60 protein-coding genes (2 of these 60 cut by a window edge) are annotated in these 54,616 nt (G+C 67.6%); 31 read left to right on the top strand and 29 right to left on the bottom strand.

Annotated elements, in window-relative coordinates; genetic code table 11:
- The 5 genes from ASE86_RS11195 to ASE86_RS11180 all read right to left on the bottom strand — a co-directional run.
- A protein-coding gene (locus ASE86_RS11195) for a hypothetical protein (protein ID WP_056425994.1) crosses the window boundary here: on the bottom strand, positions 1-54 show its 5' portion. The gene continues 132 nt to the left of window position 1, outside the view; only the first 54 of its 186 coding nucleotides appear in the window; the start codon lies at positions 52-54; its stop codon lies beyond the left edge, outside the window.
- Entirely contained in the window at positions 51-1,553 is a 1,503-nt protein-coding gene (locus tag ASE86_RS11190; RefSeq protein WP_321162987.1) for a helix-turn-helix transcriptional regulator, read from the bottom strand. The genes ASE86_RS11195 and ASE86_RS11190 overlap by 4 nt, the downstream gene beginning before the upstream one ends.
- Positions 1,554-1,575: 22 nt before the next feature.
- Positions 1,576-1,944, bottom strand: a complete 369-nt coding sequence (locus ASE86_RS11185) for a CsbD family protein (RefSeq protein ID WP_056425991.1) — start codon at positions 1,942-1,944, stop codon at positions 1,576-1,578.
- 282 nt (positions 1,945-2,226) lie between these two features.
- A complete protein-coding gene (locus ASE86_RS16015; protein ID WP_156347100.1) occupies positions 2,227-2,391 on the bottom strand; it encodes a hypothetical protein in 165 nt (54 codons plus the stop codon).
- A gap of 97 nt (positions 2,392-2,488) precedes the next feature.
- Entirely contained in the window at positions 2,489-4,039 is a 1,551-nt protein-coding gene (locus tag ASE86_RS11180) for a Na+/H+ antiporter (RefSeq protein WP_162233329.1), read from the bottom strand.
- Between the two features lie 219 nt (positions 4,040-4,258).
- On the opposite strand from ASE86_RS11180, the gene ASE86_RS11175 reads away from it, so the two are divergent.
- Positions 4,259-5,314, top strand: a complete 1,056-nt coding sequence (locus tag ASE86_RS11175; protein WP_162233328.1) for a serine hydrolase domain-containing protein — start codon at positions 4,259-4,261, stop codon at positions 5,312-5,314.
- 1 nt (position 5,315) lies between these two features.
- On the opposite strand, the gene mnhG is transcribed toward ASE86_RS11175, so the two are convergent.
- Genes mnhG through mbhE form a run of 6 tightly spaced genes read right to left on the bottom strand, consistent with a single transcriptional unit; the run spans position 5,316 to position 10,826 of the window.
- The gene (gene mnhG / locus ASE86_RS11170; protein ID WP_056425981.1) at positions 5,316-5,657 is read right to left on the bottom strand and encodes a monovalent cation/H(+) antiporter subunit G; all 342 of its coding nucleotides are present in this window, start codon (positions 5,655-5,657) and stop codon (positions 5,316-5,318) included.
- The gene (locus ASE86_RS11165) at positions 5,654-5,929 is read right to left on the bottom strand and encodes a monovalent cation/H+ antiporter complex subunit F (protein ID WP_056425979.1); all 276 of its coding nucleotides are present in this window, start codon (positions 5,927-5,929) and stop codon (positions 5,654-5,656) included. Before ASE86_RS11165 ends, mnhG begins: the two co-directional genes overlap by 4 nt.
- Complete coding sequence (locus ASE86_RS11160; RefSeq protein WP_056425975.1) at positions 5,926-6,264, bottom strand: Na+/H+ antiporter subunit E; 339 nt, start codon at positions 6,262-6,264, stop codon at positions 5,926-5,928. Before ASE86_RS11160 ends, ASE86_RS11165 begins: the two co-directional genes overlap by 4 nt.
- On the bottom strand, positions 6,261-7,727 hold the full coding sequence (locus ASE86_RS11155; protein WP_056425970.1) for a proton-conducting transporter membrane subunit: 1,467 nt from the start codon (positions 7,725-7,727) through the stop codon (positions 6,261-6,263). The genes ASE86_RS11160 and ASE86_RS11155 overlap by 4 nt, the downstream gene beginning before the upstream one ends.
- A complete protein-coding gene (locus tag ASE86_RS11150) occupies positions 7,720-8,100 on the bottom strand; it encodes a sodium:proton antiporter (protein ID WP_235524049.1) in 381 nt (126 codons plus the stop codon). The genes ASE86_RS11155 and ASE86_RS11150 overlap by 8 nt, the downstream gene beginning before the upstream one ends.
- Complete coding sequence (gene mbhE / locus ASE86_RS11145) at positions 8,097-10,826, bottom strand: hydrogen gas-evolving membrane-bound hydrogenase subunit E (protein WP_056425966.1); 2,730 nt, start codon at positions 10,824-10,826, stop codon at positions 8,097-8,099. Before mbhE ends, ASE86_RS11150 begins: the two co-directional genes overlap by 4 nt.
- Before the next feature lie 160 nt (positions 10,827-10,986).
- Between mbhE and ASE86_RS11140 the strand changes: the two genes are divergently transcribed.
- The gene (locus ASE86_RS11140; protein ID WP_056425964.1) at positions 10,987-12,288 is read left to right on the top strand and encodes a dicarboxylate/amino acid:cation symporter; all 1,302 of its coding nucleotides are present in this window, start codon (positions 10,987-10,989) and stop codon (positions 12,286-12,288) included.
- Between the two features lie 42 nt (positions 12,289-12,330).
- Here the strand turns inward: ASE86_RS11140 and ASE86_RS11135 are convergent, their stop codons facing one another.
- The 7 genes from ASE86_RS11135 to ASE86_RS11105 all read right to left on the bottom strand — a co-directional run bounded on the left by ASE86_RS11135 (position 12,331) and on the right by ASE86_RS11105 (position 18,882).
- Positions 12,331-12,948, bottom strand: a complete 618-nt coding sequence (locus ASE86_RS11135; protein WP_056425961.1) for a carbonic anhydrase — start codon at positions 12,946-12,948, stop codon at positions 12,331-12,333.
- The gene (locus tag ASE86_RS11130; protein ID WP_056425958.1) at positions 12,945-14,525 is read right to left on the bottom strand and encodes a SulP family inorganic anion transporter; all 1,581 of its coding nucleotides are present in this window, start codon (positions 14,523-14,525) and stop codon (positions 12,945-12,947) included. The genes ASE86_RS11135 and ASE86_RS11130 overlap by 4 nt, the downstream gene beginning before the upstream one ends.
- Before the next feature lie 85 nt (positions 14,526-14,610).
- Positions 14,611-15,321, bottom strand: coding sequence for a carbonic anhydrase (locus tag ASE86_RS11125; RefSeq protein WP_056427064.1), 711 nt, complete (start codon positions 15,319-15,321; stop codon positions 14,611-14,613).
- A gap of 144 nt (positions 15,322-15,465) precedes the next feature.
- On the bottom strand, positions 15,466-16,806 hold the full coding sequence (locus tag ASE86_RS11120; protein ID WP_056425955.1) for an ATP-binding protein: 1,341 nt from the start codon (positions 16,804-16,806) through the stop codon (positions 15,466-15,468).
- A complete protein-coding gene (locus ASE86_RS11115) occupies positions 16,803-17,498 on the bottom strand; it encodes a response regulator transcription factor (protein ID WP_056425952.1) in 696 nt (231 codons plus the stop codon). Before ASE86_RS11115 ends, ASE86_RS11120 begins: the two co-directional genes overlap by 4 nt.
- Before the next feature lie 67 nt (positions 17,499-17,565).
- Entirely contained in the window at positions 17,566-17,958 is a 393-nt protein-coding gene (locus ASE86_RS11110; protein WP_056425949.1) for a hypothetical protein, read from the bottom strand.
- 312 nt (positions 17,959-18,270) lie between these two features.
- Positions 18,271-18,882 (bottom strand): TetR/AcrR family transcriptional regulator, encoded by a 612-nt coding sequence (locus ASE86_RS11105; protein WP_056425946.1) that lies wholly within the window; start codon positions 18,880-18,882, stop codon positions 18,271-18,273.
- An 81-nt stretch (positions 18,883-18,963) separates the two neighbouring features.
- On the opposite strand from ASE86_RS11105, the gene ASE86_RS11100 reads away from it, so the two are divergent.
- From ASE86_RS11100 to ASE86_RS11080, 5 genes are all read left to right on the top strand, one after another.
- Positions 18,964-20,580, top strand: a complete 1,617-nt coding sequence (locus ASE86_RS11100; RefSeq protein ID WP_056425943.1) for an NAD(P)/FAD-dependent oxidoreductase — start codon at positions 18,964-18,966, stop codon at positions 20,578-20,580.
- Positions 20,577-20,963: a reverse transcriptase-like protein gene (locus ASE86_RS11095; RefSeq protein WP_235524048.1), complete on the top strand. Its 387-nt coding sequence runs from the start codon at positions 20,577-20,579 to the stop codon at positions 20,961-20,963. The genes ASE86_RS11100 and ASE86_RS11095 overlap by 4 nt, the downstream gene beginning before the upstream one ends.
- 73 nt (positions 20,964-21,036) lie before the next feature.
- The gene (locus tag ASE86_RS11090) at positions 21,037-22,689 is read left to right on the top strand and encodes a M28 family metallopeptidase (protein ID WP_056425940.1); all 1,653 of its coding nucleotides are present in this window, start codon (positions 21,037-21,039) and stop codon (positions 22,687-22,689) included.
- Between the two features lie 94 nt (positions 22,690-22,783).
- Entirely contained in the window at positions 22,784-23,203 is a 420-nt protein-coding gene (locus ASE86_RS11085) for a DUF2147 domain-containing protein (RefSeq protein WP_056427058.1), read from the top strand.
- A gap of 75 nt (positions 23,204-23,278) precedes the next feature.
- Positions 23,279-24,580: an Hsp70 family protein gene (locus ASE86_RS11080; protein WP_082441792.1), complete on the top strand. Its 1,302-nt coding sequence runs from the start codon at positions 23,279-23,281 to the stop codon at positions 24,578-24,580.
- 4 nt (positions 24,581-24,584) lie between these two features.
- Here the strand turns inward: ASE86_RS11080 and ASE86_RS11075 are convergent, their stop codons facing one another.
- Complete coding sequence (locus ASE86_RS11075; protein ID WP_200911505.1) at positions 24,585-25,268, bottom strand: CDP-alcohol phosphatidyltransferase family protein; 684 nt, start codon at positions 25,266-25,268, stop codon at positions 24,585-24,587.
- Positions 25,269-25,403: 135 nt separating this feature from the next.
- On the opposite strand from ASE86_RS11075, the gene ASE86_RS11070 reads away from it, so the two are divergent.
- Genes ASE86_RS11070 through ASE86_RS11060 form a run of 3 tightly spaced genes read left to right on the top strand, consistent with a single transcriptional unit; the run spans position 25,404 to position 29,195 of the window.
- Complete coding sequence (locus tag ASE86_RS11070; RefSeq protein WP_056425931.1) at positions 25,404-26,756, top strand: cryptochrome/photolyase family protein; 1,353 nt, start codon at positions 25,404-25,406, stop codon at positions 26,754-26,756.
- 25 nt (positions 26,757-26,781) lie between these two features.
- The gene (locus ASE86_RS11065) at positions 26,782-28,032 is read left to right on the top strand and encodes an SAM-dependent methyltransferase (RefSeq protein WP_235524047.1); all 1,251 of its coding nucleotides are present in this window, start codon (positions 26,782-26,784) and stop codon (positions 28,030-28,032) included.
- Positions 28,029-29,195: a serine hydrolase domain-containing protein gene (locus ASE86_RS11060; RefSeq protein WP_056425929.1), complete on the top strand. Its 1,167-nt coding sequence runs from the start codon at positions 28,029-28,031 to the stop codon at positions 29,193-29,195. The genes ASE86_RS11065 and ASE86_RS11060 overlap by 4 nt, the downstream gene beginning before the upstream one ends.
- 48 nt (positions 29,196-29,243) lie before the next feature.
- On the opposite strand, the gene ASE86_RS11055 is transcribed toward ASE86_RS11060, so the two are convergent.
- Both ASE86_RS11055 and purF read right to left on the bottom strand, forming a co-directional pair.
- Complete coding sequence (locus tag ASE86_RS11055; RefSeq protein ID WP_056425926.1) at positions 29,244-29,951, bottom strand: SDR family NAD(P)-dependent oxidoreductase; 708 nt, start codon at positions 29,949-29,951, stop codon at positions 29,244-29,246.
- Positions 29,952-29,976: 25 nt separating this feature from the next.
- The gene (purF, locus tag ASE86_RS11050) at positions 29,977-31,437 is read right to left on the bottom strand and encodes an amidophosphoribosyltransferase (protein WP_056425923.1); all 1,461 of its coding nucleotides are present in this window, start codon (positions 31,435-31,437) and stop codon (positions 29,977-29,979) included.
- Positions 31,438-31,565: 128 nt separating this feature from the next.
- Here purF and ASE86_RS11045 point away from each other — a divergent pair, with 128 nt between their 5' ends.
- Genes ASE86_RS11045 through ASE86_RS11020 form a run of 6 tightly spaced genes read left to right on the top strand, consistent with a single transcriptional unit; the run spans position 31,566 to position 36,055 of the window.
- A complete protein-coding gene (locus tag ASE86_RS11045; protein WP_056425920.1) occupies positions 31,566-31,817 on the top strand; it encodes a Rho termination factor N-terminal domain-containing protein in 252 nt (83 codons plus the stop codon).
- Between the two features lie 50 nt (positions 31,818-31,867).
- Positions 31,868-32,869: a glycosyltransferase family 2 protein gene (locus ASE86_RS11040; protein WP_056425917.1), complete on the top strand. Its 1,002-nt coding sequence runs from the start codon at positions 31,868-31,870 to the stop codon at positions 32,867-32,869.
- Positions 32,870-32,905: 36 nt separating this feature from the next.
- Complete coding sequence (gene hisI, locus ASE86_RS11035; protein WP_056425913.1) at positions 32,906-33,268, top strand: phosphoribosyl-AMP cyclohydrolase; 363 nt, start codon at positions 32,906-32,908, stop codon at positions 33,266-33,268.
- Entirely contained in the window at positions 33,265-33,768 is a 504-nt protein-coding gene (locus ASE86_RS11030; RefSeq protein WP_056425910.1) for a hypothetical protein, read from the top strand. The genes hisI and ASE86_RS11030 overlap by 4 nt, the downstream gene beginning before the upstream one ends.
- Positions 33,769-33,800: 32 nt before the next feature.
- The gene (locus tag ASE86_RS11025; RefSeq protein ID WP_056425904.1) at positions 33,801-34,235 is read left to right on the top strand and encodes a MerR family transcriptional regulator; all 435 of its coding nucleotides are present in this window, start codon (positions 33,801-33,803) and stop codon (positions 34,233-34,235) included.
- Between the two features lie 20 nt (positions 34,236-34,255).
- Complete coding sequence (locus ASE86_RS11020) at positions 34,256-36,055, top strand: acyl-CoA dehydrogenase C-terminal domain-containing protein (protein ID WP_056425901.1); 1,800 nt, start codon at positions 34,256-34,258, stop codon at positions 36,053-36,055.
- 52 nt (positions 36,056-36,107) lie between these two features.
- Here ASE86_RS11020 and ASE86_RS11015 read toward each other — a convergent pair whose 3' ends face one another.
- The 6 genes from ASE86_RS11015 to aroQ form a co-directional block, all read right to left on the bottom strand.
- Positions 36,108-37,451 (bottom strand): phospholipase D-like domain-containing protein, encoded by a 1,344-nt coding sequence (locus ASE86_RS11015; RefSeq protein WP_235524090.1) that lies wholly within the window; start codon positions 37,449-37,451, stop codon positions 36,108-36,110.
- Between the two features lie 104 nt (positions 37,452-37,555).
- Positions 37,556-37,876, bottom strand: coding sequence for an arsenate reductase family protein (locus ASE86_RS11010; protein ID WP_056427053.1), 321 nt, complete (start codon positions 37,874-37,876; stop codon positions 37,556-37,558).
- A complete protein-coding gene (locus tag ASE86_RS11005) occupies positions 37,873-38,400 on the bottom strand; it encodes a hypothetical protein (RefSeq protein WP_056425895.1) in 528 nt (175 codons plus the stop codon). The genes ASE86_RS11010 and ASE86_RS11005 overlap by 4 nt, the downstream gene beginning before the upstream one ends.
- Positions 38,376-39,728 (bottom strand): acetyl-CoA carboxylase biotin carboxylase subunit, encoded by a 1,353-nt coding sequence (gene accC, locus ASE86_RS11000; RefSeq protein ID WP_056425892.1) that lies wholly within the window; start codon positions 39,726-39,728, stop codon positions 38,376-38,378. Before accC ends, ASE86_RS11005 begins: the two co-directional genes overlap by 25 nt.
- A gap of 174 nt (positions 39,729-39,902) precedes the next feature.
- Positions 39,903-40,394 carry an acetyl-CoA carboxylase biotin carboxyl carrier protein gene (gene accB / locus ASE86_RS10995; protein ID WP_056425890.1) on the bottom strand — a complete coding sequence of 164 codons (492 nt, stop codon included), beginning with the start codon at positions 40,392-40,394 and terminating at the stop codon, positions 39,903-39,905.
- Positions 40,395-40,439: 45 nt separating this feature from the next.
- Positions 40,440-40,874, bottom strand: a complete 435-nt coding sequence (aroQ, locus tag ASE86_RS10990) for a type II 3-dehydroquinate dehydratase (protein WP_056425887.1) — start codon at positions 40,872-40,874, stop codon at positions 40,440-40,442.
- Positions 40,875-41,073: 199 nt separating this feature from the next.
- Here aroQ and thiS point away from each other — a divergent pair, with 199 nt between their 5' ends.
- The 9 genes from thiS (at position 41,074) to ASE86_RS10945 (ending at position 48,480) form a co-directional block, all read left to right on the top strand.
- Positions 41,074-42,072, top strand: a complete 999-nt coding sequence (gene thiS / locus ASE86_RS10985) for a sulfur carrier protein ThiS (protein ID WP_056425882.1) — start codon at positions 41,074-41,076, stop codon at positions 42,070-42,072.
- A 74-nt stretch (positions 42,073-42,146) separates the two neighbouring features.
- The gene (locus ASE86_RS10980) at positions 42,147-42,335 is read left to right on the top strand and encodes a CsbD family protein (protein WP_056425880.1); all 189 of its coding nucleotides are present in this window, start codon (positions 42,147-42,149) and stop codon (positions 42,333-42,335) included.
- A gap of 104 nt (positions 42,336-42,439) precedes the next feature.
- Complete coding sequence (locus tag ASE86_RS10975) at positions 42,440-43,132, top strand: VIT family protein (RefSeq protein WP_056425877.1); 693 nt, start codon at positions 42,440-42,442, stop codon at positions 43,130-43,132.
- A gap of 92 nt (positions 43,133-43,224) precedes the next feature.
- A complete protein-coding gene (locus ASE86_RS10970; RefSeq protein ID WP_056427051.1) occupies positions 43,225-43,932 on the top strand; it encodes a CoA transferase subunit A in 708 nt (235 codons plus the stop codon).
- On the top strand, positions 43,929-44,474 hold the full coding sequence (locus tag ASE86_RS10965; protein ID WP_056425874.1) for a DUF4440 domain-containing protein: 546 nt from the start codon (positions 43,929-43,931) through the stop codon (positions 44,472-44,474). The genes ASE86_RS10970 and ASE86_RS10965 overlap by 4 nt, the downstream gene beginning before the upstream one ends.
- Entirely contained in the window at positions 44,471-45,565 is a 1,095-nt protein-coding gene (locus ASE86_RS10960) for an HAD family acid phosphatase (protein WP_235524046.1), read from the top strand. The genes ASE86_RS10965 and ASE86_RS10960 overlap by 4 nt, the downstream gene beginning before the upstream one ends.
- 112 nt (positions 45,566-45,677) lie before the next feature.
- Positions 45,678-46,313: a 3-oxoacid CoA-transferase subunit B gene (locus ASE86_RS10955; RefSeq protein ID WP_056425871.1), complete on the top strand. Its 636-nt coding sequence runs from the start codon at positions 45,678-45,680 to the stop codon at positions 46,311-46,313.
- Positions 46,313-47,779: a S41 family peptidase gene (locus ASE86_RS10950; protein ID WP_235524088.1), complete on the top strand. Its 1,467-nt coding sequence runs from the start codon at positions 46,313-46,315 to the stop codon at positions 47,777-47,779. The genes ASE86_RS10955 and ASE86_RS10950 overlap by 1 nt, the downstream gene beginning before the upstream one ends.
- Entirely contained in the window at positions 47,776-48,480 is a 705-nt protein-coding gene (locus tag ASE86_RS10945) for a glutathione S-transferase family protein (RefSeq protein WP_056427042.1), read from the top strand. Before ASE86_RS10950 ends, ASE86_RS10945 begins: the two co-directional genes overlap by 4 nt.
- On the opposite strand, the gene ASE86_RS10940 is transcribed toward ASE86_RS10945, so the two are convergent.
- Positions 48,447-49,694 carry an MFS transporter gene (locus ASE86_RS10940; RefSeq protein WP_235524045.1) on the bottom strand — a complete coding sequence of 416 codons (1,248 nt, stop codon included), beginning with the start codon at positions 49,692-49,694 and terminating at the stop codon, positions 48,447-48,449. The two genes, ASE86_RS10945 and ASE86_RS10940, sit on opposite strands and share 34 nt — an antisense overlap.
- Before the next feature lie 153 nt (positions 49,695-49,847).
- On the opposite strand from ASE86_RS10940, the gene leuC reads away from it, so the two are divergent.
- From leuC to ASE86_RS10925, 3 genes are read left to right on the top strand one after another with little or no spacing between them, the layout of a single operon-like run.
- Complete coding sequence (gene leuC, locus ASE86_RS10935) at positions 49,848-51,305, top strand: 3-isopropylmalate dehydratase large subunit (protein WP_056425868.1); 1,458 nt, start codon at positions 49,848-49,850, stop codon at positions 51,303-51,305.
- Positions 51,298-51,912, top strand: a complete 615-nt coding sequence (leuD, locus tag ASE86_RS10930) for a 3-isopropylmalate dehydratase small subunit (RefSeq protein ID WP_056425865.1) — start codon at positions 51,298-51,300, stop codon at positions 51,910-51,912. Before leuC ends, leuD begins: the two co-directional genes overlap by 8 nt.
- Entirely contained in the window at positions 51,893-52,894 is a 1,002-nt protein-coding gene (locus ASE86_RS10925) for an NADPH:quinone oxidoreductase family protein (protein ID WP_200911504.1), read from the top strand. The genes leuD and ASE86_RS10925 overlap by 20 nt, the downstream gene beginning before the upstream one ends.
- 175 nt (positions 52,895-53,069) lie before the next feature.
- Here the strand turns inward: ASE86_RS10925 and ASE86_RS16010 are convergent, their stop codons facing one another.
- Entirely contained in the window at positions 53,070-53,474 is a 405-nt protein-coding gene (locus ASE86_RS16010; RefSeq protein ID WP_156347099.1) for a hypothetical protein, read from the bottom strand.
- Positions 53,475-53,594: 120 nt separating this feature from the next.
- Here ASE86_RS16010 and ASE86_RS10915 point away from each other — a divergent pair, with 120 nt between their 5' ends.
- The 3 genes from ASE86_RS10915 to grxD form a co-directional block, all read left to right on the top strand.
- Positions 53,595-53,921, top strand: coding sequence for a DUF1476 domain-containing protein (locus tag ASE86_RS10915; RefSeq protein ID WP_056425859.1), 327 nt, complete (start codon positions 53,595-53,597; stop codon positions 53,919-53,921).
- Between the two features lie 5 nt (positions 53,922-53,926).
- The gene (locus ASE86_RS10910) at positions 53,927-54,157 is read left to right on the top strand and encodes a BolA/IbaG family iron-sulfur metabolism protein (RefSeq protein ID WP_056425856.1); all 231 of its coding nucleotides are present in this window, start codon (positions 53,927-53,929) and stop codon (positions 54,155-54,157) included.
- Between the two features lie 279 nt (positions 54,158-54,436).
- Positions 54,437-54,616, top strand: the 5' portion of a protein-coding gene (gene grxD / locus ASE86_RS10905) for a Grx4 family monothiol glutaredoxin (protein WP_056425853.1). 153 nt of this gene lie beyond the right edge of the window; only the first 180 of its 333 coding nucleotides appear in the window; its start codon is at positions 54,437-54,439; the stop codon falls past the right edge of the window.

The following is a 54,616-nucleotide window of genomic DNA, read 5'->3' as shown; positions in this document are numbered from 1 at the left end:
TGCCTTGACCGGGTCCGGTGGCGAGGATGGCTTCGTTTTTTTGCTATCGGTCATTTCGAACGCTCCCGTTGGGCGATCGTCACGGCATCGCTGTCGAAACCGCGCGCGCGCGCCCAGGCGGCGGCGGCGGTGCGGCGATGCACGCCGATCTTGCCGTAAATACGCGCGACGTGGTTGCGGACGGTGTTGCCCGATACCCCCAGCGTGCGCGCGATGCTCTTGTCGTCCAGGCCGCGGCAGATGAGCGCCAGGACTTCACGCTCCCGCGCGGTCAGGTCGTTCAGCCCGACGCCGGTCTCGTCCGGCTGCGGTGCGCGCAGTCGCGCCAGCTTGTCCATGATCGACCGGCTGAACCAGCTCGTGTCCTTCATCACCGCCTCGATCGCCTCGACCAGCTCGAGTTCGGTCGCCTTGCGGCGCGTGATGTCCTGGAACGCCCACAGGACGCAGGTATCGTCGCCCAGATGAATCATTTCCGTCGATACCAGGCTGTCGATATGGCCGCCGTCCTTGGCCAGGATGCCGGATTCGTGCCCGCGCAGATCGCGCCCGGATTCGATTGCGGCCTCGATGTCCTTGCGGCCATCGTCATCCGACCACAGCCCGACATCGGCCAGCGACCGACCGATGATCTCGGACGATTTATAGCCCGTCAGCTCGGTGAAGCTGGCGTTGACCTCGCACAGCAGATGTCCGTCGCGCGCGCCGATCGCCATCGGGACGGGCGCCATCTGGAACGTGCGCGTGAAGCGTTCCTCGCTATGCCGTAGCGCCGATTCCGCTTTCCGGCGCGGTTCCAGGTCGGCGAAGGTAAAGAGCATGCAGGGCTCGTCGCCCATGTCGATCGGCTGGCCGGCGACGATCACCAGCTTCGTGCCGCCGCCGGGCAGTTCCAGCTCGGCCTCCATCTGCGGTATGGTCCGGCCTTCGGCCATGCGCTCGCGCGCCAGGTCGCGGCGTTCCGCTGCGCGCAACACGTCGATGTCGTAGACGGTCTTGCACAGCACCTGATCCTTCGCGTGGCCGGTCATCTCCAGGAAGCCCTGGTTGACCTTTACGAAGCGCAGGTCCGACAGGCGACAGATAACCGCTGGCGCCGGGTTGGCGTTGAACGACTGCTCGAAGCGGTCCTCGGCTTCATATTGCGCGGTCACGTCCTGGATGACCATGACGACGCAGGCCGGCTCGCCCTCGTCCTGGTCGTTCAGGACCAGGCTGCGAACCTTGTGGACCCAGCGCGGGTCCTTCTCGCCGGCAACCGCCACTTCGACGACGACTTCCGAGAAAGCCTCGCCCGCAACGACGCGGCCGATCGGATAGTCGTCGTCGTCCAGCCGGTGGTTGTTGCGATAGGTCAGCTGGAAGCGCGCGCGATATTCATCGACCGTGCGTCCGAGCTCGTCCAACCGCGCGACGCCGTGCATGGCGAGCGCGGCCGGATTGGCCCAGAGCAGGCTTTCGTCCGGATCGATCAGGATCACGCCTTCATCGAGGCCGGCGACGATCTGCTGCAGATGCCGCAGATCGGTCGTCTCGCGCAGGCTTTTCATCATCGTCGACATGGCGCGCGGCGCGTCAGTCGCGGCGCCCGTGGATCAGCCAGCCGAGCGCATAGCCGCCGATCAGAGCACCCGCCGCCCACAGAAGATGATCCTCGCCACGCACCGCCTTCAGCGCCTGATCGGTGCCGCGGCGGGCGGCGTCGACCGTGCGGTCCGCGGCGTCGCCCAGCTTTTCGCGCGCGTGCTCGATCAGGCCGGGGGTCGCGTCGGCGACATCTTCGGCAACCGACTGCGCGCGGCCGAACATGTTCTCAGCGGCGCCGGCGACCTGGTTGACGACACCGTCGACCTGCCAGTTGCGGCTGTCGACCGCGTCGCCGACGGCCTTCTCGATCTTGCCGCCGACGTAACGGGCGCCGCCGTGAATTTCATGCTTGTTCATGGGAGGGGTCTCCGGAAATGGTGGGAAGGGGGCGGGGTGCGCCGGACGGCGGATCGTCTCAGCGCGCGACGGCGCGGCGAACGACAGCGACGTGTGGGCGCGCCGTTCGGGACGTGCGGGGACCCGGGCGTGTCGCGGGGTAAGCGACATCCCGTTCCGCGATGCAGGCTATGGCGAGTGCTCTCACGCCGACGACTCCGCAGACCGGTTGCGACATGCGACCCGTCGAGCGGCATTAACTTATGATAGGCGATAGTGTTCCTGGTAGCTTTGCAGCAGCTACTAGTCTTCTTGTACCAACACCTGATCCGCGCGCCGGGCATAGGCATCGGCGAACTGAAGATGCGCGATCCTCGATGATGCGACCGTGGAACGATCGGCCATTCCCCGGTGATCCTCGCTGCGCTTCAGATAATATGCGTGATCGTCGGACATCGACGCAGCCATGACAGTCTTCCGGATTTCGCCTCGTGAGAAGTCGGATGCTAAGCGATTGTTCGGATGGGTGATATGGTACGAAACAACCCCCGTGGTGGCACGTTCGCTAGTGTACGTTGCCTACGCTCGGGTTCGCTTCGTCGATGGCCAGGCGGATCTGTTCCTCCTCCAGGTCAAGCTGCTGCGTCAGCGTCGCCAGCGTTTCCGCATCGATATCGTCGCGCATCTCGTGCAGTTCGCCACGCGCCGCTTCGATCGTCGCCAGCTTCTGGCGCAGGAGAGCGTCCAGCCGGTCATGGCCGACGACCGCGCAACCGCTGAGGGCGGCGTCACGGCGGGCCTGAAATTCGGACACCAGCTCGCGCGCGGTTCGTCCGCCCTCCGGGACGACGCCGGCGACTGCCGCGGCCACCGTCTCGCGCGCGCGGACGGTCGCGTGATTGACGACGCCGATGTCGGGATCCTTCGGGTCGAACCAGCGGATCAGCAGCTTCAGCGTGGTGCCCTGCACGACCAGGGTGGAGAAGATCGCGCAGAACGCCAAGAAGACGATCAGGTCGCGCTGCGGGAAGCCGCTTGGCAGCGCGAGTGCCGCCGCCAGGCTGACGACCCCGCGCATCCCTGCCCACGAGATGATGGTGGGGTAACTGAGCGGCGGGTTGAACTTGCCGCCCTGCAGAACCGACGCGACGGCGGCGGCGGGGTAGAAGGTGACGAAGACCCAGACGAACCGCGACACGATCAGTACCAGCGACATCGCGACACCCAGCACGATCAGATGCCCGTGGTCGTAATCGACCAGCCGCGTCATGATTTCGCGCAACTGCAATCCGACCAGCAGGAACACCAGGCTGGCGAGGATGAATTCGACCAGCTCCCACGCGCTGTGCGATTGCAGACGGGTGCGCGCGGCAAGCTTCAACTGCGCGCGTCCGATCAGGCCACCGCAGGCGACCGCAGCCAGCACGCCCGATCCGTCGACCCATTCGGCGGCCAGATAGCTGATGAACCCTGCCAGGAACGACGCTAGGATTTCGAGGAAGTGATCCTTCATCCGCTGCATCAGCCAATTGGCGGCAAAGCCCGCCGCCAGGCCGACGACGACACCGATCAGCGCGGTGACCGAGAAGGACGACAGGACTTGGCCAACGCCGACGCTGCCGATCAGCGCGGCGCTGATGGCGAGTTTGTAGAGCACCAGCGCGGATGCGTCGTTGATCAGGCTTTCGCCCTCCAGCACCGCGACGATCCGCTTGGGTAGGCGAAAGCGCTTCAGGACCGATGTCGCCGCCACGGCGTCCGGCGGCGCGACGATGGCGCCCAGCGCGATCGCCGCCGGCCAGCCCATGCCGGGGATCAGCCCGCGCGCGGTGACCGCGACGATCCCGGCGGTGAACAGCACGGCGCCGAACGCGAGCAGGGCGATGAACACGATGTTGGAGCGGAACAGGCCCCAGTCGGTCCTCAGCGCGCTTGCCTGGAGGAGCGGCGGGAGGAAGAGCGCCAGCGCCAGTTCCGGCTGAAGGTTGATGTGCGGCAGGGTGGGGACGAACGCCAGCACCATGCCGCCCAGCACCAGCATCACGGCCGAGGGAATCTCGATACGGCGCGCCAGCACCGTCAGGCCCATCGCCGCGGCGATCAGGAGCAGGAGCATCTCGAAAATATGCATCGAACAGGAATCCCGGCCGGGTGGACACGCCGCGCAATGCACCTGCCCCGATGGCGGCAGGCCCCGATACCGACTGTTCACGCCCCGACCGAACGCGAAAGCCGTCGTTTCGCTCCCGATGCGATCGACTTGCCGGTGGCGGATACATGGTCGACGTACCGCGATCGCCTCCCTACACCCCGGATGAAAACGGGGGAGGGCAGCATGTTCGACAGGCGTACGGTGATCGCGGGCGGGGTAGCGCTTGGCGCGACCGCGGGGTGGGCGGCGCAACCGTCGGACGCAAAGCGCCGGGCGATCGCTGCGGTCGCGCTGCCGGCGAACTTCAACGGGCTGATCGCCTATGGCCGGGCCGGGCGGGTCGAGGCCATGCGCTGCGTCGGCATGGCCGATGTGGAGAGCCGCCGGCCGGTGACGCCGGACACGCGCTTCATGTTCGGATCGGCATCGAAATGGCTGGTCAGTTGTGCTGTACTGCGGCTGGTCGAGCAGGGGCGGCTGTCGCTCGACGCGCCGATCATCACCTATCTGCCCGACTTCCGGCGCGACACGGGCGAGCGCGTGCTGCTGCGGCATCTGCTGTCGAACACCAGCGGCATCCCCGATCTGATGATCCGGCAGGTGAAGGTCGAGCCCGCGCTACGCCAGTCGACCGCGACCGCGGCGGAAATGGTCGCGCGCTTTGCCGGCGGCGATCTGGCGTTCGCGCCCGGTGCGGGCTGGGATTACACGCCGATCAACTGGACGATCGTCGACGCCATCCTGGAACGGGTGACGGGCGAACCGTTGCCCGCATCGGTCGGGCGGCTGGTATTCCAGCCGCTGAAGATGCGCGAGACGGGGTTTGCGATCGCTGGCGAGCCGCCGCTGCCGATGATCGCCGCGGCTTACACCAATACCACGCCGCCGGTGCGCAAGATGGCGCCGGTTCCGCGCTTCGTCGCGGCGAGCGGCAATGTGGCGGGGACGGCGGCCGATGCGATGCGCGCCGCGCACGGCATTTTCCACGGCCAGCTGCTACGCCCGGCGTCGCGCACCGCGTTGACGACGCTGCGATGGCCTGCGCAGGAATATGCGCTGGGCGGTCGCGTCCACCCGATCGACGGCGCGTCCTGGGCGTGGGAGACGGGCAAGGTCGAGGGATATCGGTCGCATATCGCGCATCGCCTGTCGCACAGCGAAACGATCGTGGTGTTCAACAACACCGACCTCGATCAGTCGATGATCGATCAGTGGGTGGAGGCGATCGCACGGGCGTAAGCTACGGCTCGACCGGTTCCGTCGCCCGGTCGAGCTCGCCGTCCAGCGGATCGTCGGCGATCCCCTCCAGCCGGGTGCCCGAGACATAGGTCGCGCGCGCCAGCATCTGGGCGCCGACGGGCAGGGTCAGCAGCAGGAACAGGATGTTCATCCATCCGATCCGATCCGCGCCGCTGTCGTCGTGGATCATCACGCCGATCAGCAGCAGCGCGCAGCCGAGCGTTCCCGCCTTCGTCGCGCTGTGCATCCGCTGCAACGGGTCGGGCAGGCGGATGACGCCGATGGCGGCGACCAGTAGGAAGGCGGTGCCGGCGATCATCAAGCCGGCAGCAAGGATCGTCATTTCCGCCCCTTCCGCAGTTCGAGAAACACCGCAAACGCCGCCGTCGCCACGAAATTGATGAGCGCCAGGCTCAGGCCGATGTCGAGGAATTCGGATCGTCCGGTCAGCACGGTCGTCACGGCCGCGAAGCCGACCGCGACCGCAGTCAGCATGTCGAGTGCGATGAAGCGGTCGGCGAAGCTCGGGCCACGCACCATGCGCCAAGCGGCCAGCACCAGCGCGATCGCCAGAATGACCGACAGGCCGGCGGACAGGGTCTGCATCCCGGTCATTCCAGCAGCTCCGCGATCCAGCGTTCGAAATGGCTCTTGAAGCGCGCGATCGTGGCGGCGTCGTCGTCGGTATCGAGGATATGGACGAACAGTCGCGTCCGGTCGCGCGAAACGTGCAGGCAGGTCGACCCCGGCGTCAGCGACACGAAATAGGCGAACAGCGCGATCGCTGCCGGGCGGGTCAGCGCAATCGGCACGACGACGATCCTGGGAGACGTGCGCATCCGAGGACTGAGGACGATCCGCGCGACATCGCAGGACGCAGCGACCAGATCCCACAGGAAGATGCCGGTCAGGACGATGCCGGCGCGGATGCGGCGCAGCGGTGCGGTCATGACAGGCCGGCCAGCGTCTGCGCGGACCGCTCGGCCAGCGCCCAGAGCCAGCCCGGCGCCAGCCCGATTGCCACTGTCGTGCCCGAAAGCAGGGCCATCGCGACCAGCCCGCTTGTCGGCAGGCGACGCTGCGTCGCCGACCGCGACTGTTTCCAGCAGGCATCCGACCAGAAGGTCGTCATCGACACGATCGTCAGCAGCCCGGTGAACAACGCAACCGCGCCAAGCCACGCCATGCCGCCGTCCAGGCTCGCGCGGATGACGATCATCTTTGCCCAGAAGCCGGAGAAAGGCGGTATCCCGGCAAGCGACAGCACGGGCACCGCGAACAGCAACGCGAACAATGGCTCGCGGCGCATCAGCCCGCCGGTGCGGGTCAGGTCCCAGCTGCCGCTCGACCGGCGGATCAGTCCGGCGCCGAGGAACAGGTTGGCCTGCACGATGATCGAATGGACCATGTAGAACACGGCCGCTGCAACGCCTTCGCGGGTCGCCAGCGCCAGGCCCGCCATCATGTACCCGACCTGTGCGATCACGTGATAGGCAAGAAGGCGGCGCATATCGGTCTGCGCCAGCGCTCCGGCGATGCAGACCAGCATCGTCGCCGCGGCGATGACGCCGAACAACGGGACAAGCTGGCCGGCCCCGCCGCCGGTCACCCCGAACACGCCGACGAAGATCAGCAGCAGCGCAAAGAAGCCCATCTTGGTCAGCAGCCCCGCGAACACCGCGGCGACCGTCGTCGGGGCGGTGTGGTACGATGCCGGCAGCCAGAGATGAAACGGGACCAACCCCGACTTCAACACGAACCCGCCCAGCAGCAGCGCGGCGGCGATGGCGGTCGCGGCGTCGGTCGGCCGGTCGGCAAACGCCTGCGCCGCGCTCCGCACCTCGAGCGTGCCGGTGATGCCATAGACCATCGCGACGCCGATCAGGATGAATGTCGCGGCAAGCATGGCGAAGGCGGCGTAGCGGATCGCGCCGTCGATCTGGGCCGAGCGCCGGTCGATCGTCAGCAGCCCGAGCGCGGCGAGCAGGGCCAGTTCGAACCAGACGTACAGGTTGAACAGGTCGTCGGTCAGGAACGCGCCGTTGACCGCGCCGACCATTGCCAGAGTCAACGCGTCATATCCTGCGCGCCGCCGCCGCGGGCCGATGTCGGCGAGTGCGTAGATCGCCGTCGCGAGCGTGACGACCGCGACGACCGGCACCAGCAGCACGCCGGGCAGGCTTGCGGAAAAGCCGATGCCGAACCCCTGCGGCCAGCCACCGAACACCGTAGCCGGCAGCGGATCGCCGTCGGTCGCGCGGAGGAACAATGCCAGTGAAGCGAGCGTGAGCAACGCAGTCGTTGCGATTCCGGTCGCGGTCGCCAGCCCGGCGTGGCGGCGCAGTACGAGCGCCAGCGTAGCGCCGGCGAACGGCAGCAGGACGGGCAGGATCAGCAGCACCGCGTCAGACATCGGCCGGGTCCCGCTGGCGCGGCGGGCCGAGGTCTTCGGCGGTGCCGACGTCGCGCGCGTCGATCGACGCTTCGCTGCGCCACGCGCGCAGGACCAGCACCGCGAGCATGACGGTCAGCGCGAAGCCGATGACGATCGCGGTCAGGATCAGCGCCTGGATCATGGGATCGGGGCCGTTCGTCAGCGCACGTGCGCCATCGGCGATGATCGGCGGCTGCTGGCTGCGCGTATGCCCGGCCAGGAACAGCAGGATGTTCGCCCCCGTCGCCAGCAGCGACAGGCCGAGCAGCATCCGCACCAGATTGCGCGACAGGATCATGTAGAGCGCGCAGGCGACGATGCCCGATCCGATCGCAGCGTAGAGGATGGTCATCGCGCCGCCTCCCGCTGCAATCCGAACAGGAGGGCGAGTACCGCGCCGAGCACGACCATATAGACGCCGAGGTCGAAGATCATCGTCGTCCCGAGCTTGGGCAGCCACCCGCCCGGCTCCCACCACAGATGCGTGAGATACGGGGAGCCGGTGGCAAGCGCCGGCAGCCCGCTGGCGAGTGCCAGTGCCATGCCGATCGCGACCAAAGTCAGCGGATCGACCCGGAGCGCGCGTTCGGCGCGGGCGACGCCGTACGCCAGCGCGACGATCGCCAGCGCCAGGGACGCGACCAGCCCGCCGACGAACCCGCCGCCGGGCTGGTCATGCCCGCGCCACAGGATGACCAGCGACGCGGCGAACAGCAGCCAGGCGAACCCGCGCGCCGTCGTGGCAAAGGCGAAATGAACTTCGGGCGGGGGGCTGGTCGCCGTGTCGCTGTCGCGGGACTTGAGCAGCGACCGCGCGAGGACCGCGGCGACGGCGATGACCAGCGTCTCGCCCAGCGTGTCGAAGCCGCGGAAGTCGACCAGGATGACGTTGACGACGTTGTGGCCGTAGGCTGCGACATAGCTCATCCGCGCGTAATAGTCGCTCGCGGCCGACGACCCGCCGCCGGCGGTCATGTCGACGATACCGGCGAACAGCAGCACCCCGACACCGACCGCGACGGCCGCGTCCCGGCGTCGCATCGCCACGTTGCGGGTCGGCGGGGAGGCGAGGGGGACGGCGAGCAGCAGCGCGGTCAGCAGGACGACGACCAGCGCCTCGACGCTGAACTGGGTCAGCGCCAGGTCGGGGGCGCCGTTCATCAGGAAGGTGATGGCGATGGCGAATCCGGTCAGCCCCGCCGTGATCATCGCGCCGAGCAGCGATGTCGCACGCGCCGCGGCGATCGCCCCGGCAAGCCCGACGAGGGCGACGACCGCGGGGGCGATCCGCACGGGTTCGATATCCGGCAGGCGGGGCAGGACGCCCGCACCGGCGAGCGACCACAGCATCAGCGCCGCCATCCCGGCGACGACGACCAGCAGGTAGCGGCGCAGGTCGCCGTGCTGGACCAAGCCGGTCAGCGCCCGCGCGGTGCCGATCATCGCTCGCAGGCTGGCTTCCCACAGCCGCTCGACCGCCAGCGTGTCGAACCGATCGACCGCGCGCAGCCGCAGGTGGATCGGCTTCCAGAACCCGACGATCAGCGCGCCGGTGCCGACCACGACGCCGCTCAGCAACAGCATCGGCGTGATGCCGTGCCAGACCTCCAGCTTCACCTCGACCGCCTGACCGAACACGGCCGCGACCGCCGGGCGCAGCGCGACGCGGGTGATCCATTCGGGATCGAGGCTGATGAACAGCCCGGCCAGCGCCAGGACGAGCGGCGGCGCGACCAGCGATAGGGTCTCGCCATGCTTCACCGCATCGACCTTGCCGTGGCCCAGGAAGAAGGGGCGCAGCGTGATGACGCCGGCGACACCGACCATCACCGCATTGACGATGACCGCGATGGCCAGCGGCACTATTTCCCAGCTGCTTTCGAGCTGTGCCTGGAACAGGAATTCCTTCGAAATGAAGCCGATGAATGGTGGAATCCCGGCCATCGACAGGCTGGCACCGACGCAGGCGAGCGCGGTGAACGGCAGGAAACGGACCAGCCCGCCCATGGCGCGCAGGCTGTACAAACCGGTCGCGTGGAGGACCGAGCCGGCGCAGAAGAACAGCGCGGCCTTGTACATGGCATGGGCCAGCAGGAAGCCGACCATGGCGACCGTCGCAGTCGGTCCGTCGAGCCCGACCAGCAGCGTCAGGATGCCGAGCGAGGCGACCGTCGAATAGGCGAGGGCGGATTTGAACCCTTCCGCCCGCAACGCCTGCACCGCGGCCAGCAGCATCGTCAGGCAGGCGATGGTGATGACGGAGGTGCGGCCCCACGGCACGCTCGCGAACACCGGCTCGAACCGGGCGAGCAGGTAGATGCCGAGCTTTACCATCGTCGCCGAATGCAGGAACGCGGACGCGGGCGTCGGGGCCTGCATCGCGTTGGGCAGCCAGAAATGGAAGGGGAACTGCGCGGACTTGGTGAAGGCCGCGATCAGGATGCACGCGACGATGGCGTTGCCGTATGGGCTCGCCGCGATCTCGCTTGCGCGATCGACGGCCGTGGCCATCGAATAGGTGCCCAGTACGTGGCCGATCATCAATACGGCCGCCAGCAGCATCAGCCCGCCGAACGCTGTGACCTGCAACGCCATCAGCGCCGCGCGCCGGGACCGTGCGCTCTTGCTGTCGAACCCGACGAGCAGGAACGACAGGATGCTGGTCGCTTCCCAGAAGACGAGCAGCAGCAGCAGGTTTTCCGCGAGCACCGTCCCGAGCATCGCGGTCAGGAACAGCAGGATCAGCGTGAAGAAGCGGGTGCGTTCGGTACGCGATTTATCGGTCAGATAGCCGCCGGCATAGACGATGACGAGTGCGCCGATGCCGGTCACCAGCAGGCAGAACAGGAAGGAGAATCCGTCGAGCCGGAGCGTCGCATCGGCGCCGAGGCCGGTCGCCCACAGTCGCCCCTCGCCGGTCACCCAGCCGCGCTCGACCACCGGCGCCATCGATACGAATGCGGCGAAGAGTCCTGCGGGAAACAGCGCGATCAGCAGGCCTGCGCCGCGGCCCACGACCCGCGCGATCAGCGGGACCAGGCACGCGCCGACCAGGGACAGGAGGAGGATCGCGAACATTCCATTTCCCAATGCCTGAAACGCCCGAGGGATGCGTCCGCGCGGGCAAAATCGTTACGCAGGCGATCATTTCACGCCGTTCGCGGCGGCAAAGCCCGGTTGGGCGGATCGAAGAAATGCTTCGTTGTTGCAGGCGCCGCTCGACCCGAGATGTTCGCACATGCAGCAACTCTCCAGATATCTGCCGTCGTTCGGCGTCCAGGTCGCGATCGGCATGGCCGCCGGCGTCCTTCTCGGCCTGCTCGCCGGGCAGACGGGCGGGGCGGACGGTGCAGTCGGCGCCGGGCTTTACACGACGGGGCAGATTTTCGTCCAGTTGCTGAAAGTTCTGGTCCCCGCGCTGGTCTTCACCGCGATCGTCAGCTCGATCGCGGCGCTGCGCGACTTGCCCAACGCCGCGCGGCTGGTCGGCCAGACGTTGCTCTGGTTCGCGATCACAGCGCTGATCGCGGTCTCGATCGGTATCGTGCTGGGGCTGGTCATGCAGCCGGGTCTGCACAGCAGCGCGTCGATCGCCGCCGCGGCGGCACCCGCGACGGTCGGGTCGTGGCTCGATTTCCTCAAGGGGCTGGTGCCGGCCAACCTGCTCGGGCTGACCGCGACGACGTCCACGGCCGGTAGTGCGACCACGACCGCGCTCGGTTTCAACGTCCTCCAGATCATCGTCGTGGCGATTGCGATCGGCGCGGCGGCGGTGCGTGTCGGTGCGCCGGGCGAGCCGTTCCTGGCGTTCAACGCCTCGCTGCTCGCGATCCTGCGGCGGTTGCTGGGGTGGGTGATCGCGCTGACCCCGATCGGATCGGCGGCGCTGATCGGCGATGCGATCGTCCGCTACGGCTGGAGCACGCTGTCGTCGCTCGGCGCGTTCGCGGCGACCGTATACGTCGGGCTCGGCATCGTCCTGATCGTCGTTTACCCGCTGCTGCTCGCGGCGCATCGGATCGATCCGCTATGGTTCTTCCGTCGCGCGTGGCCGGCGATCCAGCTCGGCTTCGTCACGCGGTCGTCGGTCGGCACGCTGCCGGTGACGCAGGACCTGACCGAGCGCGCGCTGGGTGTGCCGCGGGCCTATTCGGCCTTTGCCGTGCCGCTCGGCGCCACGACGAAGATGGACGGATGCGCCGCCATATATCCGGCGGTGTCGGCGATCTTCGTCGCGCAATTCTTCGGGATGGCGCTCCACGCCGGCGACTATGCGCTGATCGTGATGGTGTCGGTCCTGGGATCGGCGGCGACCGCGGGGCTGACCGGCGCGACCGTGATGCTGACGCTGACGCTCACCACGCTCGGGCTGCCGCTGGAAGGCGCGGGGTTGCTGCTGGCGATCGACCCGATCCTCGACATGGGCCGGACCGCGGTGAACGTCGCCGGGCAGATGCTGGTGCCGACGATCGTCGCCAAGCGCGAAGGCCTGCTGGCTGCGCCGGCCGACGAGGTTCTGATCGAAGCACAGCCAGCGTAAGCCCGGCGGCCCGACCAATGGATGGTCGGGCCGAGAGGGCGGTCAGGCCGCGTTTGTCTCCACCACGTCGTCCGCCGTCACGCTCAGTACCGGGCGGATCAGCCCGTCGGCCAGGCCGTAGATCCAGCCGTGGATGGTCAGGGGCTGGCCGCGCTCGAACGCGGCACGGACCAGCGGCAGGCGGGTCAGGCGATCGACCTGTTCGCGGACATTCAGCTCGACCATGCGATTGATCCGCTCGCGTGCGTCGAGGCCATGAACTTCGGTGCGGTGCCGGTCGTACAGATCGCCGACGTCGCGCACCCAGTGCGCAACCGCGCCGGTCGCGTCCTGGTGCATCCCGTGCGCCACGCCGCCGCAGCCGTCGTGGCCGCAGATGATGATGTGGCTGACCTTGGTCTTCTCCAGCGCGACCTGGAGTACCGCCATCAGGTTGTCGTCGTCCTCGTGAACCTGGTTCGCGACGTTGCGGTGGATCGACATCACGCCCGGCGGCGAGTTGGTGATCTGGTCCGGCGCGACCCGGCTGTCGGAACAGCCGATCCACAGGAAATTCGGGTTCTGCTCGGCGGCGTGCCGTTCGAAATAGTCCGGCCGCTCGTCCTTCAGCTGAGTCGCCCAGGCCTTGTTGGCCAGCAGCAGCAGCGATTCGTCGTTCATATATGTACGAGCTCCCGGCGCGGCGCGTTGATGAGCGGCGCGCTTCGTTCAGCGATGTCGCCGCGCACCATGACGCGGATGTTCTTGAATTCGGCACCGCGGACGAACGCGTTGATGACGTCGATATTGTCGAGATCGACATAGGACGTCGCCGACAGGTCGATCAGCAGGCTGGAGCCCTCGGGCACCGCGTTCAGGCACTTTTGCAGCTCGTACTTGTGCATGAAGTACAGGTTGCGCCGCGCCGCGATCATCACGTTGCCCTGTCCATCGTCGACCGTGACGAGGGCGGTGCGGAAATTGCGGGCGACGACGAACACGAAGCCGATCGCCAGACCAATCGCGATACCGATCAGCAGGTCGGTGAACAGGATCGCGGCGACGGTCGCGACGAACGGCACGAACTGCGTCACGCCCTGCTTCCAGCGCTTGGTGTAGAGCGACGGCTTGGTCAGCTTGTACCCGGTCTGGATCAGCACGGCGGCCAGCGCGGCGAGCGGGATCAGGTTCAGCAGGAACGGGATCAGCAGCACCGACAGCAGCAGCCAGGTGCCGTGCAGGATCGTCGACAGCTTGCTGTTGGCGCCCGCATCGACGTTCGCCGACGATCGCACGATGACCGAGGTGACCGGCAGGCCGCCGATCAGGCCTGACACCATGTTGCCGCCGCCCTGCGCGAACAGCTCGCGGTTCTTGTCGGTGGTGCGGCGCTTGCTGTCGAGTTCGTCGACCGCCTTCACGCTCAGCAGCGATTCCAGGCTGGCGACGATGGCGAGGGTCAGGGCGACGGTCCACACCGTGCCGTTGCCGATCTGGCCGAAGTCCGGGAGGGTGAACAGCTTTACGAAGCCGCCCAGGCCATCGGCGATCGGTACCTGGACCAAGTGGCTCTCTTGCAATTGCAGGCCGGGCGACAGCGCGCCGAACAGCGCGTTCAGCGCGACGGCGCCGACGACCACGACCAGCGGTCCGGGAACAAGCTTGAACGGGCCGTCCTTGGGCTTGTTGGCTTCCCACCAGAACAGGAACGCGATCGCGACGGCAGAGATGATGACCGCGCCGGCGGTTAGCTGGTTGGCGACGCTGTAGAACACGGTCGAGATCGTGTTCATGCCGTCGCCCTGGTTGAACTTGAAGTCGCCTTCGGGGGCGCCGTCATAGCCGATCGCGTGCGGGATCTGCTTCAGGATCAGGATCAGGCCGATCGCCGCGAGCATTCCCGTGATGACCGACGAGGGCACGAATTCGGCGAGCACACCGCCGCGCGACAGCGAAAATATCATCTGCATGGCGCCGGCCAGCACCACCGCGAGCAGGAACGCCTCGAACGTCGGCAGGCTTTCGATCGCGGCGAAGACGATCGTGGTCAGGCCCGCAGCCGGGCCGCTGACCGACAGGGGAGACTTCGATAGGACGCCGACGACGATCCCGCCGACGATGCCCGCGATCAGCCCGGAAAACAGCGGCGCGCCCGAAGCGAGCGCGACACCGAGACACAAGGGAAGGGCGACCAGCGCGACGACGATCGACGCGGGCACATCCTGTTTCCAGCCGGCGAACGGCAGGATTTTGTTCATGAACTATCCCTGAAGAAAAAAAGAAGCGGCCGCGCCCGGGGTATGGGGGAAGGCGTGGGAACGGCCGCTTCAGGCGAGGGAAGGGTTAGGCAGCGACGGGTTCGTCGGTCTCGACGAAGTCGGCTGCGAGCCGGCGGGCGGGCGACAGTGCGACGGGCAGGTCGTCGCCGTCGCGGACCGGCTTGAAGCGGCCCTCGGTCCCGTCGAGCGCCAGGATGCTGCCGCTGTGGATGTCGACGAACCAGCCGTGCAGCGTCAGTTCGCCCTTGGCGATGCGGCTGGCGACGGCGGGATGCGTGCGCAGGTGCTGCAACTGGACCACGACGTTCTCCAGGCTGGCGGCGCGGATCGCGGCCTGCCCGTCGAGATCGGGATAGCTGTGGTCGACGACCGATTTGGCGGCATGGCTGTGCTTCAGCCAGGCCTTGACGCTCGGCAGCGCATCGAGACCCTCGGGATTGGTCAGCGCGCCCATCGCGCCGCAGCCCGAATGGCCGCAGATGACGACATCGGTGACGCCGAGCGCTGCGACGGCGTATTCGATCGTCGCGGTCACGCCGCCGTTCTGCTGTGCGAACGGGGGCACGATGTTGCCGGCGTTGCGGATGACGAAGAGCTCGCCGGGCTTCGCCTGCATGATCTGCTCGGGCACGATGCGTGAATCCGAGCACGAGATCATCAGGACCTTGGGCGCCTGACCCTCGTGCGCGAGCTTGCCGTACAGGCCGGCTTCGTTTGCGAACACGTCGTTCTCGAACCCGAAAACACGGCCAATCACGTCATTGGTCTGCGGCATGGTGTCATCCTCGAAACTGAAGCGCACAAAGCGCCGGGGTTGACCGAGGATGTAGCGGCAGCGATCTTTCCGTACCTGCTCGTCACTGTAACGAAGTGTTGCTCGTGAAAGTTTGTCGGGCTGGGTGTTCGCTCGAGCCGATCCCTAATCAGCCGCCCGCATCGGCAGGCGGATCATGGCCGCCAGGCCGCCGCTGTCCCGGTTGGTCAGCGTGAACACGCCGCCTTCATCGGCGACCGCGCGCTCGACGATCGACAGGCCGAGGCCGAAGCCGTTGGTGTCGCGCTGGCGGGCGTGGTCCAGCCGGACGAACGGTTCGCGGACCAGCATCATCGATTCCTCGGGGATGCCGGGGCCGTTGTCGGTGACGCAGACGGTGACGCTGTCGCCGTCCACCGTCAGTTCCAGTCCCGCCTCGCTGCCGTAGCGCACCGCATTCTCGACCAGGTTGACCACCGCGCGGCGGATACCGAGCGGTCGGACCCAGAGTTCCAGGTGCGCGGGGCCATCGTAATCGATGTCGTGGCCGTGGTCGTTGGCGTCGTCGACGATGCTGGCGCACAGCACGGCAAGATCGATCAGGCGGCGTTTTTCCGGCTCACCGTCGCCGCCCAGGAAGGCGAGCAGCGACGTGACCATCGCCTCCATCCCTTCCAGGTCCGATTCCACCTCGCGGCGCAGATCGGCATCGTCGACCGCCTCGACCCGCAGGCGGAGGCGGGCGAGCGGGGTGCGCAGGTCGTGGCTGACGGCGGCGAGCGCGCGCGTGCGTTCGTCGATCAGCCGGCGGATACGGGCCTGCATCGCATCGAACGCATCGACCAGCCGCTGCACGTCGCCGCTGCCGCCCTTGGGCAGTTCGGGCACCGTGCCTTGCTGGTCGAGACCGGGACCAAAGCGTTCGACGGCGTCGGTCAGGACGCGCACGGGCTTCAGCGTCTGGCGGATGAACAGCCCGCCCAGCACCATCAGCACGATCAGCGTAACCATGCTCGACACGATCCGGCTGTAGGTCGCGCCCGTCGTCTGGAGCGGTTCGATGGTTCGGAAGAACAGCCAGTCGCCGTCGGGCAGACGCAGCGAGCCGACCGCGATCGTCGACCCGGCGCGTGGCAGCGTCTGCGCGCGCAGTCCGGTGCGCGCGAGCGTCGGTTCCCACGTCACGATCTGTTCGCGCATCCGCTCCGGATTGTCGCCGGCACCGGGCAGGACGGGGGCGACGGCGCTCCAGCGGACGAAGTAGCGCTCGGTCGTCAGTTCGTCGGCCATCTCGTGCCGACGCTCGCGCGGTTGTTCGGCGACCAGTCGCCGGGCAATGACCAGATGCTCGGCCAGTCGCCGCGCCTCGTCCTCGCGCACCGCGAACTCGCTGGCCTGTTCGTAGATCGCGGTGCTGACGGCGAATTCGACGACCAGCGTGACGAGCAGGATCGCGACCAGCCGGGCGATGATGCCCTGCGGGATCAGGCGCAGCCGCCGGCTCACTCGCGCTCCACGGGCACGCTCAGCATATAGCCGACCCCGCGCACCGTGACGATCGGCGCGGGCTTGTCCGCGGTCGACAGCTTGCGGCGCAGGCGGCTGATGAGCACGTCGATGCTGCGGTCGGTGGCATCGGCCTGGCGCGTGCGGCTGAGTTCCAGCAGCCGTTCGCGCGCGATGACGCGGCCGGCGTGGTCGAGCAGGGTCGTCAGCAGGTCGAACTCGGCGCCGGTCAGCTCGACCACCGCGCCGCTGGGGCTGCGCAGTTCGTGGCGCGGCGTGTCGGCGACCCAGCCGTCGAAGCGGTACAGCCCGCGCGACGCGCTGCCGCCGCTGTCGGATTCGAAGCGGCGGAGGACCGCGCGCACGCGGGCGACCAGCTCGCGCGTGCCGAAAGGTTTGGAGATGTAGTCGTCGGCGCCGAGTTCCAGCCCGACCACGCGGTCCATCTCGCTGCCCTTGGCGCTGATGAAGATGATCGGCACGTCGCTGTCGCGGCGGATGCGGCGGCAGAGATCGAGCCCGCTGGTGCCCGGCAGCATGATATCGAGGATGACGAGTTCGACATCGCCCTCCTCCATCGCCAGCAACATCTCGGGCGCGGCCGAGCAGGGACGGACGTCGAACCCGTTCTCCTTCAGCGCCCGCGCGGTCAGGACACGCAGCGCGGGATCGTCTTCGACCAGCAGGATCATGCGGCCAGCGTTACCGGCGCGGGGGGGCGACAGGCAAGGGTGAACGACGTGAGGGTAAGCGGGTAGCTTACCCGCGAACCGCCCGCCCGTCGCGCGCCACGCCGATGCTGGCGGTCAGCGCTTCATATTGCGCGGGCGAGAAGCCGGCGTTCAGGAACGCTGTCACTTCGAACCCGGGGATCGCGAAGCCACGGTGCCAGGTCAGCACTGAGAGACGACGCAGCGCCTCCAGCTTCGGGTCGGCCAGGTGCGGGTTGTGGCGACGGGTGCCGAACACCTTGCCGAGCGCGATCGACACCGGTCCCGGCGCGGCCAGCGACGACAGCCGGTCGCGGCGGGCGAGCGCCACCACCGACCATTCGAGCGCGGTCAGCCGCTCGGTCGCCGGCGTCGGGTCGGCGCGCGGGGCGACGGCGGCGGTGGCGGGCATCAGTTCGCTGGAAAAATCGACATAGGCCATGGGTTGTCTCCTCGATCCTTGCGCGCCGTCCACGATCCATCGGTCACGGACGCTTGGGGCTGGCGCGTGTTTGTTACGGCAGGGCACGGCGCTTTTCCGAATCGCGGGCGACCGGGCGGGCAGTGCGAAAATTCTACGCTGACGAATGTGTGCCGGTTACGGGGCGCGCATCCTGGGGGCGGGGCGGTCGGGCATTGCGGCTACCTCTCGAAAGCCGGGTCACCGTTGATCGGCGGCGTCTTCTATACTGATCGGTATATAAAGACGATTTCGGGTCGTCAACGACTTTTGTACCGCCCGGTAGAGATTTTTTCAGCGTGTCGGCCAGACCATCAGGCTGGTGTCGACGATCCGTTGCAGATCCTCGCGCGATGCGCCCGATCCGGCCTGCACGGCCATGCCCTGGAGCAGGGCGAAGAGGTAGTTGGTCAGCCCGGCGACATCGATGTGGTCGGGCAGGTCGCCATCGCGCCGGGCCTGCTCGAATCGCGCGACGATCGCAGCCTGCGACGAGCAGCGGCGCTTGATGACCTCTGCGCGGATCGATTCGGCCTCGGCACCGCAGGCGGTCGCGCTGATGACCCCCATGCAGCCCTTCGGCCCATCGCAGTTCGTCTGCGCGTCGACCGCGCCGCGCAGGATATGTTCGGCGACGCCGCGCGCGCTCGGCTGGTCGAGCGCCGCGCGGACATAGGCCATCTTCTCGGCCTCGTAGAGGTCGAGCGCCTTGGTAAAGAGCGCTTCCTTGTTGCCGAACGCGGCATACAGGCTGGGCTTGGTGATACCCATTGCCTCGGTCAGGTCGGCCATCGACGCGGCTTCATAGCCCTTCGACCAGAAGACGCCGAGCGCGGCCGCCAGCGCACGATCGGTGCAGAATTCGCGCGGGCGACCTTTCACCGGGGCAGGGGCAAGTGTTTCCATAACGCCCGGTATATAATTGAGGGGGAACGGAACGGCAAGCGGTGGCAGGGCGCGGCGTCCTGCGGTAGAGGCCTCCGCGAGATGATCCGCATCACAGACCTGAAACTGCCGCTCCATCATGCCGAGGAGGCGCTGGCCGCCGCGATCTGCAAGCGGCTGCGCATCACCCCGCGCGAACTGATCCGTTTTTCGGTCGCCCGCCGCGGCAACGATGCGCGCGACAAGGCGAACATCGCGCTGGTCTACGCCGTCGACGTCGCGGTGAAGAACGAAGGCGCAGTGCTGGCCCGGTTCAAGCGCGACCGCGACATCGGACTGACCCCGAACACGAATTACAAGCCCGTGGTCGTCGCCCCGCCGGGCGTTCGCCGACCGGTCGTGATCGGCGCAGGTCCCTGCGGACTGTTCGCGGCACTGATCCTGGCGCAGGCCGGCTTCCGCCCGATCATCCTGGAACGCGGCAAGGTGGTGCGCGAACGCACCAAGGACACTTGGGGGCTCTGGCGCAAAAGCATCCTGAACCCCGAATCGAACGTCCAGTACGGCGAAGGGGGGGCGGGCACCTTTTCCGACGGCAAGCTCTACAGCCGGATCAAGGACCCGCGACACCTGAACCGCAAGGTCCTGACCGAATTCGTGAAGGCGGGCGCACCGCCCGAGATCCTGACCGAGGCGCATCCGCACATCGGAACCTTCCGACTGGTCACGATGGTCGAGAGTATGCGCGCGCAGATCGAGGACCTGGGCGGCGAGTATCGCTTCGGCACGCGGGTCGACGGCGTCGATATCCAGACCGATGGCGCGGGCGAGCGGCACGTCTGCGGGCTGCACCTGCACGACGGATCGTATCTGGAGGCGGACCACGTCGTCCTCGCCATCGGCCACAGCGCGCGCGACACGTTCGAGATATTGCAGGCAGCCGGCGTCTTCGCCGAGGCCAAGCCGTTTTCGATCGGCGTCCGCATCGAACACCCGCAGTCGTGGATCGACCGTGCGCGCTTCGGGCAGGATGCCGGCAACCCGATCCTGGGGGCGGCCGAATACCACATCTCGCACCACTGCAAGAGCGGGCGCACGGTCTACAGCTTCTGCATGTGCCCGGGCGGCACGGTGGTCGCTGCGACGTCGGAGGAAGGCCGCGTCGCGACCAACGGCATGAGCCAATATTCGCGCAACGAGCGCAACGCGAACTCGGGCTTCGTGGTCGCGATCGATCCGGCCCGCGACTATCCCGGCGACGCACTGGCCGGCATCAAGTTGCAACGCGCGCTGGAGGAGCGGGCGTTCGTCGCCGGCGGTTCCAACTATCACGCACCGGCGCAGCGGGTGGGTGATTTCCTGGCCGGCCGCGCGTCGACGTCGCTGGGGTCGGTCGTCCCGTCCTATCGCCCGGGCGTGACCCCGACCGATCTGGCCGACGTGCTCCCCGACTTCGCGGTCCAGGCGATGCGCGAGGCGATCCCGGTCTTCGGTCGCCAGATCGCCGGCTACGACCACCCCGACGTCGTGATGACCGGTGTCGAGACACGCACGTCGTCTCCGGTGCGCTTCACCCGCGGCGAGGACGGCCACAGCCTGAACACTCGCGGATTGTTCCCGGCGGGCGAGGGCGCGGGCTATGCCGGCGGCATCCTGTCGGCGGCAGTCGACGGCATCAAGACGGCCGAGGCGGTGGCACGCAGCATCGTGGCGGCGTGACCAAGATCTTCTTCGACGGCGGCCTGCGTCCGGCGGGGATGGAACTGGCGGTCGTCGTCGGCGGGCGGATGCATGTTGACCAGGGGCTGGGGCCCGGAACGAGCATGGAGGCCGAATGGCAAGCGCTAATGTGCGCGGTTCGCTTGGCGGTCGACCTTGGCGTCGAGAATGCGGTGCTGCTGGGCGACGCCGCGGCGGTGATCGCGCAGGCGACCGGGGCGGTGCGGGTGCCGTTGGCCTATCGGCCGCTGGCGGAGGCGTTTCGGATCATGGATAAGCCGGGGCGCGTCCGGCTGCGCTACACCCGCCGCGCGCAAAACCTTGCCGGCATCGCGCTGGAGCGGATGCATAGCGGGCCGGTCATATTTCCGCCGCTGTCATAACCTCCACTGGGCTACCGCCTTCGCGGGAGCACAGCCGCTTGTGTGTCGGAGCGGGGGCCTTAAACCCCTTGGGATGACCCGCTTCTTCTCGCTCGCCGCCGCGCTGCTCGCCTCCACCGCCCCCGCTGCTGCGCAGGACGATACCGCCGCGCGCATCACCCAGACGGTGCGCACGCTTGCCTCGGACACCTTCGAGGGCCGCGCGCCCGGCACCGCGGGCGAGGAACGGACGATCGGCTACCTGATCGCGCGGTTCGAGCAATTGGGCCTCCAGCCCGCCGGCCCCGACGGCCAGTGGGTCCAGCGCGTGCCGCTGCTCCACACGAAGCTCGGGACGCCCGCCAGACTTGCTGTTACCGGCAAGGGCGACGTCCCGCTCCAACTCGGCACCGACGTCTATCTCTCGACGATCCGCCCCGACGACCGCGCGGTCGTCGACGCGCCGGTCGTGTTCGTCGGTTACGGCGTGAAGGCGCCTGAGCGGCAGTGGGACGATTTCAAGGGTGTGGACCTGAAGGGCAAGGTGGTCGTCTTCCTGGTCAACGACCCCGATTTCGAGGCCAGGCCCGGTGAACCTGCGGCGGGCAAGTTCGGCGACCGCACGATGACCTATTACGGCCGCTGGACCTACAAGTTCGAGGAGGCGGCGCGGCAGGGCGCGGTCGGCGCGCTGATCGTCCACGACACCACGGGCGCGGGCTATGGCTGGAACGTCGTCGTCAGCCCCGGCGGTGAGAATTACGACATCGAGCGCAAGCCCGACGCGCTGACCAGCGTGCGGTTGCAGGGCTGGATCGCCGACGCCGCAGCGCGCCGGCTGTTCGCGTCGGCCGGACAGGATCTCGATACGCTGAAGGCTGCCGCAAGGCGGCCGGACTTCCGGCCGGTGGACTTGGCCGGCGTGCGCCTGACGGCGGACGTGCCGGTCAGTCACGAGGTGCTGACCAGCCGCAACGTCCTCGCCCGCATCCCCGGCACGACGAAAGCCGACGAAATCGTGATGTTCGGCGCACATTGGGATGCGTACGGCAAGGGCAAGCCCGACGGGCAGGGCCGCATCTATCGCGCCGGGGCCAACGACGACGCGCTGGGCATCGCCGGCATGTTCGAGATCGCGCGCGGGATGGTGGCCGGACCGAAGCCGCAGCGCAGCGTCGTCTTCGCCGCCTGGACCGCGGAGGAGCGCGGGCTGCTCGGCTCCGAATATTACGCGACCAACCCGGTCTATCCGATGGCGAAGACCGTCGCCAACCTGACGCTCGACATCCTCCAGACCGCGGGAGCCGCCAACGACGTGGTGCTGGTCGGCAAGGGGCAGAACACGCTGGAGGACAACATGGCGCGCGTCGCCGCCACGCAGGGCCGGCGGGTGACGCCCGAAAGCCTGCCCGAGCGCGGTCTGTTCTATCGCGCCGACCATTTCAGCTTCGCGAAACGCGGCGTGCCGGTGCTGCTGCTGATGGGCATCGCCGGCGCGTCCGACCTGAAACAGGGCGGCACGAAGGCCGGGCAGGCGTGGATCGATGCGTATACCGGGCAATGCTACCATCAGGCGTGCGATGACTGGAGCCCGGACTGGAACCTGGACGGGGCGATGCAGGACATCGCGCTGGTCGGGCGGATCGGCAGTGATCTTGCCCGGGGTGGTGCGTGGCCGCAGTGGAAGCCGGGATCGGAGTTCCGCGCCATCCGCGACCGCAGCCGTGGCGACGCTCGCAACCCTTGAGTACACCCACCCGTCACATTCCCGCCGCGGCCCGCCCTTTTTTGGTCGGCTTCGCTGCCCACATCATCGGATGATGAATATCGGAAATCAGCTCATGCGCGGTTGCCTGCGCGCTGTGTCGGCCGTCGTGCTGGCGACGGCGGCCCTGGCGGCTGCCGCGACGCCGCCCGCACAGGGACAGACGATCAACGGCGAATGGCGCAACATGAAGAACACCGTCCACATCCGCGCCTATCCGTGCGGCGATGCCGTGTGCGGGACGATCATCTGGGCCAGCCCGAAGGCGCAGGCGTCGGCGCGCGACAAGGGCACCAACCGGCTGGAGGGGACGCAGATCTTTCGCGAATTCCGCCCGACCGGCGACGGCGGCTATACCGGCCGCGTCTATGTGCCGACGATGGGCCGGACGTTCTCGGGCAGGCTGCGCGTGATGCCCGACGACACGCTGATCGGCAAAGGCTGCGTGCTCGGCGGACTGTTCTGCAAATCCACGACCTGGGTTCGGCTGAACTGAAGCGAACCGTCGCCGGAGGATTGGACGGACGCGCCCGCCGTGTCATAGCCCGCGCCCCTTTGATGGAGGCGTCGTGTGAGCGCATTGACGGGCGAGCCGGCGCTCGGGCTGGATTTCGGGACGACCAACACCGTCGTCGCGCTGGGCGACGGGCAGGGCGGGTCCGACCTGATCGCATTCGACGGGGCGGAGGCTACCGGCGAAATCTTCCGCTCGGCATTGTGCTTCTGGGAAGAGGAGCGCGGCTGGAACGGCGTGGCGCATGATGCCGGGCCGTGGGCGATCGCCGAATATCTGTCGTCGCCGCTCGACAGTCGCTTCATCCAGTCGTTCAAGACGGTCGCCGCCAGCCCGTCGTTCGACCGCGCGCTGATCTTCAACACGCCGTTCCGGTTCGAGGATCTCGGCCGGCTGTTCCTGCAATCCGTGGTCCGCCACGCCGGTGGCCGGCTGGACGACCGGCCACGCCGCGTCGTCGTCGGGCGGCCGGTCGAATATGCCGGTGCGCGGGCCGATCCGAGGCTGGCCCGGCAACGCTACGACCTGATGCTGCGCGAGTTCGGGGTCGACCTTCACTATGTCTACGAACCGCTGGGTGCCGCCTACAGCTATGCCGAGCGGCTGAGCGATCCCGCGACGATCCTGATCGCAGATTTCGGCGGCGGGACGACCGACTTCTCGATCGTCCGAGTAGCCGAACCGGGCACGACACGCCGCTGCACGCCGCTGGCGGCGGCCGGGGTCGGTATCGCCGGCGACCGGTTCGACCAGCGCATCGTCAGCCAGCTGGTGCTGCCGTTACTCGGCAAGGGCGGCAGTTATCGCTCGTTCGGCAAGCTGCTCGAGATCCCCGGCGGCTATTTCAATGACTTCGCCGACTGGTCGCGCCTGGCGCTGATGCGAAACCGCCGCACGCTGGAGGGCTTGCGCAAGCTGCAGCGCGACGCGGTCGATCCCGCCGCCATCGGCCGGCTGATCTCGCTGGTCGAGCATGAGCAGGGCTTTCCGCTGTACGACGCGGTCGGGCGGGTGAAGCGCGCGCTGTCGAGCGAGACCCATGCCGAATTCCGGTTCGAAGGGGGCGGCGTGGAGATCGCCGCCGATATTCGTCGCAGCGATTTCGAAAGCTGGATCGCGCCCGAACTGGTGCGGATCGAGGCGACGCTGGATGTGGCGCTCACCAAGGCGGGGCTGGGTACGGACGCGATTGACCGCGTGTTCCTGACCGGGGGATCGTCACTGATCCCGGCGATTCGCGCGCTGTTCGAACGGCGCTTCGGTGACGATCGGATCGAGGCGGGGAACGAGCTGACCTCGATCTCCCACGGGTTGGCGCTGATCGGTGCGACGCCCGACCTGGCGCAGTGGGCCGACTGATCCGTCAGTCCCGACCTTCGCCGCGCGCGAGCAGCTGACGCGCGACCGAGAGCGTCTGGACGATGAACAGCACGATCAGGATCGCGCCGATCGCGCCGACGATCAGGTCGAAGCCGGAGATATTGCCGATCACGTCGCGATCCGGCCCGACGATCATCATCGCTCCGGTCAGGCCCATCAGGAACAGGCGCAGTTCGGTCGGCCCGGCGGCGAGATAGGAAAGCCGCAATTCGCCGATGACGCGCGCCGACAGGAACGCGTGCATCGACATCAGGAAATAGCCGGCCAGCGCGACCATCGCGACGTCCATCGTCACGAACGGCGACAGTCCGATGCCGCCGACGATCAGCAAATTGGCGAGACCATCGCAGCTGTGATCGATGAAGTAGCCGTAGGACGGCCGTTCGATCCGGCGGAAGCGCGCCAGGCTGCCGTCCATCGAATCCCCAAACCACTGGATGACGTAGCCGGCAAGCGACAGCAGCAGCCAGTTCGATCCCAGATTGCTGGCGACGTAACCCGCGAAGACCATCGCTGCGCCGACCATGCCGAGCGCCGTCAGCCGATCGGGCGTCACCGACGCGGGCATCCGCGCGCAAAGCCACGTCAGGATTCGCCGCTCCCGCGCCGCCAACCAATTCTGCTGGATGCGGTTCAACTTCGAGGAGTCGGTGGGAAGGGTTACCATGGCGCTTAATGCAGCAAGCGTCCGGAACGCGCAAATCCTGTGACACTGTCATGACAACGCCTCGGCGCATCGACACGCCACGTTCGCGGTGCCGCAGCCGGAACGATCGCATCTACAAGCGCGTATCGTGTCGCGATGTCCGATCCCGTGATCCTCTGGCTGCGCCAGGACCTTCGCCTCCACGATCAACCCGCGCTGGTTGCCGCCGCGCACGAAGGCCCGGTCATCCCGGTCTACATCCTGGACGACGCCGCGCCCGGCGACTGGGCTATCGGCGGCGCGCAGCGCTGGTGGCTGCATCATACGCTCGATGCGTTCGGTGCGGCGCTGAAGGAAAAGGGGTCGCGGCTGATCCTGCGGCGCGGCGATGCGATCAGGGAACTTCACAAATTATGCGAGGAAACCGGTGCAAGTCGTATCCACGCCTTGCGCCATTACGAGCCGTGGTGGCGCAAGGCCGAGGACGCGCTGGGCGACCGGCTGTGTTTGCATGACGGCAATCACTTGACGCCGGTCGAGGAAGTGACGACCGGATCGGGCGGGTTGTTCAAAATATATTCGTCGTTCTGGAAGGCGCTGGCGACGCGGATGCCGCCCGACACGCCGCTGCCGATACCGCGATCAATTCCGGTGCCGGCGAAATGGCCGAAATCGGATACGCTCGCCCGCTGGTCGTTGCTGCCGACCAAGCCCGACTGGTCGGGTGGGTTCGACGTCTGGACGCCGGGCGAAGATGCCGCGCGCAAGACCGCCAAGGCCTTTGCCGACCGCGTCGCGGCCTACGACACCGACCGCAACCTGCCGTCGATCGACGGCAGCTCGCGCCTGTCGCCGCATCTGCACATGGGCGAGATCTCGCCGCGTGATGCCTGGGCATTGGTCGGTGGCGGCAAGGCGGCGCTGACCTTCCACAAGGAACTGGCGTGGCGCGACTTCACGCACGGCGTCATCATCGACCGGCCGGACTATGCCGATGCCAATGGTCGCGAAAAGTTCGACAAGCTGAAATGGCGCCGCTCGCCCAAGGACCTGGAGGCGTGGCAGCAGGGGCGGACGGGGTATCCGATCGTCGACGCCGGGATGCGCCAGCTCTGGACCACCGGGTGGATGCACAACCGCGTCCGGATGATCGCTGCTAGTTTCCTCATCAAGCACCTGTTGATCGACTGGCGCGAGGGCGAGCGGTGGTTCTGGGATTGCCTGGTCGATGCCGATTTCGGCAACAATGCGGTCAACTGGCAATGGGTCGCGGGTACCGGCGTCGATTCGAATATGTGGGGCCGGATCATGGCGCCGCTGGTGCAGTCGGAGAAGTTCGATGCCGCCGGCTACATCCGCGAATGGGTGCCCGAACTCGCCAAGCTGCCAGACACGGTGATTCACGATCCCGAAACCGCGGGGTGCCGGCTGGATGCCTATCCCAAGCCGTTGATCGGTCATCGTGAAGCGCGCGAGCGTGCGCTGGAGGCGGGGCGCGCGGCGCGCTGATCTTGCCCGGCGCGTAAGGGGCGTTATGGCCGCGCGGATGCACGGGACACGGCACGACAATCGCGGGCGCAAGGCGGCCGGGGGGCGGGGGACCACCGCCGGCTATATCTTTGCCGCGGTCGCGCGTCGTGTGCTCGACCGCGTCGATCGCGGGCTGGCCGCAGGGGCGATCGAGGCAACGCTGCCCGATGGCACCCGGCGCCGGCTAGGTGGCCGCGCGCCGGGGCCCGAGCCGATCGTCCATGTGCGTAGTTGGCGCGCGTTGTGGCGTCTGGCGACCGGCGGCTCGGCCGGCTGGTACGAGGCGTGGGCGGCGGGTGACTGGGCGAGCCCCGATCCCGTTCCGCTGTTCGACCTGTTCATGCGCAATCGCGCCGCGCTCGGCACCACCGCCCGCGCCGCGGCGTGGTCGCGCGGGCTTCGGCGGCTGCGGCACTGGCTGCGGCGCAACGACCCCGCTCAGGCGCGGCGGAATATCGCCTATCACTACGACTTGGGGAATGATTTCTACGCGCCGTGGCTCGATGCGAGCATGACCTATTCCAGCGCGCTGTTCCCGCAGAACGGGATGACGCTGGAGGCGGCGCAAACGGCCAAGCTCGCCGCCGTTCTGGCACGGACGGGGGCGACGGCGGGTGATACGATCCTGGAAATCGGATGCGGATGGGGGTCGTTTGCGGAAATCGCAGTCGCCGGCGGGCGGCAGGTCCACGGCATCACGCTGTCGACCGAGCAGCGCGACTATGCTGCGGCGCGCGTGCCCGATGGCGCGCGCTTCACGCTGACCGATTACCGCGCGGTCACCGGCACCTATGACGCGGTCGCTAGCATCGAGATGGTCGAGGCGGTGGGCCGCGAATACTGGCGCGAGTACCTGCGCGTCATCGCCCGCGTGCTGAAGCCCGGCGGTCGTGCGGCGATCCAGCTCATCACGATCGACGACGCGATCTTCGAGGCTTACGCCGGCAACGTCGACTTCATCCAGCAATACGTCTTTCCCGGCGGACTGCTGATCTGCGAAAGCGAATTCCGCGCGATCGCCGAACGCGAAGGGCTCCGCTGGCACGACCGTCACGCCTTTGGGATCGACTATGCCGACACGCTGAAGATGTGGCGCGACCGGTTCGACGCGGCGTATGCTGCGGGCAAGCTACCGCCGGAATTCGGGCGGGATTTCGTGGACTTGTGGCGTTATTATCTGATGTACTGCGAAGGTGGGTTCCGCGGTAACGGGATCGACGTGCTGCAGGTGACACTGGTGAAGGAGGGGGCATGAAGACCTGGGTGATGGCGGGCGCGCTGGCGCTGGCGGCTTGTGCGCATCAGCCCGCGCCGAAGGTTGCTGCAACCCCGTCAGCGGGCGAGGTCGCCAAGCTGCAACAGGTCGGCGCCGCGGTGCTGTTCTGGTCGCAGGCGCAGCGCGACGCGAACTTCCCGCACATGGAGCGCGTGTTCCCCGTCCACACTGTCAGGACCGGCCGCCGCATCCGCCCGTTGCCCGAGGGGACGCCGCTGCCGATCGCCGCGGCGGACGTCGATGCCTTCATCGCCGCGAACAACGTCGCCGGGCTGATCGTCGTACAGGACGGCAAGGTCCGGCTGGAACGCTACGCCCGCGGGCTGACGCGCGAGGGGCGCTGGACCAGCTTCTCGGTCGCCAAGTCGTTCACATCGACCCTGGTCGGCGCCGCGATCCGCGACGGCTACATCAAATCGGTCGATGAACCGGTGACGCGCTACATCCCGGACCTCGCCGGCAGCGGCTATGATGGCGTGACGATCGCGCAGTTGCTGACGATGACGTCGGGCGTGCGCTGGAACGAGGATTACACCGACCCCAATTCCGACGTCGCGCGGATGTTCACGCGTGACGTGCCGGCGGGTCAGGACCCGACCGTCGCCTACATGCGCACCCTGCCGCGCGAAACCGCGCCGGGGACGAAGTGGGTGTACAAGACCGGCGAAACCAACCTGATCGGCGTCCTCGTCCGCAACGCGACGAAGAAGCCGCTCGCCGACTATCTGAGCGAAAAGGTCTGGAAACCGTACGGCATGGAGGCCGAAGCCGTCTGGATGATCGACCAGACCGGCAAGGAGGTCAGCGGATGCTGCTTGTCGGTCAGCTTACGCGACTATGCGCGGATGGGGCAACTGGCGCTGGAGGGCGGTCGCGGGATCGTGCCGGCGAGCTGGTTCGCGCAAGCCACCGCCGCCAAGGCGCAGACCGGGCGGCCGGGCTATGGATACGGATACCAATGGTGGACGTACCCCGAGGGGCGCGTTGGCGCGCAGGGGATTTTCGGTCAGTCGATCCTGGTCGATCCGGCGCGACGGATCGTGATCGCCATGGTCGGCGCGTGGCCCAGGGCGACGGGCGCGGACCTGTCGGCGGCACGGGCGGGGTTTCAGGCGAAGCTGATCGAGGCGGCGGCCAAGTAGCCCGGAGCCGTCATTCCTGCGAAGCGGGGATGACGGATTTAGCGGCTTTCAGACCCGAATGAACGTCCCCGTCTCATAGTCCTCGCCCAGCAGGGCGAGGATGCGTTCGGCCACCACGTCCGGCGCCTTGACGCTGGCGGGGTCTTCGCCGGGATAGGCCCGTGCGCGCATCTTGGTGCGCGTGGCACCGGGATCGACGATCGCGACGCGGGTCTTGCTCAGCGCCTTCACTTCCTCGGCATAGCTTAGCAGCAGGTTCTCGAACGCCGCCTTGGACGCGCCGTACATGCCCCAGTATGCGCGCGCGGTGCGGGCGACGCTGGAGGTCAGGCCGATCACCCGGCCATGGGGCGAGCGCCGCAGCATCGGATCGAAGGATCCGATCAGCGCGGCCTGCGCACTGATGTTGAGCGTCAGCGTCTTGGCGAGTTCCTTCGGGTCGAATGCCGACACCGGCGACAGCGAGCCCAGCTGCGCGGCATTCAGCACCAGGATGTCGAGCGCGTCCCAGCGCTCGCCGATCGCTGCCGCCAGCCGCGGGATGCCGTCGCTTTCGCTGAGGTCGAGCGGCGCGATCGTCGCATGGCCACCGGCCTGGTGGATCGCGTCCTCAACCGCCTCCAGCCCGCCCGGCGTCCGCGCGGTCAGGATGACGTGCGCGCCCGCGTTGCCCAGCGCGAGCGCGGTCGCGGCGCCGATCCCGCGGCTGGCCCCGGTGACGAGTGCCAGCCGGCCGGCGAGATTGGTGTCGGTCATAAGTTCTCGGTCCGTATGAAGTGGCTCAGCCAACCCGCTCTTCGAGCAGGGCAAACTGGTCGACGGGCGTGCCGCTTTCGTCCTGGTCGGTCAGCGTCGTCGGATAGTCGCCGGTGAAGCAGGCATCGCAGAAGCCCGGCTTGACGCGCGGCCGACCATCGCTGCCGAGAGCCTTGTACAGGCCATCGATGGTCACGAAGGCGAGGCTGTCGGCCTGGATGTACGTCCGCATCGCCTCCAGGTCGTGGGTTGCGGCCAGCAGCTTCGAGCGTTCGGGCGTATCGACGCCGTAGAAGCAGGAATGCCGTGTCGGCGGCGACGCGATGCGCATATGAACTTCGGCGGCGCCCGCCTCGCGCATCATCTGCACGATCTTGAGGCTGGTCGTGCCGCGGACGATCGAGTCGTCGATCAGCACGACCTTCTTGCCCTTGATGAGCGCGCGGTTGGCGTTGTGCTTCAGCTTGACGCCCAGGTGCCGGACCTTGTCGCCCGGCTGGATGAATGTGCGGCCGACATAGTGCGAGCGGATGATGCCGAGTTCGAACGGCACGCCCGATTCCTGCGCGTAGCCGATCGCGGCCGGCGTACCCGAATCGGGGACCGGGATGACCAGATCGGCATCCGCCGGCGCTTCGATCGCCAGCTGAGCACCGATCGCCTTGCGCACCGAATAGACCGAATGGTCGTCGGCGATCGAATCGGGGCGCGAGAAATAGACCCATTCGAAGATGCAGGGCCGCGCGGCCAGGGGAGCGAATGGGCGGTGCGAGCTGATCTCGGTACCCTTCACGATCACCAGCTCGCCCGGCTCGACCGACCGCAGGAATTCAGCGCCGACGACGTCGAGTGCGACTGTCTCCGAGGCGAAGATCACGCTGTCGCCAAGCATGCCCATGACGAGCGGGCGGATGCCGAGCGGGTCGCGGCACGCGATCATGCCTTCGGGCGTCATGCAGATCAGCGAATAGGCGCCTTCCAGCTGCTTCAGCGCATCGATGAACTTGTCGATCAGCGTGCGGTAGCTCGACGTCGCGACCAGGTGGATGATCGTCTCGGTGTCGCTGGTCGACTGGAAGATCGACCCTGACCGGATCAGGTCGCGGCGCAGGCGCATCGCGTTCGAGATGTTGCCGTTGTGCGCGACCGCGAAGCCGCCGCTCGCCAGCTCGGCGTACAGCGGCTGGACGTTGCGGAGCGATGTCTCGCCGGTCGTCGAATAGCGCACGTGGCCGCAGGCGGTGTTGCCGGCCAGTGCGCGGATCACGTCGTCGCGGTCGAAATTGCCCGCGACATGACCCATCGCACGGTGGGTGTGGAACTGGTGGCCGTCCCAGCTGGTGATGCCGGCGGCTTCCTGGCCACGATGTTGCAGCGCGTGGAGGCCCAGCGCGACAAGGGCAGCGGCCCCTTCCGCACCGGATACGCCAAAGACGCCGCACTCTTCGCGCAGCTTGTCGTCATCGAACGGATGGGTCGTGAGCATGGGAGCCTTCGCTGTGAACGGCTGATCGGTCCGGGGGCGCTATAGGGGCGCGTCCCGCGTTTGTCGCCCCATTGTCACGCATCCCGAACGCTCGCCTGCGCGTTCGCGTGGGCAAAGGAGATCACACCATGGCCAAGGACCACGGACCGCAGATCAAGGACGGCAAGCTTTACGAGGACTTGCTGGACGACGGCATGTCGAAGGAAAAGGCTGCGCGGATCGCCAATGCCAAGGCGGCCGGCACGTTGAAGCATGACAGCACGCACCTGGAAGATCGCACGAAGGCCGATCTGTACGAGGAAGCAAAGCGGATCGGGATCGAGGGGCGGTCCGGCATGTCGAAGCAGGCACTGGCCGAAGCGATTCGCGGGCACGAATGATGCAAGCGTGGTTAACGCGGCGGTGATACCTGCTGTGGCAGACAGGCTGCATGACCCGCCCGAGCCTGGCCGCTGCCCTGATCGTCCGCAACGAAGCCCGATGCCTGAAACGCTGCCTGGACAGCGTCGCGCCATGGGTCGATCGCATGGTCGCCGTCGATACCGGATCGACCGATGCCACTCCCGGGATCGGACGGGCGTGCGGCGCCACGGTTGCGACGTTCGACTGGATCGACGACTTCGCCGCCGCCCGTAACCACGCGCTGTCCATCGCCGATGCCGACTGGACGCTGGTGATCGATGCCGATGAGTGGATCGCCGATGGCGGCGCGGGGCTGCGCGACTGGTGCTCCGGCGACCCGCGCATCGGCGTCGTGGCAATCGACAACCTGCTGACCGGCAAGACTCTTCACCGCAATTGGATCAGCCGCCTGCTCCCGCGCGGCACCTGGTTCGAGGGCCGCATCCACGAGCAGGTCGCCTCAGGCCTGGCCCGCGAGCGCTGCCCGCTCGTACTGGGCCATGACGGCTATGTGCCGGACCGGATCGCGACGAAGAGCGCGCGCAACCGGCCGCTGCTGCTGCGCGCCCTCGCCGAGCGGCCGGACGACGGTTATCTGCTGAAACAGCTCGGCCGCGATGCAGAGGTTGCGGGCGAATATGACGCCGCAAACGACTGGTATGCCCGTGCGCTCGACCGGACGCCGGCGGACGCCAACTGGCGGCACGAACTGGTGCTGGGCGCGATCTCCAGCCTGGCCGCCGCTCGCCGCTTCGACGAAGCGACCGCCCTGGCGGATCGCGAATTCGCGCACTGGCAGCATTCGCCCGATTTCTTTTTCGTTCTCGGCAATCTGATGCTCGATCGTGCGGTCGCCGATACGGCGCAGGCGATCGGCGAATGGCTGCCGCTGGCGCAGGGCGCGTGGGAGCGGTGTCTGGCGATCGGCGAGCAGCCGTTGCTGGAGGGCAGCGTGGCGGGGCGGGGCAGCCACCTTGCCCGGCACAATCTGTCGCTGATCGCTCCGATGTTGCGCGCGCACGCCGCCTGATTGCGCACTGCGGGGGGATCGCCGTAAAAGGCGCGGATGACCGACCTGCGCGAAACCGGCACCGAGCTTGACCCGAAATATGATGCCGCCGGCCTGATCACCGCAGTGGCGACCGATAGCGCGACCGGCGAGGTGCTGATGGTCGCCCACATGAATGCCGAGGCACTGGCGACGACGCTCGACAGCGGAGAAGCGACGTTCTGGTCGCGGTCGCGGGGGCGTTTGTGGAAGAAGGGCGAGACGTCCGGCCACGTCCTGCGCGTCGTCGAGGTGCGGATCGACTGCGACCAGGATGCCGTCTGGCTGCGCGTCGAACCTGCCGGCCCCGCGTGTCACACCGGCGCCCGCAGCTGCTTCTACCGTCGGATCGAGGGCGGTCGGCTGGTCGCGGACGGATGATCGCCCGGCTGATCGTTCCGGTTGTGCTGATCGCGGCATTGGCGAGTTGTCCGCGCCAGGCCCCCCTGATCCGCGCGACCGACGCGCCCGATCTGGAGACGGCGGCGATCCTGCGCGGGCTGGTCCGCGATCCCGCCGACCGCGACATCGTCGGGCTGTACGCACGCGATACCGACCGGGTGTGCATCGTGCGTCGCGATGGCGGTTACCGCATCGGTGCGACAGTGGACTACGGCGAAGGGCAGGGGTGCAGCGCTGCGGGCGATGCTTCGCGATTGGGCGATGCGCTTCGGGTCCGGCTGGGGAACGACTGCCACTTCGATGCAGCGTTCGATGGGGATCGCATCACCTTTCCCGCCGTGCTGCCCGAAGCCTGCGCGACGGCGTGCGTTCGCAGCGGGACGCTGGCCGCGCTCGACGCCGAGCGGTTGAGCGAGTCGGTCGCCGAGGCCGCGACGATGCGAAATGCCGATGGGCGCGCGCCATGTGCGGGCAGTTGACGTTCACGTAAAGGGAAGCTAATCCAGGCGTCATGTCGAGCGTCGCCCCAGCCATTGCGCTTGCGGCCATCCCGGAACGACGGGATCGCCAGCATTTCACCATTTCCGACCTGTCGGGCGAGTTCGATGTGACCGCCCGCGCGCTGCGTTTCTACGAGGATGAAGGGCTGATCGCGCCCGAGCGCCGCGGGTTGCAGCGCATCTATTCGCAGCGCGATCGCGCGCGGCTGGCCTGGATCCTGCGCGGCAAGCGCGTCGGCTTCTCGCTCGCCGAAATTCGCGAGATGATCGACCTGTACGACATCGGCGACGGACGGCAGGTGCAGCGGCAGGTGACGCTGGAGCGCTGCCGCGACCGCATTGCAGTGCTCGCGCGCCAAAAGCAGGACATCGACGCGGCCATCGCCGAGCTGCAGGATTTTATCGATGTCGTCGAAACCACCGTTTCCAAGCCTAACCAAGTCTAAAAGCTAGAGAGAGGACGCCCATGCCCCAGTATACGCCCCCCGTCCGTGACACGCGCTTCGTGCTCGATGCCGTCGTTGGGCTCGATCGCTACACCAACTCCGCCGGTTTCTCCGCAGCGACGCCCGATACGGTCGATGCGGTGCTGGAAGAGGGCGGGCGGTTCGTCGCCGAAGTGCTGTTCCCGCTGAACCTGTCGGGCGACCAGCAGGGCTGCACGCGCCACGCTGACGGATCGGTGACGACGCCCGACGGCTTCAAGCAGGCGTACGCGCAGTTCGTCGAGAGCGGCTGGGGTACGCTCGCCGCACCGGAGGCGTTCGGTGGGCAGGGGATGCCGCACGTCGTGTCGACCGCGTTCCAGGAATATCTGATCTCGGCCAACATGGCGTTCGCGATGTATCCGGGCCTCGCCCATGGTGCGATCGCTGCGCTGGTGGCGAAGGGCTCGCCGGAGCAGCAGGAAAAATACCTGCCGAAGATGGTGTCCGGCGAATGGGGCGGCACCATGAACCTGACCGAGCCGCAGTGCGGCACCGATCTCGGCCTCATCAAGACCAAGGCCGAGCCGCAGGCAGACGGCAGCTACAGCATCACTGGCACCAAGATCTTCATCTCGGCTGGCGAGCATGACCTGACCGACAACATCATCCACCTGGTGCTGGCGAAGACGCCGGGCGCTCCGGACAGCTCGAAGGGGATTTCGCTGTTCGTCGTGCCGAAGGTCATGGTGAACGACGACGGGTCGCTGGGGACACGTAACGCGGTGTCGTGCGGCTCGATCGAGCACAAGATGGGCATCCACGGCAACGCGACCTGCGTCATGAACTATGACGGCGCGAAGGGCTGGCTGGTCGGCGAGGAGATGAAGGGCCTCGCCGCCATGTTCATCATGATGAACGCCGCGCGCCTGGGCGTCGGCCTACAGGGCCTCGGTTTGGCCGAAGTAGCGTTTCAGAACGCGGTGCAATACGCCAAGGACCGCCGCCAGGGCCGTGCGCTGACCGGTCCGAACGAGCCGGGCGAAAAGGCCGACACGCTGTTCGTCCATCCCGACGTCCGCCGCAACCTGATGGATGCCAAGGCCAAGGTCGAAGGCCTGCGCGCGCTGTGCCTGTGGGGCGGCCTGCAGGTCGATCTCGAGCACAAGGCCGAGGACGATGCCGAGCGTCAGATGGCGGCCGACCTGATCGGGCTGCTGACCCCGGTCATCAAGGGCGTCGGCACCGACTGGGGTTACGAAATCGCGACCAACGCGCAGCAGGTCTATGGCGGCCACGGCTACATCGTCGAATGGGGCATGGAGCAGTTTGTCCGCGACGCCCGCATCGCGCAGATCTACGAAGGCACCAACGGCGTGCAGGCGATGGACCTGGTCGGCCGCAAGCTCGCCCAGAACGGCGGGCGCGCAGTACAGGCGTTCTTCAAGCTGGTGGCGCAGGAATGCGCCGCGGCCAAGGGCAACGAGAAGACCGCCGAGCTTGCCGGGCGTCTGGAAAAGGCGCTGGGCGAGCTTCAGGCCGCAACGATGTGGTTCATGTCGAACGGGATGCAGAACCCGAATGCGGTCGGTGCCGGTGCGTACAGCTACATGACGCTGATGGGCCTGGTGTCGGTCGGCCTGATGTGGCTGCGCATGGCCGAAGCCGCATCGCGGATGCTGGCGGCGGGCGAGGGCGACGCGAAGTTCCTGGAAGCGAAGCTGGTGACCGCGCGCTTCTACGCCGAGCGCGTCCTGCCCGACGCTGGCGCGCTGCGTCGCAAGATCGAGGGCGGAGCGGACGCGGTGATGGCACTGGAGCCGGAAATGTTCGCCGCTTGAGGACATAGGGGGTGGCGCACCACGCCACCCCGCCTGTCCCGCCGGCGGTCTGTCAGCGGCCGGTGACCTTTTTCACCAGCGCCGACAGCACGCCGCCGGTCAGGTTCTCGAACAGGTCATCGGGATCGACCGGGTCCAGCACTTCGGTCTTGGCGATCCATTCCTCGGCATCGTTCAGGTCGGGGATGACATAGTCGCGCAGGGTCCGACCCGGGCCCCGCAGGCCTTCGATGGCGGCGATCAGCGATCCACTGTCCGCGATCCGTTCGGCCACCGTCTCGGGCGTCGTGTCCAGATGTTCGGCGATCAGGCCGTCGCGGATGCGGGCGATGCACGTCGCCGTCCGCTCGCTGGCGGCGGCGATGGCGACATCGCATTCGGTGTCAAGGCGCATCGACCGGTTGTTGAAGTTCGACGATCCGACGCGAAGCAGTTCTCCGTCGACGATCAGAACCTTGGCATGGACGTAGATCGGCGTGCCGCCTGCGGTGAACGGGTGATACAGGCGGAAGCGGCCGTGCCGGTCGCGGTGGCGGATGGCCTCGACCAGCCGCGCGCGTGCGGTGTCCATCGCCAGCGGCTCCAGCCACCCTTCCGCGCTTTCCGGATTGACGATGACGACTTCGGGGCCGTCCGCCTCGTCCAGCCGCTTCGCGATCGCCGCGGCGACCTTGCGCGAGGCGAAATACTGGCTTTCCGCATAGATATGACGCTTCGCCGACGCGATGGCGGCGAGGTAGAGCGATTCGATCTCGTGGACCAGCGGCTCGTCCTCGCCCATCTCGGGCTCGGTGCGCGCGATGGCGACGGGAATGTCGGTGAAATCGACCGGCAGGCCATCGGGCCAGCAGCCGTCCTGCGGCGGTGGCGGCGTGATCGGATCGCCGCCGGCGCGCTGCCAGCGTTCGCGGGCGAGCTCGCCGAGCGCGCGGGCGACCGGCCCCTGGAGGGCGGTCGTCGCGTCGTGCCACGGGTCGTAGGGTTCGCCACCGGGCAACACGCGCAGCGCATCGTCATCGGCGTGGGCGCGCGTGTCCCAGCGACCCGCAGTCATGTCGATCCCGCCGCAGAACGCCAGGCAGTCGTCGATGACCACGATCTTCTGGTGATGCGACGCACCGGTCGGGTGATGGCCGTCGAGTTTGGTATGGATCTGCGGGTGCCGCATCCAGTCGACGATGGTCAGGAACGTCGATCCACGCGTCAGCGTCTTCAGCGCGCCGACATCCCAGCGCAGCACATGGACGTTCAGCTCGGGCGTACGCTCGACCAGCCAGCTGATGAAGTCGCCGACTGTTTCCGGCCCGCCGTCCTCGGGCGGGTCCTGTCCGCCCAGCCGGATGCGCGCATCGAAATCCCAGCCGATCAGCAGGATCTGGTGCCGGGCCGCCGTCATCGCCTTGCGCGCGGTGCGGAAATACGCGTCGGCATCGACGATGACGGTGGCGCGGGTCGCCTGCTCGATCCGCCAGCAGGTTTCACCGGGGACGAGCAGATCGGTCACAGGATTTCCTTTACGCGTTCGGGCGGACGGCCGAGCCGCACGCCCCTGTCGGTTTCGACGAGCGGCCGTTCGATGGTGGCAGGATCGCTAGCCATCAAATCGAGCGCGGCGGCATCGTCGGGCTGTGTCGGTGCGTCCTTGCGCAACGCCTCGCGCGGAGCGATGCCGGCGCGGTCGAGCAGCCGCGCGAGTTCGGCGCGCGACGGCGGCGCTTTCAGATACTCGACGATCGTGACGTCGGCACCCGCTGCGGTCAGGATCGCCAGCGTCTCGCGCGATTTCGAACAGCGCGGGTTGTGCCAGATCGTCGCCTTCACCGCGCTTTCCCCGTGCGCCATTCGGTCAGCGCCGCGCGATACGTGTCCGAGCTTTTCAGGCGGGCCATGTAGCGGATCGGCCGCCTGCTCGACCACGGCAGTTCACCACCGGCAAACCCGCCACGCGCGCCGCAATAGGACTGGCAGCCGCCGTTATTGTCGGTGAACGACAGTTTCGCGCCCCTGCGCCGCAGCGTCATGACGCAAGCGCCGCCCGTGACGCCCGACGCAGGCTCGCGATAGATAATCGAAGCACGCTCGGCCGCCGCAACGCCGCTCAACGAACAGCTATGCCCGTTGAAGAAATTCGTCTCGATGCGAACATAGGCATGGCGCGCGTCGACCGGCACGATCTCGACCACGTCGTCACTCCAGTAGGTATCGCCATCGACGGTCCCGTTCTGGAAATGCTGCGAATAGCGCCCGGCGAGCGCGCGCACGGGATCGGGCGCCGCCGGCCCCGCCGCCAGCAACAGCGGCGACAGCGCGGCGGCGAGGATCAGGCGTCCTGCTTGGCCAGCCACTCTTCGAGCCATTTGATCGTATACGCCCCCTCCTGGAACTCGGGGTCGTCGAGCAGTGCCTGGTGCAGCGGGATCGTGGTGGTGACACCGTCGATCACGAACTCCTCCAGCGCGCGGCGCAGGCGACGCAGCGCGCCCTGGCGGGTGGTGCCGTAGACGATCAGCTTGGCGATCATCGAGTCGTAATAGGGCGGGATCCTGTAGCCTGCATACAGCCCGCTATCGACACGCACGTGCATCCCGCCCGGCGCGTGATAACCCTTCACGAGGCCCGGCGAAGGCGCGAAGGTGCGCGGGTTTTCGGCATTGATGCGGCATTCGATCGCGTGGCCGCGGAACACGACGTCTTCCTGGCGCAGGGTCAGCGGCTCGCCCTCGGCGATGCGGATCTGTTCGCGCACCAGGTCGAGGCCGGTGATCGCCTCGGTCACCGGATGCTCGACCTGAAGCCGGGTGTTCATCTCGATGAAGTAGAACTCGCCGTCTTCCCACAGAAATTCGATCGTGCCCGCGCCGCGATAGCCCATGTCTGCCATTGCTTTCGCGCACACGCCGCCGATGCGGGCGCGGTCCTCGGCGCCCAGCACGGGCGACGGGGCCTCCTCCAGCACCTTCTGGTGTCGGCGCTGGAGCGAGCAGTCGCGCTCACCCAAGTGGATGGCGTTGCCGTTGCCGTCGCCGAACACCTGGATCTCGATATGGCGCGGGTTGCCGAGATACTTCTCGATATAGACGGTCGCATCGCCGAACGCGGCCTTCGCCTCGCTGCCGGCCTGCTGCATCAGCGTCTCGAGCTGGTCGGGCGAGGTGCAGACCTTCATTCCGCGCCCGCCGCCGCCCGAGGCTGCCTTAATGATGACCGGATAGCCGACGCGTTCCGCGATCTGCGCCGCTTCCGCCGGATCGCTGATCGCGCCGTCGGAGCCGGGGACGAGCGGCAGGCCGAGCGCACCGGCAGTGCGCTTTGCCTCCACTTTGTCGCCCATCGTGCGGATATGCTCGGGCTTGGGGCCGACGAAGATCAGCCCGTGGCTCTCGACGATCTCGGCGAAGCGCGCGTTTTCGGAGAGGAAGCCGTACCCGGGATGAATCGCGTCCGCGCCCGAGATTTCCGCCGCGGAAATGATGTTCGGGATGTTGAGATAGCTGTCGGCCGCCGACGGCGGGCCGATGCAGATCGCCTCGTCCGCTAGGCGCACGTGCATCGCGTCTGCGTCGGCGGTGGAATGCACCGCGACCGTCTTGATGCCCATTTCATGGCACGCGCGATGGATGCGGAGCGCAATCTCACCACGGTTGGCGATCAGGAGTTTCTGGATTTTTGGCATCAGCGAATGATCCGATCAACCAACCCCGTTCGCCCTGAGCTTGTCGAAGGGCTGCCCTTTTCTTCGTGCCACGTTCTGTGGATCGACGAAGAAGGACAGGGCTTCGACACGCTCAGCCCGAACGGAGTGGGGGAGGGCGTCATGCGCGCCCCGAAAGACATGGTGTGGCGTCGCTCACTCGACGACGACGAGCGGCTGGTCGAATTCGACAGGCTGGCCGCTTTCGACCAGTACCGCCTTGACGGTGCCGGCGCTGGGGGCGGTGATCGGGTTCATGACCTTCATCGCCTCGACGATCAGCAGCGTGTCGCCGGCGGCGACCGACTGGCCGACCGAGACGAAATTCTTCGCCTCCGGATTGGGGGCGAGATAGGCGGTGCCGACCATCGGCGACTTGACCGCATTGGCGCTGGTCGCCGGCGCCGACGCGCCGACTTCGGCGGCAGCGGGTGCGCTCGCAGCGACCGGTGCAGGCGCTGCCATCGGCTGCGGCGCATAGGCCATCTGCGCGGGCGCGGCGGTGACGGTGCGCGCGACGCGCACCTTGCGATCGCCGTCCTCGACCTCGATTTCGGTCAGCTGCGTGTCGTCGAGCACCTGCGCGAGCTGGCGGACGAGTTCGATATCGACGCTCATGCCGCCGGTCCTGTTGGGTGTTTCGCTCATCGGTCCCCTGAACTTTCCTGGCGAATTACAAAGCGCGGGCCTTTGTCAGAACCGCGCGGCGGCGTCCAGCGCCAGCCTATAGGACATCGCGCCGAAACCCGCGACCGTTCCTTTTGCGGCACGCCCGACGAAGCTGACGTGGCGGAATTCCTCGCGCGTGTGCGGGTTCGACAGATGCACCTCGATCACCGGCGTCCTGATCGCCTTAATCGCATCGTGGATGGCGACCGAGGTATGGGTAAACGCGCCCGCATTCAGCAGCACTGCCTTTGCCTCACGCGCCTGCGCCTCGTGCAGCCAGTCGACCAGATGGCCTTCGTGGTTCGACTGGCGCAGGTCGATCTCCATATCGAGAGTGCGGGCGTGATCCTCCAGCATCCCGGCGATGTTGTCGAGCGTGTCCGAGCCGTAGATTTCCGGTTCGCGGGTGCCCAGCAGGTTCAGGTTGGGGCCGTTCAGGACGTAGATCAGGTCGGCCATGGCTCGCTTTCGATTGAACGTAGGCGTTCCGGACCTTAGGTGGTGCGCGACCAACCAAGTCCGTTCGCCCTGAGCTTGTCCAGGCCCCATCGAAGTCATACTTCGATGGAAACCTGGCCGAAGGGCTGTCCTTCTTCTTCCCACCGGGCGGTAGAAGAAGGACAGGGCTTCGACAAGCTCAGCCCGAACGGACTTGGGAATGGCACACAGCGACGGCACCGTCTCGATCACCCTGAATGGCGAACACAAGCGCGTGGCAGCCGGCCTGACCATTGCCGCGCTGGCGGAAAGCCTAGGCTTGGTTCCCGCCAAGCTGGCCGTGGAGCGGAACCTGGAGGTCGTGCCGCGCTCCACGCTCCACGAGGTGATGGTCGAGGATGGGGACGAACTGGAGATCGTGCACTTCGTCGGTGGCGGCGATCATGTCGCCGACGACAGCTGGTCTGTCGCCAGCCGCACATTCCGCTCGCGGCTGATCGTCGGCACCGGCAAGTACAAGGATTTCGAACAGAACGCCGCCGCGGTGGCCGCGTCCGGCGCGGAGATCGTCACCGTCGCCGTGCGCCGCGTCAACGTCAGCGACCCGGGCGCGCCGATGCTGACCGACTATATCGACCCGAAGACGATCACCTACCTGCCCAACACCGCGGGCTGCTTCGATGCCGACAGCGCGATCCGCACCCTGCGCCTCGCGCGCGAGGCCGGCGGCTGGGACCTGGTGAAGCTGGAAGTGCTGGGCGAGGCGCGGACGCTGTACCCGGACATGGTCGAGACGCTCCGCGCCACCGAAGTCCTGGCGAAGGAAGGCTTCAAGCCGATGGTCTATTGCGTCGACGACCCCATCGCCGCCAAGCGGCTGGAGGATGTCGGCGCGGTCGCGATCATGCCGCTGGGCGCGCCGATCGGGTCGGGTCTGGGCATCCAGAACCAGGTGACGATCCGCCTGATCGTCGAAGGCGCGAAGGTTCCGGTGCTGGTCGATGCGGGCGTCGGCACCGCGTCGGATGCAGCCGCGGCGATGGAACTCGGATGCGACGGCGTCCTGATGAACACCGCGATCGCCGAAGCCAGGGATCCGATCCTCATGGCGGCGGCGATGAAGTCGGCGGTCGAGAGCGGGCGGCTTGCCTATCGCGCCGGGCGGATGGCGAAGCGCCGCTACGCCGACCCGTCCAGTCCGCTCGCCGGATTGATTTAGATCGATTCCGCCGGAACGCCCCGGATATCCGCGCGTTGGAACAACAACTTCAACACGATACAGGAGCGACCGACATGGGCGAGATGATCGACAAGGTTAAGGGCACCGTCAACGAAGCGATCGGCAACGCCAAGCAGGCGATGGCCGGCGACGGTCCGGATCGTAACGAGAAGCTGCACGCCGAAGGCGAAGCGCAGGAAGCCAAGGGCGAGGCCCAGAAGGGCGTGGGCTCGGTTAAGGGCGCGCTCGGCGACAAGATCTAAGCCCTCCGGCTTATAGAAAGTTGGGGTCGTCCGGGAAACCGGGCGGCCCTTTTTCTTGTCGGTAAACCGCCTATAGCTCGGATCCGGTCAGGCGAGGGACTTCCATGAAACCGCATCGCGAACGGCATCTCGTGTCTCGTATCGGCTGGCTGCGCGCGTCGGTGCTCGGCGCGAACGACGGCATCGTGTCGACCGCCAGCCTGATCGCCGGCGTCGCAGCGGCGCAGCCCGATCGGTCGGCGATCCTGCTGACGGGAATCGCGGGGATGGTCGCAGGCGCGATGTCGATGGCGGCGGGCGAGTATGTTTCGGTCCGATCGCAGGCGGATACCGAGCGTGCGGACGAGGCGCGCGAGCGGGCGGAACTGGCCGCCGCGCCGGATGCGGAGCGGGCCGAACTCGCCGCGATCTATGTCGCGCGCGGGGTCGAGCCGGACACGGCGGCGGCGGTGGCGACGCGATTGATGGCGCACGACGCGTTGGGCGCGCATCTGCGCGACGAACTGGGCATCCACGAGGCGTTGGTGGCGCGCCCGGTCCAAGCGGCCGCGGCTTCGGCGGCGAGCTTTGCCGCGGGTGCCGCCGTGCCGCTGCTGACGGCCGCGATCCTTCCGCGCGCGACGCTGCTGTGGGGGCTGCCCGGCGTCACTGTCGCGCTGCTGGCGGTCCTGGGTGCGGTCGGCGCGCGTGTCGGTGGAGCGCCCACCGTCCCGGCCGCCGTCCGCGTTGCTTTCTGGGGTGCTGCGGCGATCGCCGTGACGGCTGCGATCGGGCATCTGGCGGGCACCGCGATCTGATCGCCGACCGGCAAGTTGAATGCTGGTTCAACTTGCCTTGACCGACTCCCCTGCAACCCCCTAACGATTGGGAAAATGTCAGGAGGATGCCGATGAAGAAGCTCTACCCGGATGCGGCCGCCGCGCTCGACGGGCTGCTCCACGACGGCATCACGATCTGCGCCGGCGGTTTCGGCCTCTGCGGCATCCCCGAGCGGCTGATCGATGCGATCCAGGCATCGGGGGTCAAGGGCCTGACGATCGCCAGCAACAACGCCGGTATCGACAACGAAGGCCTGGGCAAGCTGCTGCGGAGCCGACAGGTCGCCAAGATGATCTCGTCCTACGTGGGCGAGAACAAGGAATTCGAGCGCCAGTATCTGAGCGGCGAGCTGGAGGTCGAATTCTGCCCGCAGGGGACGCTCGCCGAACGCTGCCGCGCGGGCGGCGCGGGCATTCCGGGCTTCTATACCAAAACCGGCGTCGGCACGCTGGTGGCCGAGGGCAAGGAAGTGAAGACCTTCGACGGAGAGGACTATATCCTGGAGCGCGGCATCCGCGCCGACCTGTCGATCATCAAGGGCTGGAAGGCGGACGAAGCGGGCAACCTGATCTTCCGCAAGACCGCGCGCAACTTCAACCAGCCGATGGCGACCGCCGGCAAGGTCTGCGTGGCGGAGGTCGAGGAGATCGTGCCGGTCGGCAGTATCGACCCCGATCACATCCATCTGCCCGGCATCTATGTGAAGCGGATGATCGTCGGCGCGCCCTACGACAAGAAGATCGAGTTTGTGACGACCCGCCCGCGGGAAGCGGCATGATCCGTCGGGTGCTGGCGGCGATCCTCGCCGTCGCGGGCATATCGGCCGTCGGCGCGCAGGATCGGACGAGGCCTGCGCCGGTACGGATCGCGAACCCCTCTGCCGCACCCGACGATGCTGCGATCGATGTGCTGGTGGGCCGGGTCTACGCCGCGATTTCCGGTCCCGCCGGTCCGCGCGACTGGGACGCGTTCAAGGGGCTGTTCGTCCCCGAGGCGCGGCTGATTCCGGTCAGTGGCACGGCGCCGACGGTGCTCGACATCCAGGGCTATATCGATCGCGCCGGTGCGGCGATGGCCAAGCAGGGCTTCTACGAAAGCGAAGTCGCGCGGCGGGTCGAGCGCTACGGCAACATCGCACACGTCTTCTCGACCTACGAGAGCCGCCATGCGCCGATCGAGGCGCCGTTCGCACGCGGCATCAATTCGTTCCAGCTCGTCAGGACACCCGCCGGCTGGCGCGTCCTGCACATCGTCTGGCAAGGTGAGACACCGACGGCGCCGATTCCCGGCGCCTATCTGGCGAAGACGGACAAGCGATGACTGGACGGATGATGCTGCGTGCCGGAACGATCCTTTCGCTACCCGCGGTGCTGAGCGGCTGCATCGCCGCCGCGGTTATCCCTATCGCGGCATCGTCGTCGGCGATCGTGAAGTCGCGGATGGACGACAAGCGTGCGGCACGCCGCGCCGTCAGGACGGCGGAAGCGGCGCCTGCCGAGGTCAGGCTGGCACAACCTGTGCCCGGCGTGACGTCGCCCGCGTCGTCGCCAGATGGTTCGCAGCCGTCGCCGGCCGCAGCCGCAGCGGTCGCGCAGCGCAGCGGCGTGCCGGAGACGATGCAGTATCTCTACGGATCGGGCGAGGCGGCGGCGAGTTCGGTCCAGGCGTACCGTGCGCTGCAACGCTACCTGAACGACTGGAAGGCCTATGTGAAACCCGGCCAGGCGCGGCAGGTGGTCATTTCGGACAGCGCCTCGCTCGACGCGCCGCAGTTCGAACCGTGCGGGCCAAAGCCGCCCGCGGTTGTCCTGGACATCGACGAGACCGCACTGCTCAATCTCGGCTACGAAGGCGATGCCGCCCGCCGCGGCGACGGCTATGACGAGGGCCGCTGGCGCCGGTGGGAAGAAAGCGGCACGCGCAACGTAGCGGCGGTCCCCGGTGCCAAGATGGCGCTGGATGCCGCCCGTGCGGCGGGCATTGCGGTCATCTTCAATTCGAACCGTACGCGCGAAACCGCGGCGCAGACCGAAGCGGCGCTCACCTACGCCGGGCTGGGGCCGGCCAAGCATGGCTCGACGCTGTGGCTGAAAGGCGATGACGGCGGCGGATCGGGCAAGGACGATCGCCGCTGGGCGATCGCGAGTGGATACTGCGTGATCGCGCTGGTCGGCGACCAGCTGGGCGACTTCAGCGACCTGTTCAACGACCCGAAGCTGTCGCCCGCGACGCGCCGGGCGCTGGCGAACGTGCCCGCGATCGCCAACCTGTGGGGCAACGGCTGGTTCGTCCTGCCCAACCCGGTCTACGGCACCGCGCTGAAGGGCGGGTTCGACGATGTGTTCCCGGCCGATACGCGCTGGAGCGATCCCGGGACCGTCGCGGGACCCGTGACGACGTCGGTCAAATGATCGGCCCGCAACCAGGCAGTCCGGGACGACGGCGGCCCGCCCGCAGACGCTTCGGCACGGGGCGCGCCCACGTCGCGCCCGTCATCACGATACAGGAAGGAAGTTTGAACTGATGCCCTGGGACCGGAACCAGATGGCTGCACGCGCGGCAAAGGAACTGCGCGACGGCTTCTACGTCAACCTCGGCATCGGCATCCCGACGCTCGTGGCGAACAACATTCCCGATGGCATGACCGTCACGCTGCAGAGCGAGAACGGAATGCTCGGGATCGGGCCGTTCCCGTACGCGGGGGAGGAGGACCCCGACCTGATCAATGCCGGCAAGCAGACGATCAGCGAACTGCCCTCCAGCGTTTATTTCAGCTCGGCCGACAGCTTCGCGATGATCCGCGGCGGGCACATCGACCTGACCGTGCTGGGCGCGATGGAAGTCGCGGAAAACGGCGACATCGCCAACTGGATGATCCCGGGCAAGATGATCAAGGGCATGGGCGGCGCCATGGACCTGGTCGCCGGCGTGAAGAAGATCATCGTCGTGATGGAACACACTTCCAAGAACGGCGACCCGAAGTTCATTCCGACCTGTACGCTGCCGCTGACGGGCAAGAATGTCGTCGACATGATCGTGACCGACCTGGCCGTGTTCCAGCGCCCCGATCATGACAGCCCGTTCCGGCTGATCGAACTGGCACCGGGCGTGACCGCGGACGAGGTCGCGGCGAAGACGACGGCGACGTACGCGGCGTGATGCTGGCCCTGACGCTCGCGCTCCAGGCAGCGGCTCCGGTGACGGCGGTGGTGCCGCGCGACTGGGCGGCGACCACGCGGGCCGATGGTGCAGCGTTCCACGCGCATATCCTGGCCGACCATCCCGGGCCGGTGAATGCGGCCGATCCGGGCTTCGCGGCGCGCGAACGCACGGCCTATGCGGCCTTGCTTGCGCGAGCCGCGCGGGTTCGCGATTTTGCAGGCTATCTGTGGGCGATGCGCGGATACACCGCCAGCTTCGACGACGGGCACGTCCAGTTCAGCACCCAGCGAGGCTCGCCGCTGCTGACCGCGCAGTGGCCGGGGTTCCTGACCGGGCTGGATGCGCGCGGACGGCAAGTGGTGATGACGCGCGCCGACGATGCCCCGGTTCCGCTGGGGGCCGCGCTTGCAGGATGCGACGGTGTCGCCGCCGATCCGCTGCTCGCGCGCCATGTCGGGGCCTTCACCGGGCGCTGGTCGATGCTGGCGACGCGTCGTTCGCGCGCTGGGCGCCTGTTCCTGGACACCGGCAATCCCTTCATCACGCGTCCGGCCACGTGCCGCTTTAGCGTTGCAGGTAAAGTGCGGACGATCGCGCTCACGTGGCGGCCGCTGGTCGATCCGGAATGGTCGCAGCGCCTGGCCGACACCACTCGCGCCGCACCGATCACGACCGGTGCGCGGACGCTGGCCGATGGCACGCGCTGGTTTGCTATCGCGTCGTTCGACAGCAATCCCGAAGGGCCGGTCGCCAAGGCGTTGAACCCGATGATCGCGACGATGCGTGCCGACCGCGCCGCGCTGCTGGCGGCCCCACGCATCGTCTTCGATCTGCGCAGCAACGGTGGCGGATCGTCGCAGTGGTCGAACGACATGGCCAAGATATTGTGGGGTGAGGCGGCAGTCACAAAGGCGGACAGCGTGCCGACCTATGTCGAATGGCGCGTCTCGCCGGACAATCTGGCGACGATTCGCGGCTACCGCGATGCGTGGGCGCAGTCGAAGGACGCGTCGCCCGATGCGCTGGCCTGGGCGCGACGTAACGCCTATGGTCTGGCCGCCGCGCAGGCGAAGGGCTTGTCGCTGTGGCGTGGAGACGATGGCGCGACGGATGCACCGCAGGCGACGCCCGCCGCGATCACCGGGCCCACGCACCCGGTTTATGTCCTGACCGATGCCGCGTGCGCGTCGGCCTGTCTCGATGCGGTCGATCTGTGGACGGCGCTCGGCGCGATCCCGATCGGGCAAGAGACGAGCGGCGATACCTTGTACATGGAGGTCGGCGACCGCACGCTGCCCAGTGGCCTCGCCAACGTGGGCATTCCGATGAAGGTCTATCGCGGCCGCGTGCGCGGCAGCAACCAGCCGGTGCGCCCGCGCTATCCCTACACCGGCGATATGCGCGATACCGCCGCGTTGGAGCGATGGGTGGCGACGCTGCCGGGCGGGGCGGCGCGTCGATGAGCTATCAGCTGATCACCGCCAACCGCAACTATTCCAGCTGGTCGCTGCGACCGTGGGTGCTGATGACGGCGCTCGGCATTCCCTTCGACGATCGGATCGAGCCGTTCGCGACACTCGACAATCACGACGCGTTCCGCGCGTTCTCGCCGACGGGCCAGGTCCCGGTGCTGATCGATGGCGACCAGACGGTGTGGGACTCGCTCGGCATCGTGATGTATCTCGCCGACCGGCACGAAGGCGTCTGGCCCGACGAGGGCGCGGCGCGCACCTGGGCGATGTGTGCGGTCGCCGAGATGCACGGCGGTTTCGGCGCGCTGCGGGGCGAGCGGACGATGACCGTGGGGCAGCGGATCGCCCCGACCGCGGAATCGCCCGCACTCGCACGGAATATCGCGCGGCTGCGGGTGCTCTGGAACGAGGGTCTTGAGCGGTTCGGCGGGCCCTGGCTGGCCGGCGCCGCCTTCACCGCGGTGGACGCGTTCTACTCACCCGTAGCCTACCGCGTGCGCACCTATGGCATCGATGTCGGCGCGGCCGGCGCACGCTGGGTCGACACGATCCTGGCGCATCCGGCGATGCAGGCGTGGGAACGGGCGGCGCTTGCCGAAACCTTCCGCGAGGATGGCCATGAGGCCGAGGCGAACGCGGTCGGCACGGTGACCGCGGACTACCGCGCGGTTTCGGGCACCCGCCAGGCATAGAGCGCAAGGCCCAGCGCCGCGATCCCGGCAAGCACGAGGAACGCGGTGTCGTAGCCGCCCCAGACGATCAGGGCGCCGGCGATCGTCGGGCTCAGCGCGCCGCCCAGCCCCTGCACCGTCGCGACCGCGCCCTGCGCGACGTTGAACCGGCCGCTGCCGCGCGTGACCGCGGCGATGACGACCGGGAAGAGCGCGCCGAAGATGCCGGCACCGACGCCGTCGATCAGCTGGACGGTCAGCAGCCAGGCGGGGGCGTCAGACAGGGTGTAGAGCACGCCGCGCAGCGCCAGCACCGCGAAGCCGACCAGGAAGATCGGCTTGTGCCCCCAGGCATCCGCCTTGCGCCCGACGACGATCGCGACGGGCACCATGACCAGTTGCGCGCCGGCGATGCACGCCGCCATCAGCGAAGTGGCCTGGCCGGCGCCGACTTCGCGCCCCAGCAATTGCCCGACCGACGGCAGCATCGCCGCATTCGACAGATGGAAGATGAAGGCGCAGGCAGCGAAGATGCCGAGCGCGGGCGTATGCGTCAGCGTCTGCAGGATCGACGGCGGTGGGCCGTCCGCCTCTTCCTCCTCGTCCCCGCATCCGCGCGCGACGGCGTGGTCGATCGCCTTTGGATCGATCCGCAGGATGGCGCCGATGCTCAACACCGCAAGCGCAGCCATTAGGTAGAAGACGGCAACCGGCCCGAAATACCAGGCCGTCGCGCCCGCGATCACCGCGGCGACCGCGTTGCCGGCATGGTTGAACGCTTCGTTGCGACCGACCCGCCGGGTGAAGCCGCGCGGGCCGACGATGCCGAGCGAGATGGCGGTCAGGCCGGGGGCGAACACCGTGCCGGCGACCGCGGCAAGCGATTGGCTGGCGATCACCGGTCCGAACCCGCTGACGAAGGGCAGGGCGAGAGAGCCGACCGTGACGGCCACCGCGGCAATGACCAGGATCGTGCGCTTGGCGCGGATCTTGTCGATCAGCGCGCCGGCCGGCGTCGTCATCAGCAATCCGGCGATGCCGGCGATGGTCAGCACCAGCCCGACCGTCGCCTCGTTCCAGCCGCGCTCGGGGCCGCGTACTGCGATCAGGTAGATGGCGAGGTAGGGGCCCAGTCCGTCGCGGACATCCGCCAGGAACAGATTGGCGGCATCCAGCGCGCGCTCGCTGCGGCGGCGCGCATCGTGGCGGTCGGGGGAAAGCGAATGGGCGTGCACGCTGGGCTTCCCCGGATGCGAGGTATCGAGCGCTGCAACGTCCGCACGAGGCGGTTGTTGCGCGCAGCTCATAATTTCGATCAACGCCAACCCGACACAAAATTACGCGCAGGGTTGCATCTGCATATCATTTGTCTAACGCCGCCACCCATCATGGCCAGCAGACCCCTCACGCTCTACGAAAAGATCTGGGCTGACCACGTCGTCGAACGCCGCGACGACGGGACGTGCCTGATCTACATCGACCGGCACCTCGTTCATGAGGTCACCAGCCCGCAGGCGTTTGCCGGCCTAAAGGCCGCTGGGCGCCGCGTGCGCCGGCCGGACCTGACGCTGGCAGTGCCGGACCACAATCTGCCGACCAGCCCGCGCGTCGATGCCGCAGGTCGTGCTTCGCCGATCGCGGACCCGGAAAGCGCCAAGCAATTGGCCGCGCTGCGCCAGAACGTCGCCGACTTCGGTGTGCCCTACATCGACGCGCTCGCGGCCGAACAGGGCATCGTCCATGTCGTCGGGCCGGAACAGGGCTTCACGCTGCCGGGCACGACGCTGGTGTGCGGTGACAGCCACACGTCCGCGCACGGGGCGCTCGGCGCGTTGGCGTTCGGGATCGGTACGTCGGAGGTCGAGCATGTGCTGGCGACGCAGACGTTGCTGCTGAAACAGTCGAAGACGATGGAAATCCGCGTCGACGGATCGCTCGGCTTCGGGGTCAGTCCGAAGGATGTGGTACTGGCGATCATCGGCCGCATCGGTGCGGCGGGCGGGACGGGCTATGTCGTCGAATATACCGGCGAGGTGATCCGCGCGATGTCGGTCGAGGGGCGGCTAACCGTCAGCAACATGTCGATCGAGGGCGGCGCGCGCGCCGGGCTGGTCGCGCCCGACGAGACGACCTTTGCGTATCTCAAGGGCCGGCCGATGGCGCCGGATGGCGATAGCTGGGGCAAGGCCGTCGCCTATTGGCGGACGCTGCCGAGCGATCCTGCGGCGGCCTATGACGCCGTCGTAAAGCTGGACGCGACCGACATCGCACCGTCGCTGACGTGGGGGACGAGCCCCGAGGACGTCGTGCCGATCACCGGCAGCGTCCCCGATCCCGACAGCTTCGCCGACCCATCAAAGCGCGTCGCCGCGCGCAAGTCGCTCGACTATATGGGGTTGGAGCCCGGCACGCGGATGCAGGACGTTGCCGTACAAAATGTCTTCATCGGCAGTTGCACCAACAGCCGGATCGAGGACCTTCGCGCTGCTGCCGCGGTCGCCAGTGGGCGGCACGTCGCGGATGGCGTGCGCGCGCTGGTCGTGCCTGGATCGGGGCTGGTCAAACGCCAGGCCGAGCGCGAGGGGCTCGATCGCGTCTTTACCGAGGCCGGTTTCGAGTGGCGTGAGCCGGGCTGTTCGATGTGCCTGGCGATGAACCCCGACAAGGTGCCGCCGGGCGAGCGCTGCGCGTCGACGAGCAACCGCAACTTCGTCGGGCGGCAGGGGCCGGGCGCGCGCACCCACCTGCTCAGTCCCGCGATGGCGGCGGCGGCGGCGGTGACCGGGCGTCTGGCCGATGTCCGCGATCTGATGGGCCGTGACTTGGTGGGAGCGTCCGATGGCTGATCCGATCACGCAGGTTTCGGGCCGCGCCTACCCGTGGGGTGCGAAGAACATCGACACCGACATCATCATCCCGGCGCACTGGCTGAAGACCACGACGCGCGACGGGCTGGGCAAGGGGGCGTTCGAGACGGTCCGCGCGGTCGAGGGCAATGTCTTCGACGACCCGCGCTACGCCGGCGGCCCGGTGCTGATCGCCGGCGACAATTTCGGCTGCGGGTCGAGTCGTGAGCACGCCGCCTGGGCGCTCGCCGATCTGGGTATCCGGGCGGTGATCGCGCCGAGCTTCTCCGACATCTTCTCGGGCAACGCGTTCAAGAACGGCATCGTGCCCGTCGTACTGTCGCAGGCGGCGGTCGATCGGCTGGTCGAGGCCGCGCAGGATGGCGAGGTGACCGTCGACCTGGAGACGATGACCGTCACGACGAGCTATCAGGACCGCTTCGACTTCGCGCTGGACCCGTTCCGCCGCGATTGTCTGATGCAGGGGCTGGACGAAATCGGCCTGACGCTGGCACAAGATACCGCGATTTCGAAATTCGAATCCGCGGACGCCGAGCATCGCCCGTGGATCAGCGGGAGAGCTAGACATGAAGGCGTTGCTGTCTGAGGCCATCGGCGGACCCGAAACACTGAAATTGTCGGACCTGCCCGATCCTGTCGCGGGCGCAGGCCAGGTCGTCGTTGCCGTTCATGCCTGCGCGATCAACTATCCCGACGTCCTGATCATCGAGGACAAATACCAGTTCAAGCCGCAACGTCCCTTCGCACCGGGCGGCGAGATCGCCGGGGTGATCGAGAGCGTCGGCGATGGCGTGACGGGCTGGTCGCCGGGCGACCGTGTCGTCGCGGTGATCGGCCACGGCGGCCTGAGCGAAAAGGTCGCGGTCCCGGCAGGTGCGCTGTATCGGCTACCGGAGGGGCGGGACTTCGCGGACGGGGCAGGGCTACTGCTGACCTATGCGACCACGATCCATGCGTTGCTCGATCGCGGGCGGTTGCAGGCAGGCCAGTCGCTGCTTGTACTGGGCGCGGCGGGCGGTGTCGGGCTGGCGGCGATCGAGCTGGGCAAGGCCTATGGTGCTCGCGTCGTCGCGGCGGTGTCGTCGGACGAAAAGGCAGCGGCCGCGCGGAGTGCGGGCGCGGACGAGACGATCGTCTATGGCCGCGCGCCGTTCGACAAGGACCAGTCGAAGGCGCTGGCCGAGCAGTTCAAGGCCGCAGGCAGCAAGGGCGGCTTCGACGTGATCTACGATCCTGTCGGCGGCGACTATGCCGAACCGGCACTGCGATCGATAGCGTGGGAAGGCCGCTATCTGGTCGTCGGCTTCCCCGCGGGTATCCCGAAGCTGCCGCTCAACCTCACCCTGCTCAAGAGCTGCGACGTGTGCGGCGTGTTCTGGGGCGCGTTTGCCGCGCGCGATCCGCAAGCGAACGCGGCGCATGTCGCGACGCTGTTCGAGCTTTGGGCCGCGGGGAGGATCGCCCCGCGCGTGACCGAGCGGTTTGCCTTTGCCGATGGCGGCCAGGCGATCGCCAAGATGGCGGCGCGCGGCGCGATCGGGAAGCTGGTGGTCGAGGTCGGGGGCTGACCCCGCGGATGCTCGGGTGCTCCGGAGCACAATGACAGGCTTGGTCAGTTGCTTCCCTCACCCCGTTCGCCGTGAGCTTGTCGAAGGGCTGCTCTTCTGCGTACTTGATGAATTGCGGCACGAAGAGAAAGGCAGTGCTTCGACAGGCTCAGCACGAACGGGGTTAGGTTAGTCCTTACTTCGCCGGAGTCGCGGGCGCTGCCGGAGTCGCCGGTGCCGCACGCTTCTGGCGGATCGCTTCGGCGATCTGCGTGCGGGCCTGGGCCATGCCGTCCTCGAGCTGCTTGCGGCCCATTGCCTGGTACTCGGCCGGGACCGTGACGAGCATCGCTTCGACCGCGCCGCGCAGCGCGGTTTCCTGGGGCTTGCAGGCGGCCAGCGCGCTGTCGGCGCCCTGCTCGGGCGTCATTGTTGCGGGCACCGCCGCGGCCTTAGGGCCGATACAGGCGGAAAAGGCCTGCGATGCCGTCTGGATCGCCTGCGCTCCGGCGGGTGCGGCCGAAGGGGCGGGCGGCGCCGTCGGGGCGGCTGGCATGGTCGCCTGGGCAAGAGCGAACACGAGAATCGAAACAACGGCCATGATGGTCTCTCCAATGGAAGCCCACGCCTACCAGCGGGCGCGGGTGCTGTCATCGGGCGAACCGTTGCGCTCCCCCCGCCGCCGCCCTATCTCGGCCACCAAGACAGCAAGGGGCGATGCATGACGACGTTCGACGACCGGGAACGCGCTTTCGAAGCGAAATTCGCGCGGGACGAGGAAATGACGTTTCGCGTCATCGCTCGCCGCAACCGGCTGGTCGGTCAGTGGGCCGCCGAAAAGATGGGCCTGACTCCGGAAGAAACCGACGCCTATGCCAAGGCCGTCGTCCAAGCCGATTTCGAGGAAGCCGGTGACGAGGACGTCATCCGCAAGGTCGTCGGCGACCTGACGGCTGCTGCCGTCGATGACGTCGACGAAGCGCGCGTCCGCAAGGCGCTGGAAGACGCGCTGGTCGAGGCGCGCCGCCAGTTGCTGGAGTCGATGTAACCGTCATGCCGATGGCCGCCGAAGACATCGAGACGCTGATCCGTGCCGGCATCCCCGACGCGACCGTCGAGATCACCGATCTGGCCGGCGACGGCGATCATTATGCCGCGCGCGTGACGGCCGAGAGTTTCAGGGGCAAGTCCCGGCTTCAGCAACAGCGCGCCGTGTATGCCGCGCTCGGCGAGCGGATGGGGGGCGTGCTCCACGCGCTGCAACTCACCACTGCCGTTCCATAGGGTCTTTACTCAGTCAGGACGGGGTCGTGACGGAGCCGGTTCTGGTTCAGGGCAAGAAGCGAGGAGCGGAGCGATGCCATTGGATCATGACTGACGAGCGACGCAGCCCTGCGCCGAAATCGGCCCGCCGCTTCGCGGGCGCCCGCACGAAGGCGCTGGACGGCGTCCCTTGCTTGCAGGTAGCGCCGCTACCTGCTGCGCTGCGCTCCTTGCCAGCGCCTTCGTGCGGGCGATCACGATCCCCGTCCTGACTGAGTACAGACCCTTAGGAGTAGAGCAATGACCGACCAGACCCAGGCCCGCATCGGCGATCTCGTGAACGGATCGGACGTGCTGCTGTTCATGAAGGGCACGCCGATGTTCCCGCAGTGCGGCTTCTCCAGCCGCGCCATCGCGATCCTCCAGCACCTGGGCGTCGAATTCGATTCGGTCGACGTTCTGCAGGACCAGGAGGTCCGG

Origin of the sequence: Sphingomonas sp. Leaf33 (genome assembly GCF_001421785.1) — a bacterium.
GTDB lineage: Bacteria > Pseudomonadota > Alphaproteobacteria > Sphingomonadales > Sphingomonadaceae > Sphingomonas.
This window is presented reverse-complemented; position numbering and strand designations above follow the sequence as displayed.

Bases quoted from the DNA above. Each gene is read 5' to 3' on its own strand.
- ASE86_RS11190 (WP_321162987.1), bottom strand. From the start codon at position 1,553: ATGATGAAAAGCCTGCGCGAGACGACCGATCTGCGGCATCTGCAGCAG.
- ASE86_RS11185 (WP_056425991.1), bottom strand. From the start codon at position 1,944: ATGAACAAGCATGAAATTCACGGCGGCGCCCGTTACGTCGGCGGCAAG.
- ASE86_RS16015 (WP_156347100.1), bottom strand. From the start codon at position 2,391: ATGGCTGCGTCGATGTCCGACGATCACGCATATTATCTGAAGCGCAGC.
- ASE86_RS11180 (WP_162233329.1), bottom strand. From the start codon at position 4,039: ATGCTCCTGCTCCTGATCGCCGCGGCGATGGGCCTGACGGTGCTGGCG.
- ASE86_RS11175 (WP_162233328.1), top strand. From the start codon at position 4,259: ATGTTCGACAGGCGTACGGTGATCGCGGGCGGGGTAGCGCTTGGCGCG.
- mnhG (WP_056425981.1), bottom strand. From the start codon at position 5,657: ATGACGATCCTTGCTGCCGGCTTGATGATCGCCGGCACCGCCTTCCTA.
- ASE86_RS11165 (WP_056425979.1), bottom strand. From the start codon at position 5,929: ATGACCGGGATGCAGACCCTGTCCGCCGGCCTGTCGGTCATTCTGGCG.
- ASE86_RS11160 (WP_056425975.1), bottom strand. From the start codon at position 6,264: ATGACCGCACCGCTGCGCCGCATCCGCGCCGGCATCGTCCTGACCGGC.
- ASE86_RS11155 (WP_056425970.1), bottom strand. From the start codon at position 7,727: ATGTCTGACGCGGTGCTGCTGATCCTGCCCGTCCTGCTGCCGTTCGCC.
- ASE86_RS11150 (WP_235524049.1), bottom strand. From the start codon at position 8,100: ATGACCATCCTCTACGCTGCGATCGGATCGGGCATCGTCGCCTGCGCG.
- mbhE (WP_056425966.1), bottom strand. From the start codon at position 10,826: ATGTTCGCGATCCTCCTCCTGTCCCTGGTCGGCGCGTGCCTGGTCCCG.
- ASE86_RS11140 (WP_056425964.1), top strand. From the start codon at position 10,987: ATGCAGCAACTCTCCAGATATCTGCCGTCGTTCGGCGTCCAGGTCGCG.
- ASE86_RS11135 (WP_056425961.1), bottom strand. From the start codon at position 12,948: ATGAACGACGAATCGCTGCTGCTGCTGGCCAACAAGGCCTGGGCGACT.
- ASE86_RS11130 (WP_056425958.1), bottom strand. From the start codon at position 14,525: ATGAACAAAATCCTGCCGTTCGCCGGCTGGAAACAGGATGTGCCCGCG.
- ASE86_RS11125 (WP_056427064.1), bottom strand. From the start codon at position 15,321: ATGCCGCAGACCAATGACGTGATTGGCCGTGTTTTCGGGTTCGAGAAC.
- ASE86_RS11115 (WP_056425952.1), bottom strand. From the start codon at position 17,498: ATGATCCTGCTGGTCGAAGACGATCCCGCGCTGCGTGTCCTGACCGCG.
- ASE86_RS11110 (WP_056425949.1), bottom strand. From the start codon at position 17,958: ATGGCCTATGTCGATTTTTCCAGCGAACTGATGCCCGCCACCGCCGCC.
- ASE86_RS11105 (WP_056425946.1), bottom strand. From the start codon at position 18,882: ATGGAAACACTTGCCCCTGCCCCGGTGAAAGGTCGCCCGCGCGAATTC.
- ASE86_RS11100 (WP_056425943.1), top strand. From the start codon at position 18,964: ATGATCCGCATCACAGACCTGAAACTGCCGCTCCATCATGCCGAGGAG.
- ASE86_RS11090 (WP_056425940.1), top strand. From the start codon at position 21,037: ATGACCCGCTTCTTCTCGCTCGCCGCCGCGCTGCTCGCCTCCACCGCC.
- ASE86_RS11085 (WP_056427058.1), top strand. From the start codon at position 22,784: ATGCGCGGTTGCCTGCGCGCTGTGTCGGCCGTCGTGCTGGCGACGGCG.
- ASE86_RS11075 (WP_200911505.1), bottom strand. From the start codon at position 25,268: ATGGTAACCCTTCCCACCGACTCCTCGAAGTTGAACCGCATCCAGCAG.
- ASE86_RS11070 (WP_056425931.1), top strand. From the start codon at position 25,404: ATGTCCGATCCCGTGATCCTCTGGCTGCGCCAGGACCTTCGCCTCCAC.
- ASE86_RS11065 (WP_235524047.1), top strand. From the start codon at position 26,782: ATGGCCGCGCGGATGCACGGGACACGGCACGACAATCGCGGGCGCAAG.
- ASE86_RS11060 (WP_056425929.1), top strand. From the start codon at position 28,029: ATGAAGACCTGGGTGATGGCGGGCGCGCTGGCGCTGGCGGCTTGTGCG.
- ASE86_RS11055 (WP_056425926.1), bottom strand. From the start codon at position 29,951: ATGACCGACACCAATCTCGCCGGCCGGCTGGCACTCGTCACCGGGGCC.
- purF (WP_056425923.1), bottom strand. From the start codon at position 31,437: ATGCTCACGACCCATCCGTTCGATGACGACAAGCTGCGCGAAGAGTGC.
- ASE86_RS11045 (WP_056425920.1), top strand. From the start codon at position 31,566: ATGGCCAAGGACCACGGACCGCAGATCAAGGACGGCAAGCTTTACGAG.
- ASE86_RS11040 (WP_056425917.1), top strand. From the start codon at position 31,868: ATGACCCGCCCGAGCCTGGCCGCTGCCCTGATCGTCCGCAACGAAGCC.
- hisI (WP_056425913.1), top strand. From the start codon at position 32,906: ATGACCGACCTGCGCGAAACCGGCACCGAGCTTGACCCGAAATATGAT.
- ASE86_RS11030 (WP_056425910.1), top strand. From the start codon at position 33,265: ATGATCGCCCGGCTGATCGTTCCGGTTGTGCTGATCGCGGCATTGGCG.
- ASE86_RS11025 (WP_056425904.1), top strand. From the start codon at position 33,801: ATGTCGAGCGTCGCCCCAGCCATTGCGCTTGCGGCCATCCCGGAACGA.
- ASE86_RS11020 (WP_056425901.1), top strand. From the start codon at position 34,256: ATGCCCCAGTATACGCCCCCCGTCCGTGACACGCGCTTCGTGCTCGAT.
- ASE86_RS11015 (WP_235524090.1), bottom strand. From the start codon at position 37,451: ATGACGGCGGCCCGGCACCAGATCCTGCTGATCGGCTGGGATTTCGAT.
- accC (WP_056425892.1), bottom strand. From the start codon at position 39,728: ATGCCAAAAATCCAGAAACTCCTGATCGCCAACCGTGGTGAGATTGCG.
- accB (WP_056425890.1), bottom strand. From the start codon at position 40,394: ATGAGCGAAACACCCAACAGGACCGGCGGCATGAGCGTCGATATCGAA.
- aroQ (WP_056425887.1), bottom strand. From the start codon at position 40,874: ATGGCCGACCTGATCTACGTCCTGAACGGCCCCAACCTGAACCTGCTG.
- thiS (WP_056425882.1), top strand. From the start codon at position 41,074: ATGGCACACAGCGACGGCACCGTCTCGATCACCCTGAATGGCGAACAC.
- ASE86_RS10980 (WP_056425880.1), top strand. From the start codon at position 42,147: ATGGGCGAGATGATCGACAAGGTTAAGGGCACCGTCAACGAAGCGATC.
- ASE86_RS10975 (WP_056425877.1), top strand. From the start codon at position 42,440: ATGAAACCGCATCGCGAACGGCATCTCGTGTCTCGTATCGGCTGGCTG.
- ASE86_RS10970 (WP_056427051.1), top strand. From the start codon at position 43,225: ATGAAGAAGCTCTACCCGGATGCGGCCGCCGCGCTCGACGGGCTGCTC.
- ASE86_RS10965 (WP_056425874.1), top strand. From the start codon at position 43,929: ATGATCCGTCGGGTGCTGGCGGCGATCCTCGCCGTCGCGGGCATATCG.
- ASE86_RS10960 (WP_235524046.1), top strand. From the start codon at position 44,471: ATGACTGGACGGATGATGCTGCGTGCCGGAACGATCCTTTCGCTACCC.
- ASE86_RS10955 (WP_056425871.1), top strand. From the start codon at position 45,678: ATGCCCTGGGACCGGAACCAGATGGCTGCACGCGCGGCAAAGGAACTG.
- ASE86_RS10950 (WP_235524088.1), top strand. From the start codon at position 46,313: ATGCTGGCCCTGACGCTCGCGCTCCAGGCAGCGGCTCCGGTGACGGCG.
- ASE86_RS10945 (WP_056427042.1), top strand. From the start codon at position 47,776: ATGAGCTATCAGCTGATCACCGCCAACCGCAACTATTCCAGCTGGTCG.
- leuC (WP_056425868.1), top strand. From the start codon at position 49,848: ATGGCCAGCAGACCCCTCACGCTCTACGAAAAGATCTGGGCTGACCAC.
- leuD (WP_056425865.1), top strand. From the start codon at position 51,298: ATGGCTGATCCGATCACGCAGGTTTCGGGCCGCGCCTACCCGTGGGGT.
- ASE86_RS10925 (WP_200911504.1), top strand. From the start codon at position 51,893: ATGAAGGCGTTGCTGTCTGAGGCCATCGGCGGACCCGAAACACTGAAA.
- ASE86_RS16010 (WP_156347099.1), bottom strand. From the start codon at position 53,474: ATGGCCGTTGTTTCGATTCTCGTGTTCGCTCTTGCCCAGGCGACCATG.
- ASE86_RS10915 (WP_056425859.1), top strand. From the start codon at position 53,595: ATGACGACGTTCGACGACCGGGAACGCGCTTTCGAAGCGAAATTCGCG.
- ASE86_RS10910 (WP_056425856.1), top strand. From the start codon at position 53,927: ATGCCGATGGCCGCCGAAGACATCGAGACGCTGATCCGTGCCGGCATC.